The following is a 46,453-nucleotide window of genomic DNA, read 5'->3' as shown; positions in this document are numbered from 1 at the left end:
CACTTGAACTAATTAATCAACGACCATTAAAAATACATCATCAACAGACTGCCATTGAAAGATTCCGGGCTTGTTCGGATTAAACTTGTAATTTGCCAAAATAAAAGATAAAAAATATCATAGTCAAGTGTTAGAGAATGCCGAGAACAGTAAGACTGATAAAAAGGTGACAAAACAAGAAGAGTTTGAATTAATTAAAAGTCTAGATTATACGAGCTGGTATGTTGCAGATACAATTAATAAACGATATTACACGTTGAGTTTATTAGCGGCTAATCCTAATAGAAAACGGAAAGATGATAAACTTCGATTGAAAGTGAAAAAGCGAAGGCGACCATTATCCGTTAAAAGAGTTATGGAAATAAAGTTAAATTGTGAGAATAAAAATACAAAAGCGTTCTATCAGACTAAATATGGTCAATATAAGGATTAAGGTAGGCATTATCTGATCTTTTACTATAGAATAGGTATTATTATTCTAAGGTGATAGGAGTTTACCAATGTCTGATTTAATCGAACACCATGTTTCTGTTCGGAATTTTGAAGCGACACCCTTGAGCGCTGAGGTAAAACAGCAATTAATTGTGGCGGCCCAGAGTGGCTCGTCATCTAACTTCGTCCAAGCTTTTTCAATCATTGAAGTGACGGACTTAGCGTTGCGCGCCGAGATTGCGACGATTTCTAATAGTGCTAGCTACGTCAATCAGACCGGCACGTTTTACGTTTTCGTTGCGGATTTGTATCGTCAAGCTAGCATGTTGAAAGCCCAGGGTCAATCTTTGGCTGGCATCCAAAATATGGAGGCCTTGCTAGTCGCGAGTGTTGATACGACGATTGCTGCTGAAGATATGGTGGTGGCCGCGGAATCATTAGGGCTCGGGATTTGTTATATCGGCGGGATTCGCAATGATATCGCGCGGGTGGCTGAGTTACTTGGGTTGCCAGAATATACAGTGCCCCTCTTTGGGTTAACCGTCGGCATTCCAAAGACGAAAAATCAGGTTAAACCAAGACTGCCACAAATCAATCAAGTAGCGCAGAATCAATATCCACGGGCGCAATTTGCGGATTTAAAACAATACAATCAACAAATCGCAGATTATTACGCCAATCGGGGATCAAATCAACAACAGGCTGACTGGACAAGTAAGAATTTAGACTTTTTCAGTGCACCACGCCGTCCAGAAGTCGGGGACTTTTTGAAGAAACAGGGGTTTACATTAGTATAAAAACCTATTTTTTTAACTTTTCTATATTAAGCATTTAAATTCATTTAGTAGGGATGAGTATGTGATGATATAGAAAAGGAGGATGATTAAGATGAAAGAAATCAATGTATTGGCTCCCAATGTCGAAAAGCTAAAAGATTTATTAGATGAATTTCCTTTTGAAATATTCTGCTTTTATATAACTATTTTTGAAAAAACATATAATGAAGCATATGAGGATAAAAAAATAAATATTTTAGATCAGAGAATGATTGATGTTGTTGAAAAAGCTCTTCAAGAAGATTCTAACTTTAAATTAAATACTTTAAGGGTACTGGGGAAAGTAAATATGATAACGATAAAAAATTAAATCTGATAGTAAAAAGAACCCTGACACTAATTGTGTAGGGTTCTTTTTGACATCCCAGCGACAAACTTCTATACTCAAAAATGAAACCGTTTTAATTTAAACTTGGAGGTTAAGTTTATGCAACCTAATATTCAATGGTTAGATACACCGGCCGTCTTCAGAGTGGGCCAATTGCCTGCCCACAGTGATCACCGTTACTATGCGACACTGGCCGAAATGGCCCAACAACAGAGTTCGTTTGAACAATCTTTGAATGGCACGTGGCAATTTCACTACAGTGTTAATGCGGCGAGTCGTCCTAAATCTTTTTATGAATTAGCATTTGATGCGCAAGATTTTGAACCAATCACAGTACCCCAACATATCGAATTGGCGGGTTATGAGCAATTGCACTACATCAACACAATGTATCCGTGGGAAGGTCATTATTATCGGCGTCCCGCTTTTTCAACGTCCGATGACAAGCAACATCTCGGCATGTTTAGCGAAGCCGATTATAATCCCGTCGGTTCATACCTGCATCATTTTGATTTAACGCCAGCTTTGAGAAATCAACGGGTCATCATTCGCTTTGAAGGGGTCGAACAAGCGATGTATGTTTGGCTCAATGGTCAATTTATCGGCTATGCTGAAGATAGTTTTACACCGTCTGAATTTGACTTAACCCCTTATCTTAAAGAAACTGATAATTGCTTGGCGGTTGAAGTGCATAAGCGCAGTAGTGCGGCTTTCATCGAAGATCAAGATTTCTTCCGCTTCTTCGGGATTTTCCGGGATGTTAAGTTATTAGCTAAACCCCGCACGCATTTGGAAGATTTATGGGTAATTCCCGAATATGACGTGGTACAACAAACGGGACAGGTGAAACTTCGCCTTCAATTTTCAGGAGATGAAAACCGAGTCCATCTACGCATTAGGGACCAACATCAAATCATCTTAACGGCCGATTTAACAAGTGCCGCTCAGGTAAACGGCCTTTATAAGATGCCCGAATTGGTTCAAGCATGGTCCAACCAAACTCCCAACTTATACACATTAGAGCTAGAAGTTGTGGATCAAGCTGGGGAAACGATTGAAATTAGTCAGCAACCATTTGGCTTCCGTAAAATTGAGATTAAAGATAAAGTGATGTTGCTCAACGGAAAACGGTTAGTCATTAACGGCGTTAATCGGCATGAATGGCACCCTGAAACTGGTCGGACAATTACGGCCGAAGATGAAGCGTGGGATATTGCCTGCATGCAGCGCAACCATATCAATGCCGTCCGAACATCGCATTATCCAGATCGGTTATCCTTTTATAATGGTTGCGATCAAGCTGGCATCTATATGATGGCTGAAACCAATTTGGAATCGCATGGTTCTTGGCAAAAAATGGGGGCGGTCGAACCTTCTTGGAACGTCCCAGGTTCATATGATGAATGGGAAGCGGCGACGCTCGATCGAGCACGAACCAATTTTGAAACGTTTAAAAATCACGTCTCAATTCTCTTTTGGTCATTAGGGAATGAATCTTACGCTGGTAGTGTTCTTGAGAAGATGAACGCCTATTACAAGCAACAAGATCCAACGCGCTTAGTGCATTATGAAGGGGTCTTCCGGGCGCCCGAGTATAAGGCGACGATTTCGGATGTTGAAAGTCGGATGTATGCGACACCGGCTGAGATTAAGGCTTATTTAGATAACGCCCCACAAAAACCATTTATTCTCTGCGAATATATGCATGATATGGGGAATTCGCTGGGTGGTATGCAATCGTATATCGACTTATTGTCACAATATGACATGTACCAAGGCGGCTTTATCTGGGATTTCATTGATCAAGCACTCTTGGTGACAGATCCAGTGACTGGTCAACGTGAATTACGCTACGGTGGCGATTTTGATGACCGCCCATCAGACTATGAATTTTCGGGGGATGGGTTAGTCTTTGCTACCCGCGATGAAAAACCAGCAATGCAGGAGGTTAGATACTATTATGGCGAACACAAATAAACGCTTAGCAGTGATCTTCGGAGATGTGACTTTAGGACTTAAAGGCCCTGACTTTCACTACCTCTTTTCGTACCAAACGGGTGGGCCAGAATCATTGCGGATTCAAGGTAAAGAATGGCTATATCGCTCACCAAAACCGACTTTTTGGCGGGCAACTACCGATAATGATCGCGGCAACCAATTCCCATTGAAATCGGGAATGTGGCTAGCTGCTGATCAGTTCATTGCTTGTCAGTCGATTACAGTGGCGATTGACGGGCAAACGATTCCGCTGCCAATTGCGCCCGAGAACAACCGCTATAGTGGTCAGGAAACGGCCCAAGAAGTGACGGTTACGTATACCTATCAAACAATTACGACGCCGCAGACGACGGTAGAAGTCAGTTATACGATTCAAGCCAGTGGTAAAATCCGTGTAGCGGTGACTTATCATGGTCAAGCTGGATTACCATCATTACCAGTCTTTGGTTTACGCTTTGTCATGCCAACCCCAGCGACGCGCTTTATTTATCAAGGGTTGTCAGGGGAAACTTATCCAGATCGAATGGCTGGTGGAATGGCTGGTGAGTACGAAGTCACCGGGCTACCTGTGACGCCTTATCTGGTGCCACAAGATTGTGGTGTGCACATGGCAACTGATTGGGTAACGATTTATCGGCAAGCGGTTCTGGATAATCGTTTGCGCGAACCAGTCGAAACCGGCTTGAAGTTTAAGATGGTCGATCAACCATTTGCCTTTTCATGTTTGCCATATACCGCTGAAGAATTGGAAAATGCGACCCATCATTCAGAACTACCCGCACCACACCGAACAGTCTTAAATCTCTTAGGGGCCGTTCGTGGCGTGGGCGGTATCGATAGTTGGGGTAGCGACGTAGAAGCGGCCTATCAAATAGATGCGACGCAGGATCGCCATTTTGAATTTGAAATTTCGTTTTAAAAAGTAAAAAGAGTTGCGGCAAAAATCATTTTTGCCGCAACTCTTTTTTATTGTAAAGGGCTGTGGCGGGCGTCCTGTTTTCAAATCAGCTATAATAGTAAATAATATGTTTTATTGGTGGGCAATTGCCTGGGAAATAATGGTGAAATCGAGGTAATGATAATGGAAACTGAACAAATGATAATTTATTTAACCCGCCTAGAGACTGTTTTAGATGATTTAGGGAAGCTATTGTTCAAAGCGCATTTGAAGGTGCCACTTACCTTGGATCGCGAGCAATCACAAGAACTGTTGCGGCAAAATAATCGTTTTGAATTTAGGTACCAACAGCTGCGAAATCAAAAAACAAAGTTATTGAAGCAATTGCTGAAGTTGACGAGTGGCGATATTTATTTACGCCAGAAAATCGGTCAGTTGAACGAATTGAATCAGCAAAGCCAAGCAGCATTGGTTGCGGCACCAGAGTACAATCGGCAGCGCAAAATTAATCGCCTGCGTCAGTTAATCCTGAACTTACAAGGTGAAAAAATCGAAACCAGTATCGTCTTATGTGACCAAGTACTGGCTTATTTATACGAAACCGAAAAAACCGCGTTTATTGCGCACTACCGGCCAAATGTTGCGCCGGTGGCGGTGCCTTTTTTAAGCCGGGATTTCAAGATGGCGATGATGATGCTCAACTATATGGATATTATGTTCACGCCGGTTGAGTTACAGCGCCATATTCGCTTACTTGTTTATCGCTACACCCAAGAATCTGTGGATAATGTGTTGATATACGATGCGCGAACTATTTTACCGAATGCCGAGAAAACAGGATTCTCAGCCGTTGCGTATTATTTCACCTTCAAACAACAAAGTATGACCTTTATTTCGTATAAAGGAACAGAGGGGACGATGGATGATCCGCGAATCAAATCGTTTCGTCAGCGTTTGGATAATTATGTCCGCGAGAGTTATCAGGACTGGAAATATAATATCGACGCGATGTTGATTGGTCACACCGATAACGACGAGCAACTACAACTAGCACGGCGTTTCACCCGGTACGTGGTCCGACATGTTAAAAAGATTGAAGCAACGACACGGATTTATGGCCTCGGCCATTCACTGGGCGGTCATTTTGTCCAAACCTTGCAGTTATTAGATCAACCGTTTAATGCGGGTTACACCTTGAATGCGGCACCGGTCCAATTGAAGCAAATTAAGCATTATCGACCGGATTTATGTGATGACGCGACTTGGCAGGTATTGTTTGAATTAACTAAGCAAAATACGCAAGATAAGAAAATTGAGCAACTCCTGCAGGTTAAAACGGGCTTACACTATGCCGAAATTAATAATGAATGGTTTATCAAGGATTTAACGCGGATTTATTTTGGCTTTCCGTATACGTTCTATATTGGAACGGCCAATTATTTGAACGCCCGTAACTGGACCTATCCGTTTGTGGCGGATATTCGAGAGTATCTCAAAGATGATGAGATGCAGGCTTATAGTCAATTCTGGGGCAATCTAATTCATTACCTCAAACGAGTTGAGAACAGGAATGGCACGATTATTTTGGCGAGTTTGGTGACTTACGGACTCCAAGCGCTACGGGAAGTTTACGGTGCCATTAAAACACCAGAAGCCAAGCGCCTTTTTAGCGCTTATGCGCGTTATTTATCCGATGCCAAAATTTTCAAAGATACGCCAGTCGCGGTTCAGGAGAACTTCCAACGAGAATTATCGCGACCACAAACGGCTTTACGTGTGCTGCAAGGTGAGTGGCCATTTTTAAGTAGTGTGAATAACGAAATGGTTGAAACGGTGATTTATTTTCATACCATTGAAGGTGCCCGTTATTTTAAATCTGTATAAGGTTAGTGACCTATTAAGGGGTTAAAATAAATGGTATTATAAGGATGAAACTATATTACTCGGGGGGAACAACATGTTTTGCCAATATTGTGGGACTAAAAATGAAGCAGATTCACGATTCTGTATTAATTGTGGCAAGCCACTAGAAGACGCTACAGAACAACCAGCAACGCAACAACCTAAGGAAGATACGGTGACACCTAACAACTCAGCTAGTACGCCCCATGAACCGGTGGTTAGTCGTCAGGCAGTTAAACAACAATCAAAATCTAAAAAGTGGGTACCAATCCTCATTGGGGGCCTAGTTGTGTTAGCAATTGCTGTGGGGGCAGGCTTTTATTTACAAAAGCCGGCAGCAAATACTAAAATGGCAACAAGTGCTTCTTCAAAACAACAAAGCACACAAGCAAGTGACAGTGAAAGTATCAGTGATTCAGAAGTATCATCAAGTAGTTCGGAATCCGTTGCAAATCCGTTATGGACCGAGTCTAAGAAGGATAGTCTGCAGAGCTTTATGGCTGACTGGGGCACTGAAATGGATCAGGACTACCAAGAATATAGCGACCATCATAATGTCTCGCTGTATGGTGTTGATTTACCTGGCGACTTATTATCTGGTGCCATTCAAACCGAAGTTGGTGGGAGCCCAGTAACTGTTAAATGGTCTGAAGATGGTGTTTCGGCCAAGGCAGATTATAAAGTTGTCGCAGCTTACTCGGATGCCAACAGTGGTGGTGAAGAAGATCATTTTTATCTATTTACCATTCATGATGGCCGACCAGTGGTCTTGATTGCACAAGAAGGTCAAGGGAGCACATCAAGTTCGATTGCGTTTAAGGAAACAGAGAATACAACATTGAGAAATGGATTCAGCGACATAATCGGAAACTGAAAGTGAGGATGACAGATGGAACCGCGTAGAGAAAAGTTTAGTAGGCAAAAGAATCAACGCTTGGGTCGGAACATATTAGTAGTTGTGATCGGCATTATTGTGATTATTGCGGCTGGTATTGGTATCGCGGTCGCTAAAAATCGTCAAGGTCAAGCTGCTCAAAGTCGCGCTAAACAACAATCATTGGTTGCTCGCAAAAAGGCCCAGTCAAAAGCCAAAAAGGCCGCCGCTAACCGGTCACAAAAGGCGGTTAAACAAACAGCCAAAGCGACTGAAAAACCTAAGAAGCAACCAACTGAAAAAGCGTTGACCTTTGATACACAAAATCTAACTGCTAATGCGCAAAAGGTCGGTTATGGGATCTACTATTACAACAGTAAGCGCTCAGTCGGTAGTAATCAGGACCAACCTTTTATTTCAGCTAGTGTGATTAAGTTATTCATCATGGATTATCTCTATGACCAGATTAAACAAGGTAAGATTTCTGGCGGTCACTATATTGATAACCATTCAGTCGATGAATGGATCCAATTGATGATTCAACAGAGTGATAATAACGCGACCAACTTGTTAATTGATTTTGCGGGAATGACCGAAATCAATCAGTATATCCAACAACAAGGTTATACACAGACTAAGTTAGAACGGAAAATGTTAGATGATGCAGCCCGTAATCAAGGGTTGGATAACTATACGTCCGTGAAAGACGTCTTACAATTCTTGAACCAACTCTATCAAAATCGGGATCAGGCACCTTACAGTAAGATGTTGACGATTATGAAGGGCCAACAAACGCGGACTAAAATCCCAAGTCAATTGCCAGCTAATACGGTCGTTGCTAACAAGACCGGCGAGTTAGCCGATGTTGAAAATGATGTGGGGATCGTCTTTAAAGATAATGATCCATTTGCGATTGTTGTCTTAACAAATCAAGTCCAAAATCCGGCAGCTGAACGCCAAGCAATTGGGGCGTTAAGTTTAGCAGCCTTTCAAAAATAAGTATGATTAAGAGAACGTTGTGATAAATATCATTTTATCGCGAACGTTCTTTTTTGTTTGAAAATGGGCATTAGCGGGCATAGTCATGATAGTCGTTTTAGGGTATAATAATATCGGTTATAAACTATTGAAGGTTATTGCACAATAGCTAGGGTGCATCTAGATCAGGGGATTGATAGCCACTAAGCGTTATTTCGGGGGGAGTAATGCCTTAGTGACTGTTCAATTAGATGAACCAGTATGAAGCAAGAGTATCGGAGACGATTAATTATTGTAATTATGAGTGGGCACTCGTAATTAGACAGGTATCAATATCAAAATGAGACTAGGGTCGTTATCCTAGTCTTTTTTTGATGTTGCCAAATGGGAACGATGCTGATACGCTAATGAAAGCAAATCGTGTGAAATGAAGGGGATATATTGTGGATATTTATTTAAAACAGGCTATATTACAAGTGGTTGATCGCGAATTAGGCGCACCAATTTATTCCCAACAACCGCTGGATTTAACCAACGGCAATACGCGGGATTATTTAACCAATAAAATTAAAAAATTATCGTCAGCGCAGAGTAAAACAGGCGTGATTCGTCAGGGTTCTGAGGTTGCTAACCAACTATTGAATATCGCCTCAGATTTTACAGGTGTCAGTCAACAACTTGTGGATAAGTGGTATCAAGCTTACCAAAAGAGTGATGACGCGCCCAGTGCCGATGTTTTTATCGCCCTTTATGAACAGGATACGCAGGCTTATGTCGCTTTTTTGAAGGTTAATTATCATGAAGCTTATACCCACTATGTGAATGCTGAAGAGGGACCGCTAACCAATCAGTTAATTATTCACCAATCAATTTTATCTAATAAGACGCAAAAAGCAGACGAAGGGTTTGCCATCAATCTGCAGACCTTAGGGTTTGAACTAATTGAAAAACAATATACCTTCTCTGGAGATAAACGGCCATACCTGTCAACTGAAGTCATTGAGAGTGAACCGCAACCATCCTTGGAAGAAAATGTGCGGGTTGTGAAGAAAGCCGCCGAAAAAATTGGTGCGAAATTTGAAGTCGCTAAGCATGATATTGTCGCCAATGTGAAAGAGGCAATTTACGAAACGATTGAGGCAAAGGGTGAAATCAATACGCAGGATGTTGCGGCCAAGGTCTTCAAGGATAATGTCTCAGCACAAACGGAATTTAAAGCAGCGATGGTTGAAAAGGCGCCAGCGGATGCGCCCATTTCACCTGCCGTGCGTGAAATTGCCGAGAAGAAATACGGTAAACAAAAATTAAAATTATCAAATGGAATTGAATTAATCGTTCCAATTGACGTCTATCAAAATCCGGACCTATTTGAATTTATCAATCATCCGGATGGAACAATGTCAGTTGAAATCAAGAATGTCGACGAAGTGATTAGTCGATTATAGAACATGTATAAAAAGGGACTGTACAAAAGTAAATTTGCACAGTCCCTTTTTGGCGCTTATCGTTTTAGTTTAAGTCTGATAATCTTATCGCATTCCGTAATAATCAGGATTAAGAAACCAGCGCCAATTGATACCGCCCATTCTAATAGTGTTAGTGGTTCTGTATAGAATAGTTTTTGCATAAACGGTACGTAAGTCAAAATCAATTGGAGAACAATCATGCCAGCGATAATCCCGAAGGCTTTTGGATTTGAGAAGAAAGCTTTTGAAAAGGCTAATTTTGTTGTTCGGATGTTGAAGAGGTAGAAGATTTTGCTGATGACGATGATATTGACCATCATCGTACTTGCAGTCACTTGATCAACACCTCGGCCGAGTAACCAGTCATAGGCCCACAAGGCAATCAACGCCATTAAGACCGACACATAGGCCATCTGGAAGATGTCGTGTTTGTTCATTAAGGTTTGACCTGTTTTGCGTGGGGCCCGCGCCATAATGCCATCTTCAGCAGGTTCGAAGATGAAGGCAAATTGAATCGTAATTGCCGAAACCATGTTAATCCAGAGTAACTGAGCAGCTTGGAGCGGCATTGATTGTTGCATTAAAATCGTGAAGGCGATAATTAAACCTTCAGCAAATGACGTTGGTAATAAGAAGAGAATACTCTTTTTGATATTATCGTAAATACGCCGTCCTTCTTGAATTGCGACGGACATGGTGGCAAAGTTATCGTTGGTTAAAATCATATCCGCAGAATCCTTAGCAACATCGGTCCCTTTAATCCCCATTGCAACCCCAATATCAGCACGTTTTAAAGCAGGCGCGTCATTGACACCGTCACCGGTCATTGCCGTCACTTTGTGTTGTTTTTGGAGCGCTTCGACGATTTCGAGTTTGTTGCTAGGAGTGGTTCGAGCGAAAACCTGATGTTCAACCGCGGCAATTTCTTTATCCTCAGGGGATAATTGATCCCATTCAGGGCCGGTAATGGTTTTGATGACTGGGGCCAAACCTAACTTTTCACCAATTGCTTTGGCGGTCAAGGGATGATCACCCGTAATCATTTTGACATCGACACCGGCCGCATTCATTTCAGCCAGTGCTTGAATCACTTCGTCACGAGGCGGATCGATAATGCCGGCTAAGCCGAGCAAGGTAATCCCTTTGTTAAGACCTTCATGCGTAATCGTCGTTGTTGATGCTGGTACGTCGAGGTAACCGACAGCCACGACCCGTTTACCTTGTTCGGAGAGTCGTTGAACGTGTTGATTCCAAGTATCTAGTGGGAAGGCAGCGTCTTTTTGTTGCGCCATCGGGAATAATTTATCTGGTGAGCCCTTAATGTAGAGGCGGCGTTGACCAGTTGTTGTTTGAACTAATTTGGCGATATAGCGGTAATCAGAATCAAACGGCAACATGTCAATTTCGGTATTTTGCGGTACTTGATCAATCGAGAAACCTTTGTGGTAGACCGTTAAAAAGGCACCATCGGTTGGTTCACCGTTAATTGCCCAACCCTCATCTGATTTGAAAAGGGTGGTGTCATTGGCTTCAAAACCGGCTTCTAAGAATAGGGCGAGAGTGTCATCGATAACAGCTGGTTGATCAGCTTGTTGAATTTGCCCCTCAGGTGCATAACCGTTACCAGAAACATGGTAGATTTGATCGGCGGTAATGATATCTTTAACCGTCATTTCATTTTTCGTTAAAGTCCCAGTTTTATCAGTTGCAATCACATCAACGGAACCTAATGTTTCAACAGCGGGTAAGGTTTTAACGATCGCGTGTTTATTTTTGGCCATGTCACTAACACCCATAGCTAAAATAACAGAGGTTGTTGCAGGGAGTCCTTCCGGAATTGAACCAACAACCATCGTGACGATAGCGATGGCAAGTACCGGTAATGAGTAGAGGCCGCTGATGAAACCTAAGATGAATAACAAGATGGCAGCGGCAATAATCACGTAAGAAACACCGGCCCCTAACTTATTAATCTCGCGGGTCAGCGGTGTGGGGCGACTTTGTGTATGCGTAACTGCTTTTGAAATTTGACCAATTTCAGTTTGTTCAGCGGTCGCGACAACCACGCCCAAGCCACTCCCGTTTGTAACGGAGGTTGAGGCAAACGCCATGTTAATTTGGTCCGCTAATGGGACAGTTGTTGGTGTGAGCGCTGCTGCTTGTTTATCGACCGAATCAGCCTCACCGGTCAGTGCTGATTCTTCGAGGCGCAAGTTATCGGTATCGACAATTCTTAAATCGGCAGGGATGCTATCGCCGGCTTCTAAGAAGACGACATCACCAACCACTAAATCTTCGGTGGGAATATCGATTCGTTGGCCATCGCGATAAACGGTTGCTTCGGTCGCCAATAAATCCTTAATGCGTTCAAGTGCATCTGAGGCGTTGGCTTCTTGGTAGTAACCGATAATCGCATTGATGATGACCACTAAACCAATAATGATGGCATCAGAATAGTGACCCATCAGAGTTGTGAGTAGCGCAGCTGCAATTAAGATGTAGATAATCAGGTTATTAAATTGGCGAATGAAGAGTTGCCATTTAGGTGTTTTTTTACTTTCTAGTTTGTTAGGGCCGTTTGTGGCTAAACGTTTTTGTGCCTCGACTTGGGAAAGGCCTTGTTCAAAATCATTTCCCGGGTAATCTTTCTGTAAATCCTCAATCGATTGATTGTAAGGGTTAATCTGGGTTGTCATTGTTGATCTCCTTTATATTGAAATTCATAATAGTTAAAATTAACGCCATTATTCCTTTCGCCAATAAAGATTGCTTTTTAAGCAATAACACGCCGCAGCGTCGGGGTTATCTTTCAAAAACGTTCACCTCCTGAATAGTCTCTATATTTAAATTATCAAGAAACTGATGCTGTGTCAATCTAATAAAAATTATTAGCAATAGCTAAGCAATACTTTTGTAATTGTGCATTCGATATGGTAGCATAATTGTATAAGTGAAAAAATTCGGTTGAAGCATTGCGCATTCAAGATTTCCTTCTTTAGGGTGGTAGAAGGGAATTTTAGTGCGCTTTTTTATGGAGGAAATTAGAAAATGTCAACATTAGCAATTATCTTAATCAGTACTTTATTAGCCGGTCATCTCAGTAAACGAATCGGTATGCCGGCGGTGATTGGCCAGCTGCTCGTCGGGATTATTCTGGGTCCGGCATTGTTAGGTGTATTACATGAGAATAGCTTTATTCATACCTTTTCAGAGATTGGTGTCGTCTTATTGATGTTTACAGCCGGTCTCGAGAGTAACTTAACGCTTTTGAAGAAGTACTTCAAACCCAGTGTAGTTGTCGCAATTTTGGGTGTGATTGTGCCTGTGGGATCAATTTACGCGATGAGTTTAGCGTTTGGCATCAATCAATTGGAGAGTCTATTTATTGGTGTTATTTTCGCTGCGACTTCAGTATCGATTTCGGTCGAAGTTTTGCGAGAATTAAAAGTCCTTGAGAGTCGCGAAGGTACGATTATTTTAGGGGCTGCAGTCGTTGATGATTTATTGGCGGTAATCATTCTAAGCGTCTTAACAAGTCTCTTCGGTGCGCAATTAGCCACCGCTGCGCCTAATCAGATGGGACTTGGGCTAACCTTTGCCTTACAAATTGCCTTTTTCGTAGTGGTTTACTTCAGTGTTAAGTGGTTAGTGCCGGGTGTGATGCGCTTGAGTCAGCGGTTATTGGTGCCTTATGCAAATGCGATTATGTCGTTAGTGATTTGTTTTGTTTTTGTTTGGCTAGCAGAAGCCGTTGATTTGAGTACAGTTGTAGGCGCCTTTTTTGCAGGAATTGCGATTTCGCAAACACCATATCAATCTGAAATTAGCCGTCATATTGAACCACTGGGCTATACAGTCTTCATTCCTGTCTTTTTCGTTAGCATTGGGTTATCGATGACGTTTGCCGATTTAAATCGGCATTTAGTCTTCATTATTGTACTAACCGTTTTAGCCGTGTTGGCAAAATTATTAGGCAGTGGCTGGGGTGCCAAAATGATGGGTGTCCCACAAGCGGGTGCCTACACAATTGGGGCAGCGATGATTTCGCGGGGAGAGATGGCGTTGATTATTGCGCAAATCGGTTATACAGCGAAGTTATTGAGTGAAATGTATTATTCAGCGATTATCTTCGTCATTATTTTGACAACGATTCTAGCACCGTTTATTTTGAAGTCAGCTATCAAGAAACAATTGGCAGCAACTAAATAATGCTGCTAAGCGCATAAGAAAAGATTGTGAAAAAAATCATAATGCGCTATAATTAGTTATGGAAACGATTTCAAAAACTGGTTAAAGAGGTGCCATTATGGAAGCAGCGGTCGCAAACAAAGAACATACAGTTGATATTATTGATAAGAAGTTACGTCCAATTAAAGCCAATGAAGCGCTCGTTAAGATGGAATACTGCGGTGTTTGTCACACCGACTTGCATGTTAAAAATGGTGATTTTGGCGAAGTACCTGGCCGTGTCTTAGGGCATGAGGGTGTTGGAATTGTTAGTGAAATTGGCTCAGCGGTAACGTCGTTAAAAGTCGGCGATCGGGTCAGTGTTGCTTGGTTCTTCCAAGGCTGTGGGCATTGTGATTATTGTGTGAATGGTCAAGAAACATTCTGTCGCCAAGCGCAAAATGCAGGCTATACGGTTGATGGTGGGATGGCTGAAGAATGTATCGTCACCGCTGATTACGCAGTGAAAGTCCCTGAAGATTTGGATCCAATTGCGGCCAGCAGTATTACTTGTGCTGGTGTCACAACTTACAAAGCAATTAAGGTTTCAGACATCAAACCAGGTCAATGGTTGGTTATTTTTGGGATGGGGGGCTTAGGCAACTTAGCGCTTCAATATGCCAAGAATGTCTTCAATGCTAAAGTGATTGCAGTGGATATTAATGATGACAAGTTAGCAATTGCTAAGGAATTAGGTACTGATGTTATCATTAATGGCAAGCAAGAAGATGTGGTAGCCCGGGTTAAAGAAGTAACTGGCGATGGCGCCCACGCAACTGTGATTACGGCTGTTTCTAAGGTCGCTTTCAACCAAGCTGTAGATGCTGTGCGTGCAACGGGCAAAGTGGTGGCTGTTGGATTGCCTGTTGAAACGATGGATCTTTCAATTCCAAGATTAGTATTAGATGGGATTGAAGTCATCGGCTCACTTGTTGGGACACGGGCTGATTTAGCGGAAGCTTTTGAGTTTGCTGCAGAAGGCGCAGTGACACCAATTGTTCAAACCAGACCCTTGGCAGATATCAATGATATTATGACTGAAATGGCTGAAGGTAAGATTTCAGGCCGAATGGTGATTGATTTTACAAAATAAACTTAAAAATAAAATGAGGCGTTGGGCTAAAGGCAACTTTTAGCCCAATGCTTTTTTTGTTGACAAATTTTAAAAATAGCCGTACACTTACGTAGTAATAAAAACATGTAATTAATTACATGATAACGCGGAGGTAATTTTAATGACAAAACAATTTAAAGAATTAGAAGACTTTTTAGGCACACACTTTATTTACACGTATGATAATGGTTGGAAGTACGAATGGTATACTAAAAACGACCATACCGTTGACTACCGTATCCATGGTGGGATGGTTGCAGGGCGTTGGGTTCGCGATCAAGAAGCCAATATTGTTAAACTAACGGACGGTGTCTTCAAGATTACTTGGACTGAACCAACTGGGACAGATGTTGCTTTGGACTTCATGCCTAACGAAAACAAGTTACACGGTACAATCTTCTTCCCTAAATGGGTTGAAGAACATCCAGAAATTACGGTCACTTATCAAAACGACCATATCGCATTGATGGAAGAATCACGTGAAAAATACGAAACATATCCTAAGTTATTGGTACCTGAATTCGCTACAATTACTTACATGGGTGATGCTGGTCAAAACAATGAAGATGTTATTAGCCAAGCACCATATGAAGGGATGATTGAAGATATTCAAGAAGGTCGTTACTTCGATGAAAATTACAAGAAGATTAATCGTTAAGCTAATTTAGTTTCCTAACAAAACTAATCATTAGCATAAGATGATATTTGATAAAAGGAAGCGGTTACGGTATAATGTAATTGTAGTCAAATAAGCTAACGAGGTGGATGATAGATGACGATTAATGTAGGTGACTTGGTACGATGCCAAGCCAATGAAATGATGACGGAACCTTATTTAGGGAAGGTCTTGGAGAAGTGCGAAGAGACTGTGCACGTCTTAATTTTGAATTATATGCCGAATGATCGTTTCATCGTCCATGAATTAATGCAACAAATTATCGTGAATTCACAGCAAATATGCCGAATTTCGTTAACGAGAGTTGCCGGTTAGCTATCAACCTAAACGATTTTCCTCCTATTAGTAATGCCCAGATGTGTTCTTAGACATCTGGGCATTTTTCGTGTTAAAGTGAGTTTTGGAAAACGCTTCATAAAAAAAGACCGCTAAATTGGCGTTTTTTTTAAACTTGGATAGGGACAAGTCAATTCGGATGTGATAGAATAATGAAGGATTATTTGAGCAGTGGGGACGACCAAAGTTAGGGCATCCTAAAATCAAAGTCATTGGATCCTAATAGTTGAATAACTCAATCGAAGAGAAAGAGGTACTTATATGGATAAGAAACAGCGAGAAGATTCACAAAAGCATGAGAAATTTATTCATTATGCTGATGGTAGTAGTCTAGAAGAAATTAACAACACCGTTGCGATCCCTAAGAACGCTGGTTTCTGGAAAACCTTGATGGCTTTCATGGGACCCGGTGCGTTAGTTGCGGTTGGTTACATGGATCCAGGTAACTGGATTACATCAATTGCCGGTGGGGCACAATTTGCTTACACCTTGATCAGTGTTATTTTAGTATCGAACTTAATTGCCATGCTATTACAAGCAATGGCGGCACGTTTAGGAATTGTTACCGGGATGGATTTAGCGCAGATGACGCGTGCCAAAACCGGTAAAAAGATGGGGATTTTCCTGTGGATTGTCACAGAATTAGCCATTATGGCGACTGATATTGCAGAAATTATTGGTTCCGCCATTGCGTTAGAATTAATCTTTAATATTCCATTATTATGGGGTGTCTTAATCACCGCATTCGATGTCTTGCTCCTATTATTATTGATGAAACTTGGCTTCCGGAAAATTGAAGCGATTGTAGCAACCTTAGTGGCTGTTATCTTATTCGTCTTCTTATACGAAGTAATCTTGGCACAACCTAACATGGGTGATGTTGTGCGTGGATTTGTACCAAGCCCAAGAATTATGACTGACAAGAAGATGTTGTTCTTGGCATTAGGGATTGTTGGTGCAACTGTTATGCCACATAACTTGTACTTACATTCTTCAATTGCGCAAGCACGTCAATACGATCGTGATGATGTTGCTGAAAAACGTAAAGCAATCAAGTTTACAGTAATCGATTCAAACATCCAATTAACAATCGCTTTTGTCGTTAACTGTTTACTATTAATCCTTGGTGCAGCAATGTTCTATGGTACTAACAGTGATTTAGGTCGTTTTGTTGATTTATTTAACGCTTTACAAAACAAAGAAATTGTTGGGAGTATTGCTAGCCCAATGTTGAGTTTACTTTTTGCTGTTGCCTTATTGGCATCAGGTCAAAACTCAACGATTACAGGGACGCTTTCAGGACAAATTGTCATGGAAGGTTTCGTCCGTATGAAGATTCCATTGTGGGCACGTCGGGTCATTACACGTGGGTTATCAATCTTACCAGTTATCATCTTCACGGTTTATTACCATGGGAATGAAGCCCAAGTTGAAAACCTTTTGATTTACTCACAAGTCTTCTTGAGTATCGCATTGCCAGTTTCAATGATTCCATTGACATTGTTTACTAGTGATGAAAAAATCATGGGACCATTCGTTAACCGCCCTTGGGTGAAATATACGGCTTGGTTCGTAACAATTGTCTTAACATTATTGAATATCTATTTAATCTTACAAACAGTGGGCCTAGCAGCCTAATGAAATAAGCGATTAGCTTGGCCGATATCAGAGGCAGCTAATCGCTTTTTTGATTGCTGTTCAGTAGGTGTGCTAGACTAGAAAGAAGTTATTATTCTGGAGGGATGATATTTTGTTTGAAGTAACAACAGTCCATATTATGATTCGGTTGACCCTAGCGACCGTAATCGCTGGGATTATTGGCTCCGATCGGGAGTATAAAAATCGTCCGGCTGGGATTCGGACGCATATTTTGGTCTGCTTGGGGGCCTGTGTCATTGCGATGATTCAACAAGAAATTGCTGCTCAAAATGTGCAATTTGCGCTACACCATTTAGCGATTGCCACCACGATTCGTTCTGATCAGGCGCGTTTGATTGCGCAAGTGGTCAGTGGAATTGGGTTCTTAGGGGCCGGGACGATTGTCGTAACCCGCCATAAGATTCAAGGGCTAACAACGGCAGCCTCGTTATGGGCGACAGCTGGTATTGGCTTAGCAATTGGGATGGGCTATTACCAAATTGCCGTTATTAGTGCCGTTTTCGTCATTTTTGTGATTGTCTTTTTAAAGAAAATTATTCATATCAATACGTTGAAGAAAATTGAAATTAAATACAAACACAAACTAGAGACCAAGGAATTTATCCAAACTTATTTTGAGGAACACCATATTCAGATTCGGGATGTCAATTTCTCGGTGACTCAAAATGAACGGGATACGATTTACACCAACGTTTATCGAATCGAAATTCCACGAGAGATGCAATACTCAGAAATTGTAGAAGACATTTCGATGAATAAGAATATTATGACGATTAGAATGGTCAGCATTTAACTGAAAGTATTGAAAAAGAGATTGGGATAAATTCATTTTTGTCCCAATCTTTTTTTGTTTTTAAATAGTGGTTAAGGGCGTTGCTGTATAAAAATAATGAATATATGAATAAAAACGATTACTTGTCATTCTTTATTCATATAAGATTGACATTATACTGGTAGAATTGTATATTTATTCTAACTTAGACCAACAAAAAGGACTTGTGTATATTATGGAGAAATCAAAGAAGATTAATGTCAATGGCTTAATCTTGATGATCTTTGGATCAATTTTTGGCTTTGCGAATACCACCATTGCCTTTTATTTAATGGGATATGCCAGTATTATCTGGTATATCCTAGCAGCTATCTTTTTCTTTTTACCAACCTCATTGATGTTCGCCGAATACGGTTCATCATTGAAAGAAGCGCGTGGGGGCCTTTATTCATGGCTTGAAGCGTCAATTGGTAAGAAGGCCGCCTTCATCGGAACGTTCATCTGGTTAGCCTCATGGATTGTTTGGATGGTATCGACCGCTGCGAAAGTGTGGATTCCATTTTCAACTTTCTTACAAGGATCAGACCAAACAACAACTTGGCATTTTATCGGGTTAAACGGGACTCAAGTCGTCGGTGTTTTAGGCGTGCTTTGGATTTTAGCGTTAACCTTCCTATCAAGCCGTGGGATTGATAAGATTCAGAAGTTTGCTTCTTTCAGTGGGATGGCTGTGGCCTTTTTATTCGCAGCTTTCTTAGTGATCAGTCTTGCAATTTGGTTCAAGACAGGCTTTAAGCTTGCCGAACCAATCCATGGTGTGACAACTTTCGTTAAGAGTCCAATGGCTTCTTATCAATCACCAATCGGGATGTTGTCATTTGTTGTCTTTTCAATCTTCGCTTATGCGGGGATGGAAACAATGGGTGGCGTGACGGATAGTATGGATCATCCAGAAAAGACTTTTCCTAAGGGGTTAATGATTGCGACAGCCTTCATTACCTTAATCTACGCGATTGCAATCTTCATGTGGGGGATTTCAACGAACTGGCACCAAGTTTTAGGTGGCGATAAAGCCAACATGGGGAACATCACGTACGTCTTGATGCAAAACTTAGGTTATCAATTTGGACATGCATTTGGTATGTCAACGACAGCCGCTGTTGGAATCGGTACGTTATTTGCTCGAATTACCGGGTTAATCATGTTTATCAGTTACCTTGGGGCCTTTGCCGTCCTCATTTATTCACCATTAAAATCATTCGTACTGGGAACACCCAAAGCATTATGGCCAAAAGGCTTTGCTGAAGTCAATAAACACGGGATGCCTGAAAAGGCAATGTGGGCACAAGCCGTTTTGGTTTGTTTATTAATTGCTGTTATCTCATTTGGTGGTAAAGCTGCCAGCGAATTCTACAATGTATTAACCTTGATGTCGAATGTTTCAACATCATTACCTTATCTCTTCTTAGTGACTGCCTTCCCTTACTTTAAGGCACGCAAAGATTTGGAACGGCCATACGAATTCTTCAAGACTAAAGCATCAGTGCAAGCTGTGACAATCGTTGTCGATTTAGTCTTAGTCTTCGGGATTGCCTTCACGATTGTGCAACCAATGCTAGAAGGTAGCTATATGGATGCTTTCTGGATGGTCATCGGGCCAATCGTCTTTGCAATTATGGCGATTGCGCTCTATCACCGTTATCAAAAGAAGGTCGCTTAACAGGTTAGCCAAAACAGGTCCTCCCAAAGGGGCCTGTTTTTTTGATTGCCACTTAAATTCAGAGAGAAAATAATTGCATTTCTCATTACATTTTAATAATAGGAACAAAATAGTTGCAATTTGAAAATAAGTTTTATAAGTGTTATTTAAATTTTCTAGGGTGCAATGGATTGGGAAATAAGATATTTTAATGATTGTCTGCTAAAACGTTAATTAATGCGAATTATGATAAAAAAATGAGAAAGCTAACCAACAATATGCAACCTGTTCAATAAACTAGTATACTTTTTAGGTATAGTTTTCAGAAAAATTTATATCAAAGGGGGATTCTATGACTGTCAAATTACAAGTCAAAGATTTAACGAAGATATTTGGTAAGCGGGTGCCGCGGGCCAAAGAACTATTGAAGCAAGGTAAGAGTAAGGCTGAGATTCTAAAGGAAACAGGTGCGACAATCGGTGTCGACCGGGCTAACTTTGAAGTCGAATCTGGCGAAATATTCGTTATTATGGGACTATCTGGTAGTGGTAAATCAACATTGGTACGGATGATTAACCGATTGATCGAACCAACTGAAGGTAGTGTGTTGATAGATAACGAGGATTTAATGCAGATTGATAAGAAAGAATTACTTGAAGTCCGGCGTAAGAAAATGAGCATGGTCTTTCAGAATTTTGGACTTTTCCCAAACCGCACAATCCTAGACAACACTTCTTATGGATTAGAAATTCAAGGGATTGATAAACAAACGCGCGATCAAAAAGCTAATGAAGCGTTAGATCTCGTTGGTTTAAACGGTTATGGGGAACAATATCCAACACAATTATCTGGTGGGATGCAACAACGGGTTGGTTTAGCACGTGCTTTAGCCAATGACCCAGAAATCCTATTAATGGATGAAGCTTTCTCAGCGTTAGATCCATTAAACCGGTCAGATATGCAAGATCAATTACTTGATTTACAAGAAACAATGCACAAAACAATTATCTTTATTAGTCATGATTTAAACGAAGCCCTCAAAATCGGCGATCACATCATGATTATGAAGGATGGCGAAATTGTTCAAACTGGGACACCAGAAGATATTTTAACGCGTCCAGCTGATGAATATGTTGAGAAATTTATCGAAAATGTCGATCGTAGTAAGGTTTATACGGCCGGCAACGTTATGATTCGCCCAACAACGGTCAATATCGAAAAAGATGGCCCACGTTTGGCCTTGAAACGTATGCGTGAAAATGAAGTTTCAACCGTTTATGTTGTGAATAACAAGCGTGAATTGGTCGGGATTATCGATGCGCGGGATGTTTTAGAATTAGTTCGTAAAGAAAGTCGGGATCTTCAATCCGTTGTTAATGCAAACGTACCGACAACCACTGAAGAAACACCGATTGCGGATATTCTAGACGATATTTCACAAACCGGGATTCCATTTGCCGTCCTAAATGAGAAAAAACAATTACGTGGGATCATCATTCGCGGTGCCGTCTTAGGCGCACTTGCAGGAAACGAGGTGAACCATTTTGCTTAATTTAATGACAATTCCTAAATTACCACTTGCTAGTTGGATGGACAGTTTTGTCGATTGGCTAACACAATTTACAGGCTTCTTTAATGGTTTAACAAACTTTATCGGTGGAATTATCAATGGCTTCCAATGGGTCTTTGATTTAATTCCAATCTGGTTATTTATCGTGATTATCGCGGGGGTCACTTACTTCGCCAATCGCGATACGAAGAAGTGGGGCTTAATCATCTTTGAAGCGGCCGGTCTTCTTTTAATCTGGAACTTAGATTTCTGGCGGGATATGACGCAGACGTTAACCCTTGTGTTGACGTCTAGTTTAATCTCATTAGTGATTGGTGTACCACTTGGGATTTGGATGGCTAAAAGTGATATTGCCCAGGCAATATTTAAACCGATTCTTGATTTTATGCAGACCATGCCAGCCTTTGTTTACTTGATTCCAGCGGTTGCCTTTTTCGGCATTGGGATGGTGCCCGGCGTTTTCGCGTCAGTGATTTTTGCCATGCCACCAACGGTTCGAATGACTAACCTAGGGATTCGCCAAGTGCCAACCGAATTAATTGAAGCCGCAGATTCTTACGGTTCAACAGAATGGCAGAAATTGATTAAAGTGCAATTACCACTCGCCAAATCAACCTTAATGGCCGGGGTTAACCAAAGTATGATGTTAGCTTTATCAATGGTCGTTATTGCTTCAATGATCGGTGCAATGGGTCTTGGAACCCGGGTTTACTTCGCCGTAGGTCGGAACGATGCTGGGGGCGGTTTTGCAGCCGGCTTGGCAATCGTTATTTTAGCGATTATCATTGATCGTTTGACACAAGCACTAAACAGACAACGACAACATTAAGGAGGGATTTAGTGATTAAGAAGAATAAATTAATAGCTTTTTTCACCTTAATTGGATTAGTAACGTTGCTTAGTGCCTGTAGCTCACAAACTAAGCCTTATGATGCTAAGCAAAAGTTAGGCCCACAAATCAACTACACGATTACTGGGATTGATGCCGGAGCTGGTATTATGGCTTCAACGCAAAAGGCTTTATCAACGTATCATTTGGAAGGTCAAAACTGGCAGTTACAAACCAGTTCAACCGCTGCAATGACCAGTACTTTGGACAAAGCGATTGCTGACAAGCGTCCAATCGTGATTACTGGTTGGCAACCACATTGGATGTTTACTAAATATCCAATCAAGTTTTTGAAGGATCCTAAAAATGTCTTTGGCCAGGCTGAACATATCGATACGATTGTTCGAAAAGGCCTTAAAAAAGATATGCCAGAAGCTTATACCATCCTTGACCGGTTCCACTGGACACCAGCGGAAATGTCAAAAGTGATGTTACAAGTTAATGATGGCGTCGATCCAGAAAAGGCTGCTAAAGATTGGATTAAAGCTAATCCCAAACAAGTTGCTAAATGGACCAAGGGTGTTAAAAAAGTTCATGGTACGAAAATTAAGTTAACTTATGTCGCTTGGGATTCTGAAATTGCTTCAACCAACGTTGTTGCGGAAGTACTTCGTCAACAAGGTTATGAACCAACAATTCAGGCAATGGAAATCCAACCAATGTGGGCATCAGTCGCAACTAAAGCGGCCGATGCACAGGTTGCTGCTTGGTTACCAAAGACATCTGGTTTGTACTACAAGGATTACCAAGGTAAGTTTGAAGACTTAGGTCCTAACTTAGAAGGTGCCAAAGTTGGCTTAGCTGTGCCGAAGTACATGACTAACGTGAACTCAATTGAGGATTTAAAAACGAAATAAACAAAAAATAGGTGTTATCAGTCATCGATAGTTGATGATTGAAAAAGGCGTTGTCGCAAAAGTAATCTTTTGTCGCAACGCTTTTTTATTTTGGAAAAGGGCTTGATTGTATATACAATTTTGTTTATACTACAATTATTAAAACGCTTACAATTTGGAGATGAACGATTATGACGTATGCAATGATTGGGACATGGCGAATGGCTTATGAAGGATTATCCAAAGCGATGACGACGCTCGAAGCGGGCGGCAAAAGTACGGATGCAATTGAAATCGCTATCAAAGAAGTCGAAGATTATCCATTTTTTAAATCGGTTGGCTACGGTGGTTTACCGAATGCACAAGGTTTAGTTGAAATGGATGCGGCCTTTATGGATGGCAATACGTTTGCGATTGGGGCGGTTGCGGGGATTAGCGATGTTAAAAATCCCATCTCGGTTGCACGCCAATTGAGTAACGATCATTTTAATAGTTTTCTGGTAGGTGCTGGCGCATCACAATATGCGATGTTCAACGGTTTTGAAGCACGCAACATGTTAACAGAGCGCGCGCATAAGTTGTGGGCCAAACGCGTTCAGGAAATTAACGAAAAAAATCTTAGTCCGTATGACGGTCACGATACGGTTGGCATGGTGAGCTTGGATCAAGATGCTGGTATGGCAGCAGGAACTTCGACTTCTGGTTTGTTCATGAAAAAACCAGGGCGCACAGGCGATTCAGCGTTATCCGGCAGTGGCTTTTATGTGGATAGCGACATCGGTGGCGCCACCGCAACGGGTTTAGGCGAAGATTTGATGAAGGGCTGTCTTTCTTACGAAATTGTCCGCTTGATGGGTTCGGGATTATCGCCGCAAGCGGCTTGTGATCAAGCCGTTTATCCATTTGTTGAAAAACTTAAGAAACGCTACGGCAAGGTGGGGGAATTCTCACTGATTGCATTGAATAATCAAGGTGAATGGGGCGTGGCCACCAATGTTGAATTCACTTTTGCAGCCGGGAATGATGAACAGACACCGCAAATTTATATGGCTAATCCAGGGCCGGATCAGACCACTATTATTGAACCAATTTCCGAAGCTTGGTTAATAGCTTACGAAAAACGAATTAAGGCCCCAATTGATTAGAAGGAGTATTTAGAAAATGGCGAAGTATCTATATGTCGAAATTGCAGAAGCGTTAAACGAAGATGTCCGGGCGGGAATCTATGGTGTCCATCAAAAATTACCGTCAGAAACGGACTTAGCCGCGCAGTTTGCGACGACGCGGTTAACAATCCGCAAGGCAATCGACTTACTCGAAAAACAACAGGTTGTGGTCCGTGATCGGAATCGCGGGACCTATGTTTTAGCGACCGAAGGCAAAATTTCTAGTGGGGCCAGCGGTTTAGTGGGTTTTACCGAAGCCGCCAAGGAATTACACTTGGACGCGAGCACTCGGGTGTTAGATTTGCGCCGCGCAATTGTCTATCCAGACTACGTTGCGTCTAAATTACAACTCAACGAGCAAGAACCGGTTTGGCAGATTGAACGCATCCGGATGGCTGATAACGAACCAATGACGCACGAACAGATTTACCTTAAACAAAGAATACTCCCCAACTTGACGGCCCACGAAGCGCAAGGCTCTCTCTACCGTTTGATTGAACAAGAGATGCCAATTGGTTATGCGCAACAAGAATTAGAAGCCGTTATCTTAGAACCGGGGTTAAGCGAATTACTAGAAACAACACCAGGACAGCCCGCCTTCTTGGCGCACACGGTCGCCTATTCAATGGATGGCTACCCAATCTTTTACGATAATTCCCATTATCGGGCTGACAAGTATACGTTCCACAATATTTTGAGTCGTAAACATTAATGTTAGAAGGAGGTATTGTTCATTAGCAGGCAGGTAAGACAAAACTTTAATCTGGAGGATTAAACATGTTTGATAAATTAGAAAAATTCTTGATGCCGTTAGCGATAAAACTGGGGAGCAATAAAGTTTTAATCGCTATTCGGGATGGCTTTTTAATCACAACACCTTTAATTATTGTCGCTTCAATTTTCCTATTAATTGCTAATTTTCCAATTCCACATTGGTCTGAATTCTGGGGTCAATTCTTAGGGACTGGTTGGGAAAGTTGGTTCACTAACGTTTCGCGTGCTGTCTTTAATACAGTTGGCTTCTTCACCTGTTTTAGTACGGCTTACGCTTACGGCAAACAAAAAAATACGGATGCAATCCAAGCAGCCGCAGTTGCTTTGGTAGCCTTTTTAATCCTAACACCAACTAAAATGGTTGTTGAAAATCTAAAGGAACCCGTTGATGGGGCTTTAGATATGAACTACCTTGGCACAAATGGGATTTTCTTGGGACTAGTTGTTGCACTTGTTGCAGTACCCATTTATTGTTATGTGACTGAAAAAGGGTGGACGATTAAAATGCCTGATGGCGTACCACCTGCAGTATCGCAATCATTTGAAGCGTTAATTCCAAGTGCAGTTGTCATGTTAGTCTTTTTCGCAATTCGCATTATTTTTGGGTTAACACCATACGAAACACTGTATAATTTCATCTTCGAAATCTTACAAGTGCCATTAAAAGGGGCCGGCAATACTTTAACTGCCCAGATTATCTACGGATTTGCCTGCACAATCTTCTGGTTCTTTGGCATTAATGGACCAGCAGTTGCTAATTCTGTTTTTGCACCAATTTCTAAAGTGTTAACAATGGAAAACTTGGATGCTTTCCAAGCACATAAGGCATTGCCTAACATTTTTACTGACCCATTCTCAAACTTCTTTACTAACTTCGGTGGTGGCGGGAGTACCTTATCACTATTAATCGTGATGCTTTTATTCTGTCGCTCACAACGAATTAAACAACTTGGGAAGTTGGCTATTTTACCTGGGATTTTCGGCATTAACGAACCAATCATCTTTGGGTTGCCAATTGTGTTGAATCCGATTCTCATCATTCCATTTAACTTAGTACCACTTATCAACCTCTTGCTATCAACGATGGTAACAAAATGGGGGCTGATTCCATATACCAATGGGGTGGCCTTACCATGGACAACACCAATCGGTTTTTCCGGCTACCTTTCAACCGGGAGCATCGTGGCCTCACTCTACCAATTTGCATTATTAGCATTGGGTTGCTTAATTTACTACCCATTCATTAAGACTTTGGATAAACAATACATCAAAGAAGAACAAGACGCAGAGATGGCTAAAGCGGAAGATATTTCATTTGATGATTTAACGGAAGCAGACTTGAATTTGTAAAGGTGGAGAATAGTCATGGAAATTTTAATTTTATTAGATCAAATTCAAGCAGGTTTAGGCGGTACCGAACGTGGTGATTTACCCTTAGGCGGTAAAAAAATGGCGATGGGTTCTGCCGATATGTTTGAAAAGTATTTAGAAAAGGACGAAAAAATCGCGGTGACCTTATATTGTGGTGATCAAAATTTCATGGATCATAAAGATGAGGTCAGCTTGAAGTTGGCAGCGATGATTAAAAAGTTGCATCCAGATGTTGTTATTTGTGGGCCAGCTTTTCATTATGAACAATACGCTGAAATGTGTGCCCAAACTGGGGCTTTAGTGACCGAAAAAACTGATATTCCAGTTGTGGCTGCGATGTCTAAAGAATGCCAGTCAGTAATTGATCAATATCGCCAACGTGTTGATATTGTTAAGATGCCTAAAAAAGGTGGGACTGGCTTGAGTGATGCTTTAAAAGATATCTTGGCACTCTGCCGGATAAAAGCTAATCACGGTGATATTTCTGAGTTTCCAAGCGATAAAATCTATTAACTGTGGGTGATGAAATGCTAAATCAAGAAACAATCGACCTGATGCAGGCACTAACCGATATTAACGGGGTTGCTAGCAATGAACGGTTAGTTGCGGCGCGTTTAAAACAGGATTATGCGCAACTAGCGGATGAAGTGATTTACGATAACTTAGGATCGATTTATGCGGTTAAAAAGAGTCAAACACCAAATGCGCCGCATGTGATGGTTTCGGGGCATATGGACGAGGTTGGTCTAATCGTGACTAAAGTGTTAGATAATGGCTTATTGCAAGCTTTATTACTCGGCGACATGTCAACTAATAGCTTGTTAGGCGCCAGTGTCCAAGGCGATTTTGCTGGGAAAAATTATCAAGGCACTATTTTAGCACAAACGGAAAATAATCAAGTCGTTGATAAAACGAATAAAGTGCAAGTCGACCTTGGCTTTTTAAGTAAAGCAGCAGTTGAAAAGGCTGGTGTGCAGTTAGGTGATACGCTCAGTTTTGCAACATCATTTGTTCAAACTGAAAGTGGCGCTTTGATGAGTCGCAATTGGAATGGTCGCTATGCACCTATTCTAGGGGTTGAATTATTACAAGCCTTGCAAAATGTTGAACTACCATTTGATTTATATGTGGGATGCACAGTTCAGGAACAAGTGGGTTTACGAGGAATTCAGACGGCGACGAATAAAGTAGCGCCTGATTTAGCAATTATGTTAGATACAGATGCCGCTTTTGATTATCAAACTGATTCTGATGACCGAATAGGGGTGTTAGGGGATGGCGTTTTATTGAATTACTATGACAAAACGGTTTTACCTAATCGGTTATTACTCCAAACTTTCCGTGAAACTTGTGAACAAGATCAAATTCCTTATCAATATTACTATTCATTGGCCGATTCTGAAGCAGGTTGGGTGAATAAGTTACGGACGGGTTGTCCAACCCTTTTCGTGAATATTCCGGTTAGAAATATGAATACGCCACGCTCGGTAATTGCTGCTGCTGATTATCAAGCTGCTAAGGCGGGATTGATTCAATTTATTAAACAAATCGATAATGATAGTCTTCAAGCGTTTAAAGCAGAAAATCGATAAGTTGGTGAAAACATGGTAGAAGAGACAATCGATATAGATTTATTACGCCGGCTCAGTGAAGCCGACGGCATTGGCGGTCGTGAACGTGAAGTGAGTCGGCTAGTGCATGACTACGCCCAACCATATGTAGATGAAATTAGTTATGATAACTTAGGGTCAATTATTCTAAAGCAAAATGGTACGGCAAATGAAGGGCCTAAAGTCATGTTGTCAGCACATATGGACGAAGTGGGTTTTGTGGTTCGTCAAATTACACCAGAGGGTTATCTTAAGTTATTACCAGTTGGTGGTTGGTGGGGACACGTGATGCCTGCTCAAGAAATGACTGTCACAACAGCAACTGGGCAAAAATATATTGGTATTGTGGGCAGTCGGGCGCCACATGGTTTACCTGATGAGGTTAAGAATAAGGTGATGACGCCAATGACGATGTTTTTGGATATGGGTGTCGCTGATCGTCAGGCAATCGAAGCGTTAGGGATTCGTATTGGGGATATGATTACGCCGTATATTCCGTTTAGGCAAATGAATGATCCTAACTTCTTAGCTGGGAAAGCATGGGATGATCGTTTTAGTTTGGGTGCGGAGCTAGAAGTAATGAAACGAACAGCGCAAAAGCCGCATGAAGCAACGCTCTTTTTCACAGGTTCGACACAAGAAGAAGTAGGGATTCGTGGTGCACGGACAGCGGTTCATCAGATTCAACCAGATTTAGCAATTGCACTCGATGTCACAACAGCTAAGGACACGCCACTCGATAATGAAAGCAGTAATCGATTAGGTGGTGGGGTTGTCTTAGCGGTACTAGATTCTTTAACGATGGCTAACAAAGGGTTGTTGTACCGAACGGAACGTCTTGTTGCCGATTTAAAATTAGATGTGCGGTATGACTTTATGACCGTTGGTGGGACTGATGCTTGTAATATTCATAAGGCGATGGATGGTGTCGTGACAATGACGATTTCGATGCCAACCCGCTATATGCATTCACCACGGTTGATGGTTCATCAAGATGATTACAAACAAACGATTCAGTTATTGACCTCGTTTTGTCAGTCACTATCGAAGGCTGACGTTGCACTGTTTAAAGAAGCGACGCGTCAAGCTTTAGAAAAGACGTATTAAACCATAGAAAGAAGCTATTTTTGTGAAAGCGATTCGAGCGGATTTTAAAGCCTTATTTGAACAATATGAATCAGAATTTTTGGCCGATTTGAAGGCTGTTTTGCGGGTACCGAGTGTTCGTGGCGTTAAAACGTATCAAGCACCATTTGGGATTGGGCCTAAGCGGGCATTGGAAACGGTGTTGTCTATTGCGACGCGAATGGGCTTCAGAACTGGGCAAGTCGGTGATTGTGTTGGCTGGGCTGAATATGGGCCGGATGAAAGCCAAGCACCAACCTATTTTGGCATCTTGGGTCATTTGGATGTAGTCGACGTTGAGAATGATTGGCATTATCCACCGTTTGACCTTACCCAAGTGGATAACTTCTTGTATGGACGTGGTGTTTTGGATAATAAAGGGCCACTCTTATCCACATTGTTTGCACTTTATCTGATTAAAACGCAAAAAATAACATTTAAGCACCGGGTTCGGATTATTTTTGGCACGGATGAAGAATCAGGGAGCCAAGATATTCCGGTGTATCTACAACAAGAAGCAGCGCCGTACGCCGGTTTTACGCCAGATTGCAAGTTTCCGGCCGTTTACGGGGAACGTGGTTTGTTAGACGTTCAGTTATCGTTGCCGATTACAGATGGCTCTGAGCGCCAAATTACAGCGATTGACGGGCCGTTTGCCAAAAGTTATTTACCAGATCACGCTCGCCTACTTTTAGCGGATGGGACGGTCAAAACTTATCAAGGCAAAAAGGCGCCAAGTAACGCACCTGAAATGGCGGATAATGTGCTACCGAAATTAGTAGCAGATGCTAGCCAATTGACGGGCCAGACCGGCCAATTCTATCAGTGGCTTAATGCTAAAATTGGTAATCAATCAACTGGGGAAAACTTGGGGATTAATTTTGAAGATGCGGCCTCGGGTGCTTTGCAGTTAGCCTTTTACGGATTATCGATTGAGTCGCAACAGTTGAGTTGTCATCTAACGTGTCGTTATCCGATTTTGGTGACTGAAGAACAATTGTTAGCCGGCATCGAAGCGGCGTTGTTACCGGGGATGACGGTGACGGTTAAGTGGCGGTATCCATTGCAAGTCACTGATCCACAATTACCATTTATTCAACAGTTATCGGCGATTTATGCGGCTGATACAGGTTTAGATGGCACACCGGTGACGACAACCGGGGTGACTTACGCCCGCGCTTTGCCGAATATCATCGCGTTTGGGCCTTCTTTCCCAGGACAAAAGGGTATCGCGCATAAGGGTGATGAATGGCTCCAATTCAGCGATTGGCAAATGATGATGCAAATTTATTATGATAGTTTGTTAGTTGTTGGGACACAGGATTAGAACAAATTAAAAAGGCCAGGACAATTTATCCTGACCTTTTTAGTTTGTTTAGCGACTTGCTAATGCGCCCATTGGATCCCATGGTGCGAGAACGGTTGGGTGATCGTATTCTTCTTTTTCAATCCGTTGCATTTCTGGTGTTAAGAAGCGTTTGTTGATGACGATTTGGTAGACGAATTCGTCAAACCAGCTGTCGCTCATGACGAAGTAGCCCTTAGTACCGACTTTATCGCCCCATGAGTTTTCAACCTTCCATTTCGTTGGTTGACCATCAACGATGTCAACGCCAGTAATGACCATCGCGTGCGTCATTAAACTTTCGCCGTAATCTAGGCGTTCGCCTTTAGAAATTGAAAGGTCCATGTTGAGTAATGCTGCTTTTTGATAGATTTCAGTATCCATGATACCAAGTTTACGGTCGGATGATTGACCAACATCGCTACCAAACCAAACTGATTCGCCAGATTGGAGTTGTTTGATGGCGAGTTGTTTGAAATCATCGATATCAAGATTCAAATGGCGAACTTCACGGCCGCCAACCACGTTGCCGAGCATTTCGACGCTGTATAAGTGATTGTATGGTTTGTCCGCTGTTGGAGAATTGATTAATGAAACGTAATTTTCGAGGTCCCAACCAACATATTTTTGATAGAAAGTTTGTGGTGTGAGGCCTTTTTCAATGTGGTAGTTGTGGTCATCATCGCGATATTCGAAGTCGAATTCAACGGGTGGTTCGCCTAACGCGAAAACAAGCATCCGATAAACTTCGGTCAACATTGTATCTTTCTTTGCTTGGATATCGGCTTCGCTGACACCATCGGCAACCAGTTGACGAAGGGTAACGGCATCTTTTCTAAGTTTAAGATTCAAGACGCTGTTGAGTTCGCTTGATTTTTCACTGTTATAAGTTTCGGGCATGACCGACTTAGGTACAATCCCGTATTTTTCGATCAGGGCGCATAACATATCCCATTGACCGCCGTCTTGTTGTGGCGTAGTCATTAAAAAGTCGACTTTGCGATCGCCGATTGGTTGATCGGATGTCTTTAAGACATTTTCGTAGAAGTAGTTTGATTTTTCAAATTTATCCCAGAAGTTAGTGTAATTTTGAGAAAGTTCGAAATCCTTAATCTTGAATTGTGCTTGTAAGCTGTGGCGCATCGTATTTAATGCGGCAAACATCCAGCAACGACCGGATTGCTTTTGATTTGAAACGGCACCAGTGTCTAAATCGATTGAAAAGACTGGGTCCATTAAAGCCTTTGAAGTTGTATTTTGACTGCTGGCTAAAAAGCCGTTGTTCATCACCGTATTTTTAATGACGTTTGATTGTGGAACTGCCTTGAAGTCGGCTTTGAATTGTTGGATATCTTTTGCTGTAATGGGTTGAACCATATGAAAAACCTCCTCTGGAATTTGGTGATAATAGATTGATGATTGAATATATAACTTGGATTAACGTGCTTGAACGCACTCGTTTCTTTAAATGTGCTTTCATCAACAACTTCTTCCGCCTTACCTCACTTGCCAAATCAGCGATTGCATCGCCAATTCGTCAAGTGCTGTAAGTGCTCAGAAGTTACCCGTTGATGACGCACTCTATTGTAGTGCGTCCCATGGGTCTAGTTTGATTGGGGTTTGGTCTAGTAGGGCTTGTTCTTCTTTTGTGAGGTATTCCTTCTTAATAACCACTTCGTATACATAGTCATCAAACCAAGCGTCGCTCATGCTGAAGTAGCCCTTATTGCCGACCTTGTCACTCCAAGTGTTTTCAACTTTCCATTTTGTGGGTTGGTCGTCAACTAGGTTGACACCGGTTAAAGTCATCGCGTGGGAAACAACGCCTTGGCGATAATCGAGTCGTTGGTCTTTAGGCATTGTTAAATCAATACTGAAGAGACTTGAGTAGTCATAAAGATTACTGTCCAACCAACCTTTTTGGCGGTCTAAGTCGGCGAGCACGTCGTTACCAAACCAAATTGGTTCGCCAGCTTTAAGTGACTGAATGGCGAGTGCTTTTAGACGATCGGGTGGGAGGTTCAATAGGCGCATTGGATGGCCTTCAACTACGGTATCTTGTGAGTCTAAGCTGTAAAGTTGGTTGTATTGTTTGCTTGCTTGTGGGCTGCTGACAACTGTGACGTAATCATCAAAATTGCGATTCAAATATTTTTGATAGAAGCTCAGTGGTGTGAGGCCTTGGTCAAGGTGATATTGTTGATCATTATCGCGATAGGCGAAGTCGAATGTTTCGACGGGTTCGCCAAAAGCGTAAACGCTGAGACGGTAAATTTCGCTTAACATCGCCGTTCTAGTTTCGCTAATCTTGTCAGAAGGTGCTTGATTGGCAACTAATTGGCGGAGCTTAATCGCATCTGTCCGTAATTTAAGATTTAAGGTACTGTTGAATTCAGTGGTTAAATCACTGTTGTAAGTTTCAGGCATGACGGACTTGGGAACGGCACCGTATTTTTGAATTAATGCGACTGCATTGTCCCATTGGCCGCCGTCAAAATCAGGTCCGGCAAGTGCGAAGGCGACTTCGCGATCCGTAATGGATTTAGTAGCTGTTGCTAGGATTTTTTCGTAGAAAAGATTGGCTTTTTCAATGCGATCCCAGAATGAGAGGTAGTTTTGAGAAAGTTCAAAGTTTTTCACGTTATATTGTTGTTCGAAATCATGACGAAGTGTATTGAGTGTGGCAAATAGCCAACAACGACCACTCTTTTTTTGGAAGCTGACATCACCGGTTGGCAAGTCTATCGAGTAGGTTGGGTCAAGGGTTACGGCAGCATCAGGGCGCTGAGCGACCGCGTTAATCCCGTTATTCATGACGGCATTACGTAGTGTTTGGGCTTGCGGCATGTCGGCGAGTGCTTGGCGCAGCTTGATTAAATTAGCATGTGTAATTTCTTGGGTCATCTAATCACTCCTTAATTTCAATATACCCTAATTCTAGTTGATTTAATGGGAGAAGTAAACATGAGATAGATGGGATAATGATATTATTGAAAAGTTAAAAATGAGGAAGAAAACGGTTAATATGAGAATTGATTTGTGACGTTAAAGATAAAAAAATAACCATCATAACGAGTATGATGGTTATTGGGGGATTGGCATAATCTAGTCACTTGAAGAGTAGGCTATCCAAAACGTGCCATATCAACCTGATTCTTGCGTTTAGCTACGTCCCGCAAATAATCGACTGCGTCGCTTATTCACTGGCCTAGGCAAATGCTCAGAATCTAAACACTTGCAAGGGCACTCTGGGTTGAAACGTGCTATTCAAAGTATGTTCCTGCGTTTAGCGCCGTATCGCAAACAATCGACTGTGTCGCTTATTCACGATACTATGCTAATCCTCAGAACATGACCACTTTGAAGGGCACTCTGTTTTTATCTTGCTTTTAAGATTTTGACGCCTTCTGGTGAGCCTACTACGACTTCGTTGACGAGGTCTAAGAATAGGCCGTGTTCAACGACGCCGACTTGTTCGCTTAACCAAGTTGCTAGTAAGTGGGGATGTGTGATTTTTTCAAGGTGCAGATCAATCACTTCATTTTTTGAATCCGTTAAGACGCGTTGGCCGTCTTCGGTTGTTCTGAATTCTGGGTTGAGGCCTTCTTTAACGAACTTGTTGAAAACTTGTTGACTGCCAAAAGGGATCACTTCAACGGGGAGTGGGAAGCGGCCGATCGTATCGACTACTTTTTCTTCATCAACAATCCAGATGTTGCGGGTTGAGGTTGTTGCCACTAGTTTTTCAAATAAGTGGGCAGCGCCACCGCCTTTAATCCCTTGGAAGTTATCATCAACTTCATCGGCACCATCAATTGTTAAATCGATATGATCGACTTCGTTGAGCGCTTTAACCGGGATGCCGAGCGATGTTGCTTGTTCTGCGGTTCTGATTGATGTGCAGACGCAAGTTAGGTGGAGGTTTTCGGCTTTCACACGTTTAGCGAGTGCTTCGACCATGTACACGACAGTTGAGCCAGTCCCGAGTCCTAAAATCATATTATCTTCGACGTAGTCCACTGAACGTTCAGCGGCCATTTTTTTCATTGCATTCTTATCCATTAAGACACCTCTTCTATTGTTAATAGTTCTATTATACGCAATAACTGGTAAAAAAGCGCTTTAAAATGGGCGTTTTTTGCTAAAATTTCTATTAAATCGGTCGGAAGGATTATTCAAGTCCGTTGGTTTTCATGGTATGATACAGTAGTAAAAAATAGCGCCAAATTAGGTGTTAATATATAGGAGCTTTTTTAGATGAAAAAACGAGGATTCGAAATAGTAACCAAATACCAATCAGCAAACTTAAGTTTACCAGTGCGGTCGACTGCTCATTCAGCAGGATACGATTTTGCTTGTGCAGAGGACTTCGTTTTACCATCCATCTGGCATTATAATTTTGTCCGTCTATTTCGGATGATTCGAAACGGCAAACCACTAGTTGATGATGATTTTGAACGGGCTTCTAAGACGTTGAAACCTTTCCTAGTACCAACTGGGATTAAGGCGTATATGCAAGACGACGAATATTTAATGATTGCCAATCGTTCAAGCAATCCCTTGAAAAAAGGGTTAGTGATTCCAAATGGTGTCGGGATTATTGATTCAGATTATTATGGCAATGATGCCAACGAAGGTGAAATCTTCATTCAAATGTTAAACTTCAGCCCACGCGATGTTATTTTACGTAAGGGTGAACGAATTGGCCAAGGCATTTTCATGCCATACCTTGTAGCTGATGATGAAGTGGCTGTGACAACTAAACGGACCGGTGGCTTTGGTTCATCTGGTCGCTAGTCCGTGCTAACGGCAATCGATCGCCGATATGTGCTAAAATAGTAGACAATAAGGGTAGTAAAGGAGAATCTTGTGGCTAAAGTTAAAACGCAGTTTGTCTGCCAGAATTGTGGCTATAGTTCCCCCAGATTCTTGGGGCGCTGTCCGAATTGTGGTGCTTGGAACCAAATGGTTGAAGAACGTGAACAACCAGCCGCAGCGGCAAAATCAAATTTCACAATTTCAGGGCGCGCCACTGAACCTGAAAAAATTAGTACTGTTAATATCCAAAAAGAACCCCGTGTTAAAACGGAATTAAATGAATTGAATCGTGTTTTAGGTGGCGGCGTTGTTCCGGGTTCACTGATTTTAATCGGTGGGGATCCTGGGATTGGAAAATCAACCTTGCTACTACAAGTTTCAGGGCAACTTGAAAAAGTGGGTAAGATCCTATACGTTTCAGGTGAAGAAAGTGCCTCACAAATTAAGATGCGGGCGAATCGATTAGGGGTTAATGGCGATCAATTGTATCTGTATCCCGAAACGGATATGGGTAATATTCGCCACCAAATTGAAACGCTCAAACCAGAATACGTCGTGATTGATTCGATTCAAACGATGAGTGAACCAGAAGTGACTTCCGCAGTCGGGAGTGTTTCGCAAGTTCGCCAAGTAACCGCAGAATTGATGCGGATTGCTAAAACGAATCAAATTACCATCTTCGTGGTGGGACATGTGACGAAGGAAGGGGCGATTGCCGGCCCTAAGATTTTGGAACATATGGTAGATACCGTGTTGTACTTTGAAGGTGACACCCATCACACTTACCGGATTTTACGATCTGTTAAAAACCGGTTTGGTTCAACCAATGAAATCGGGATTTTCGAAATGCGGGAAGCGGGCTTGCAAGAAGTCGCTAATCCATCCGAAATTTTCCTTGAAGAACGACTAGCCGGTGCGACTGGCTCAGCAGTTGTGGTTTCAATGGAAGGGACAAGACCAATCTTGGTTGAGTTACAAACTTTGATTACCCCAACCTTGTTCGGGAATGCGAAACGGACCTCTTCAGGGTTAGATCATAATCGGGTGTCATTGATTATGGCGGTTTTAGAAAAGCGGGCGAGTTTGATGCTTTCAAACCAAGATGCTTATCTTAAAGCAACCGGTGGCGTTAAGTTAGATGAACCAGCGATTGATTTGGCGATGGCCGTTTCAATTGCTTCCAGTTATCGCGATAAAGAAATTCCACCAACCGATTGTTTTGTCGGCGAAATTGGCTTGACGGGTGAAATCCGGCGGGTCAACCGGATCGAACAACGCGTTGGCGAAGCGGCGAAGTTAGGTTTTAAACGGATTTATGTTCCTAAAAATAATTTGCAAGGTTGGGATCCACCAACTGATATTCAAGTCGTTGGGGTCACCACTATTGCAGAAACTTTAAAAAAAGTATTCAACTAGGCATAAGTTGGTGCGAGAGGAGGTTTTATGATGCAACAAAAACCATTAACTAAAAGAAGAGTGTTAGGAATTGTCTTTGTAATTCTAGGGGGTGCTTTAGGGATTACGGCCTTTCCGGAATTCTGGCGAGTTGTTCATTTAGAATTAGTCACATATCTCAATAATGGCATTACCAATGCCGTGTTAGGTGCAATTATTTTTTATCTTTTATTCCTGGTGTTGGCTAATCCGATGTTACGGGCGATGCGTCAATTGGAAAAGGCGTTGTTTAAACAATCACCTAGTTTCCTATTATTTGGGAGTGTTTTCTCATTAATTGGCTTGTTATTAGCAAATGTTGTTTCGATTCCGTTATACCGGATGCCGATTTTTGTTCTGAACACTGTTGTGCCAATCCTATTGATGATTGCGCTCGGTTACTTAGGCTTCAAGGTGGGGACGACCCGCTTAGATGAATGGCGTAAGTTCTTACAACCTAAGAAGCGTAATACCGATGTCTTGGAACGCAAAGTAGACGATAATTTCCGCAAGTACAAGATTTTGGATACGAGTGTCATCATTGATGGTCGGATTAAGGAAATTGCTAAGACCGGCTTTATCGAAGGCACGTTGATGGTGCCGAACTTCGTATTACATGAATTACAATTAATTTCCGATTCTGCAGACAACTTAAAACGGGCGCGTGGTCGTCGTGGTTTAGATATCTTGAATGAATTACAAAAGGACGAAAGTTTATCTGTCGAAATGTACGATGGTGATTTCGAAGATTTAACGGAAGTCGATGGCAAATTAGTCAAGTTAGCGAAGTTGCTAGACGGAATTGTGGTCACAAATGATTACAATTTAAATAAAGTCTGTGAATTCCAAAACGTTCCTGTTTTTAATATCAATCAATTGGCCAATACGTTGAAACCAGCTGTCTTACCTGGCGAAGCGATGACCGTCACGGTGGTCAAAGCCGGAACCGAACGTCAACAAGGGGTCGCTTACCTTGAAGACGGGACGATGATTGTTGTTGAAGATGGCCAACATTACCTTAATAAACCATTAGATGTGATTGTGACAAGTGCCTTACAAACTGCTGCTGGGCGGATGATTTTCGCCAAACCAGCGCATCAACAAAAAGGCTTGAATGAAAAATAAGCATTCAGATGACTTTACACGGTCACCAATAATCGGTATTATTGAGACTAACTAAATTGTATAAATTGATGAAGAGAAGAAGTAGATTAGCCGGATTTTCAGAAAGCTTCTGGGCGCTGTGAAGAAGTAATTGGGCTAGTCGAAATGCACCTTGGAGATGCTAGTGGACTTTGGCTGCTAGCCGGGACACCGTTATCTGCTTGAGGCATTTTTGCGAAGAAAAGTGGAACCACGCTCAACCGGCGTCTTTTGTTAATTAACAAAGGGCGCTTTTTATTTGGAAGAGTGCTCTTTTTAGGCGATTATCTCCTGAGGATTAACACAGAATGGCGAATGATTGCTGTAAGCAATCGTTTGACATTCAGGGTTAACCGAAGGGGGATGCCTGAAAAAGCTGTTAATGAAAGCACGTTTAAGAAAGGAAGATTCGATGCTTACTGTTTATAATACCCTCACACGTCAAAAAGAAACCTTTAAACCCCTTGAAGAAGGCCGCGTTAAGATGTATGTCTGTGGGCCAACTGTGTATAACTATATTCATATCGGTAATGCGCGTAGTGCGATTGCGTTTGATACGATTCGCCGCTATCTCGAATACCGCGGTTATCAAGTTGATTACGTTTCAAACTTTACGGATGTTGACGATAAGATGATTAAAGCGGCTAACGCGGAAAACATCACCGTGCCTGAATTAGCGGACCGCTACATTGCGGCCTTTAAAGAAAACACTAAAGCCCTCAATATTGAACCAGCAACGCTTAATCCACGAGCAACTGATAATATTGAAGAAATCGTAGCGTTTATTCAAGATTTGATTGCTAAAGATTATGCTTATGCTGTTGACGGCGATGTTTATTACCGTGCCCGCAAGTTTAAGGCTTACGGTCATCTTGCTGGTCAAGATCTTGATCAACTCGAACAAGGTGCCAGCGAACATACGGCTACTGAAGAAACCTTACGTAAGGAAGATCCAATCGATTTTGCCTTATGGAAAGCTGAAAAAGGCAACGAAATTGCTTGGGAATCACCTTGGGGCAAGGGCCGACCTGGCTGGCACATCGAATGTTCCGTGATGTCGACTAAATACTTAGGCGATACGATCGATATTCATGGTGGCGGCCAAGATTTGGAATTCCCCCATCACGAAAATGAAATTGCCCAAAGTGAAGCCAAGACTGGCAAAACCTTTGTAAATTACTGGTTACACAATGGGTTTGTAACAGTTGGGGATGACGATCAAAAGATGAGTAAGTCACTTGGTAACTTCGTGACGGTTCACGATTTGATTCAAGAAGTTAATCCACAAGCATTGCGTTTCTTGATGAGTAGTACGCAATACCGGCGGCCAATTCGCTACAGCCAATCATTGTTGGCAGAAGCCCAAACTAATTTGGATCGCTTGAAGACAACACTTGATAACCTGGCTTTCCGTCAAGCAACGGCTGAACCAGGCGAAGATCAAATTGTGATGGATAAGGTAGCTGAATTGGAAACAGCTTTTGTCACAGCGATGGACGATGATTTTAACGTTCAAAATGGCTTAACCCAATTGTACGAACTTGCTAAATTAAGTAACCAATATTTGGAACAAACAACGGTTCAAGCCGATACATTAACGTCATTGGCAACTCGCTTAACGCGGCTATTAGCCATTTTTGGTGTTGTGTTTAAAGTGGACCAATTATTGGATACAGAAGTTGAAAGTTTAATTGAAGAACGCCAAGCCGCTCGAGCAGCTAAAGATTTTGCGAAGAGTGATGCGATTCGGGACCAATTAAAGGATCAAGGGATTATTTTGGAAGATACACCACAAGGAATGAGATGGAGACGCGCATGAAAAATGCTTTACAACTAAACGGGATTGCCTTAGCTTACATGGGGGATTCAGCCTATGAAGTTTACGTGCGGGCCCATTTATTAGAACTCGGCTTAACCAAACCAACTCGCTTGCAACAAGTTGCAACACACTATGTGTCTGCTAAAGCGCAAGCTGCTTTGATTGGTTTGATGATCGATGACAACTATTTAACAGAAGAAGAAATGAATATTTTTAAACGCGGTAGAAATGCCAAAAGTTATACGAAAGCCAAGAATACGAGTGTTTCGACTTATCGGACCTCAACTGGCTTTGAAGCAGTTTTTGGCTATCTATACTTAACTGAACAACAAGAGCGCGTCGCTGAATTAGCCCACTGGTGTATTCAACAAGTCGACGCTGGGAGGACCCATGAGAAAAAATAATAACCAATCTTATAACCAGAAGAATAATGAATTTAACAGTCGTCGGACGGCTAAAAATACTGCTAAGCCAACACGGCGCCCAGCTAACAAGAAACCAGCAGCACCTGTCGAAGAAGCAGCGGTTGAAGAACAAACTGATTTCGTCATCGGGAAACATGCTTCTTTAGAAACATTGAAGACGAGCGATGCTAAGAAGATTAACAAAATCTTCCTTCAAGATGGGTTGAAAGCCGACTTCGTACACGATGTCGTTAAATTGGCGAAAGAAAAACGATTGATCATCCAAAATGTCCCTAAGAACAAGTTGGACTTATTGAGTGATCGCCAAAATCACCAAGGGATTATCTTAGCAATCGCACCGTTTGAATATGCGAGTGTTGATGATATTTTCGCTAAGGCCAAAGCGCAAGAAGAAGAACCTTTTATCTTAATCTTGGATAACTTGGAAGATCCCCATAACTTGGGTTCAATCATGCGGACAGCTGATGCAGTTGGTGTACACGGAATTATCATTCCAAAACACCGTGCTGTTGGATTAACATCCACAGTTGCTAAAACGTCAACGGGTGCGATCGAACATATTCCAGTTGCGCGCGTCACGAACTTAACGCAAGAAATCAAAAAACTTAAAGGCCGCGGTCTCTGGATTTTTGGCACCGACATGGCCGGCACCGACTATCGTAAGTGGGATGCTAAGGGCCCAATCGGTTTAATCATTGGTAACGAAGGCAAGGGCCTTTCACCAATCGTTAAAAAAGAAGTTGATCAAACTTTGACAATCCCAATGGTGGGTCACGTGCAAAGTTTAAATGCCAGTGTTGCTGCGGGGGTTCTCATGTATCAGGCTTATAATAGCCGTCAACCTTTGGTATAGCTTATGAAAAAGCAGATTTTAATTGCAGATGGCTATAATATTATTGGTAACTGGCCTGAATTAAATAAGTTAAAACAAAATGATCACTTGGCAGATGCGCGTGATAGTTTATTGCAAACATTATCGGAGTACCGGAAGTTTCGCGAAATCGAAATTATCCTCGTCTTTGATGCGATGTATGTGCCAGGGATTAAACAAAGCTATGAACAATATAATCTTGAGGTCGTTTTTACTGAAGAAGATGAAACAGCTGATAGTTATATTGAAGCCTTAGCCGGTAAATTGATGTCACCGATTAATCAGGTCACTGTCGTTTCAAGCGATCAGGCTGAACAATGGACAATCTTTTCGCGGGGGGCTTTGCGAGTATCATCGCATGATTTCTATCGTGAGATTAAACGAACGCACCGAGAGATTGACCATGATGCCAAACGTTATCACAGTAAGGTGATGCAACGTAATCGGCCGTGGAATGACGATCAATTAGAACGTTTAGCGCAGATGCGCGACCAATTGAGTGACGAAAAGACTGATTAAACAGGCGTTCGCTTACAGATTGGGCAAACTCTTGCTAAAATAACAGTATGGTTGTTGCGTGAAGGGAGTTTCGGTCAATGGAACAAACAAAGCGTGACAAAATGCTGATTGCAGCAGTGGCTCAGAATGATTCACAAGCACTAGATGTATTATTCAAGGCGTATTTGCCGATGGTGTATCACACCGTGGCGCCATATTATATCCGGTTATTCGATGAAGACGATTGGTTACAAGAAGCCCGGATTGTTTGTTACGAAACTTGCCAGTGTTACGATTGTCAAAAAGGCAAAAGTTTTGGGAGTTTCTATAAATTACGGTTTAAAAACCACATTTTAAATTTACTACGACGAGAACTTGCACAAAAACGGCGAGGTGATCGTCAGGCAGTATTGATTGCGGAGCGACCGGAACACGACGCGATTTCAGAAGATACGATGACTTACTATCAATCGCAGTTTGAATTGCGATGTTATCTTGAAACGCTGTCGCCTTTTGAATTAGTGTCGTTTCGGGTGCTGACCGGGCAGCTTTCAATTGATGAAGCTTGTTGCCAACTCGATTGTACGATTGATCAGTTGAAACGGGGCCAATCAAGGTGTCAGACTAAGTTAAAACGGTATTATCAAGAGAATCGTTAACCAAAAGCGGTGGGACTGGACTAAACGGGTTCACCGTTTTTGTTGATGGATTCTAAGATTGACAGGTTCGCCTGCACATGATAAAGTGAATGGGATAAACATCACTTAGAGAGGGGCTTTTAGTCATGGGTGTTAAGAAAGTCGCCTTAGCCTGTACTGTCTGTGGTTCACGTAACTATTACGTTGCTGAAAACAAGAATCGGACAGAACGTCTAGAGTTAAACAAATATTGTAAACATTGCGGACAATACGCACAACATAAAGAAACACGTTAACATAGGAGGATGAAGATGATTAAGTTTTTAAAAAGCGTTGTTGAAGAAATGAAAATTGTTACTTGGCCTAATGCCAAACAAACGCGTAAGGATACATCAACTGTTGTGATGACATCAGTTTTATACGCAATTTTCTTTGGCGTCGTTGACTTAGCAATTCTCAAACTTCTTGAACTATTTATTTTTTAAAACTAGCTTAATGAAGCTGGTTTTGCTATACTTGTGGCAAGCAGAAAACTTCGCATGGTCGGAGTTTTTTTATTTTGGTATTTAAAGGAGAACAAACATGGTTGAATCACTCGAAAAAAGCTGGTACGTATTACACACTTATTCAGGCTACGAAAACAAAGTTAAGGCGAACTTAGAATCTCGTGCCCAATCAATGGGAATGGAAAACAACGTCTTCCGCGTTGTTGTACCTGAAGAAGAAGAACATGAAATCAAAAACGGTAAGGATAAAGTTGATATGAAGAAAACTTTCCCTGGCTATGTTTTGGTTGAAATGGTGATGTCAGACGAAGCTTGGTTCGTTGTTCGGAATACACCTGGTGTAACTGGCTTTGTTGGTTCTCACGGTGCCGGTAGTAAACCAGCCCCATTATTGGACGATGAAATTAGCCAAATTTTACGTCAATTAGGCATGAGCACACGTCATTTGGATGTTGAATTCAAAGTGGGCGAATCTGTTAAAATCGTTGATGGTGCTTTCTCTGGTTTAGTTGGTCAAATTACAGAAGTTGACGACGAAAAGATGAAGTTAAAAGTTAATATCGATATGTTCGGCCGTGAAACGGCAACAGAATTAGACTACGATCAAGTAGACGAATTAGTTTAATTAAGAGTGCGCCATAAGCCGGGTATGTCCTGAGGACTAACAGAGAGTGGCGAATGATCGCTGCAAGCAATCGTTTGGCATTCGGCGTTAGCCGCAAGGATATGGCTTATAGAACACGTTTAATTAAGAGTGCGTTACCAGTGGTTAGCTTTTGAGCATTTGCCAACTTGGCGAATTGGCGATGCAATCGCCGGTTTGATAAGTGTAGCAAAGCACAGAAAGCTACTGGTAAAAGCACGTTTAAGTAATAATCGAGGGACCGTGACAAAAGTAATTTTTGTTGCGGTCCCTTATTTGATAGTCGAATATTAATAGTGGAAACGTGCTTTTTGAAACTGACTTCTGTGCTTAGCGTCACTCGTCAAACAACTGCTTACAGCAGTTATTCGTCGAGCTGTGCTAATGCTCAAAGTCAAAGCGTTTCAAACGCACTTCTTATTTTAGACAGAATGATGTGATGAATATGTGGCAGATTATTAATCAGTTATTAGCAGTCATTGTTATTTTAGTTGTAGCAGCAGCGTGCTTAATTGGGCTCGATTATTATAAATTAGCTCACGTACAGCATCACTGGTGTCCACGACTAACGCATTATGAAACAGCACCGACGTTGTTTATCCACGGTTATCGGGGTAATCGGTATTCTATGGGGCATTTATTAATGCGTCTGCAAAAAACGGGTGTCGCCAAAAAAGCATTGGTCATCAAGGTTGCTGCCGATGGGACCTTAACGTTTAAAGGCCCACAAGAATTGACGGCCAGTAATCCGACGATCCAAGTCCTATTTCAAAATAATCACGCTGATGTGCAGGATCAAGTTCGCTGGCTCAGCCAAATTATGGCTATCTTAAAAAAAGATTACGACGTAACCACGATTAATCTGGTGGGACACTCGATGGGGGCCATCACAGTATTACGTTACTTATTAAAGCCGACTGCCGTGCCAGTTAAAGCAGTCGTATTACTAGCAGCACCGGTTAATGATCCGTCGATTGGGTCGGATACTGCAACGGTCTTTTGGAGCGAATTAACGCAACGGGGACCGCGTAAAAAAACGGCTAATTATAATTATTTAGCCAAACGAGTGGCGCATTTCCCAACGTCAATTAGTATTTTGAATGTCGCTGGCGAATTGTTGGGCACTAGCCGTCACGACGGCTCAGTGGCCGTTGATAGCAGTTTTGCGCTGCGTAGTTTATTACGGGGGCGAATCGACCGGTATCAAGAAATGCTTGTTAGAGGCGCCGGTGGGGCTCACAGCATGTTGCACGAAAATCGGTTAGTCGATCAGGCAATTAGTGATTTTTTGTGGCAAGACTAATTTTAAAAGAGCTTGCATTTTTCAGAATTGATTGGTATATTATGAGAGTATGTTTTCATACACTAGTGGGAGACCAAATATAATGGCCATCTTAACCACATCACGGACTTAAGGAGGTATGTTTCGTGGCTAAAAAAGTAGCAAACATCGTAAAACTTCAAATTCCTGCAGGTAAAGCAACTCCAGCACCACCAGTAGGTCCAGCTTTAGGTCAAGCTGGTATCAACATCATGGGCTTTACAAAGGATTTCAATGCACGTACAGCTGACCAAGCTGGTTTATTGATTCCTGTTGTCATTACTGTATACGAGGATCGTTCATTCGATTTCGTTACAAAGACACCACCAGCAGCAGTTCTTTTAAAGAAAGCTGCCGGTGTTCAAAAAGGTTCTGGCGAACCAAACACTAAGAAGGTTGCAACTGTAACTAAAGCTCAAGTGCAAGAAATCGCTGAAACTAAAATGCAAGACCTAAACGCTGCAGACGTTGAAGCTGCTATGCGCATGGTTGAAGGTACTGCAAGAAGCATGGGATTCACTGTCGAAGGTTAATTCATGCTTGACACTTTCAGTCGGATTTTCAATGAAAGTTGAAAAATCAAGTGGGAGGTCAAAAACCGTTCACCACAATTGCAAGGAGGAAAACCCTAATGGCTAAAAAAGGTAAAAATTATTTAGAAGCTGCAAAGCAAGTGGATGCTACTAAAGCATACACTGTTGAAGAAGCAATCGACTTAGTAAAGAAAGTTGATTTTGCAAAATTCGATGCATCTCTTGAAGTTGCATATCGTTTAAACGTTGATCCTAAACAAGCTGATCAACAAATTCGTGGTGCTGTCGTACTACCAAATGGTACAGGTAAGACACAACGCGTTATTGTTTTCGCTCAAGGCGAACAAGCAAAACAAGCTGAAGCTGCTGGTGCTGACGTAGTCGGTGCAGAAGATTTAGTTGAAAAGATCCAAGGCGGCTGGTTAGACTTTGACGTTGCCGTTGCTACACCACCAATGATGGCTCAAGTAGGTCGTTTAGGCCGTGTCTTGGGACCTAAAGGCTTAATGCCTAACCCTAAGACTGGTACAGTTACAATGGACGTTACTAAAGCAGTTAACGACATTAAAGCTGGTCAAGTGGCATACCGTGTTGATAAAGCTGGTATCGTTCACGCACCAATCGGTAAGGTATCATTCGATGCTGCTAAATTAGTAGAAAACTTTAAAGCTATGCAAGACGTAATCATCAAAGCTCGTCCTGCTTCAGCTAAAGGTCAATACATTACAAGTTTATCAGTTAGCTCAACATTTGGCCCTGGTGTCAAAGTTGACGTTGCTAGCTTCTAAGTTGGTAATGCAAAAAGCGCTCATCCTTTCGGATGATGAAGTGAACCCTAAATATTGGACGAAACTTTAAGCAGCTTTCTGGGTTGTAAAAATTCGGTATTCAACCGGACTTTTACAACCCAGTTTTGTTTTAAT

At 41.9% G+C, this 46,453-nt stretch carries 43 protein-coding genes; 39 read left to right on the top strand and 4 right to left on the bottom strand.

Annotated features, from left to right (window positions below; all coding sequences use genetic code 11):
* The first annotated feature begins 500 nt into the window (after positions 1-500).
* The 8 genes from nfsA to NDN60_RS08595 all read left to right on the top strand — a co-directional run bounded on the left by nfsA (position 501) and on the right by NDN60_RS08595 (position 9,691).
* Positions 501-1,229 (top strand): oxygen-insensitive NADPH nitroreductase, encoded by a 729-nt coding sequence (gene nfsA, locus NDN60_RS08630; RefSeq protein ID WP_099947758.1) that lies wholly within the window; start codon positions 501-503, stop codon positions 1,227-1,229.
* Positions 1,230-1,320: 91 nt separating this feature from the next.
* On the top strand, positions 1,321-1,578 hold the full coding sequence (locus NDN60_RS08625) for a hypothetical protein (protein WP_041820938.1): 258 nt from the start codon (positions 1,321-1,323) through the stop codon (positions 1,576-1,578).
* A 117-nt stretch (positions 1,579-1,695) separates the two neighbouring features.
* Positions 1,696-3,573 carry a glycoside hydrolase family 2 TIM barrel-domain containing protein gene (locus NDN60_RS08620; RefSeq protein ID WP_099947757.1) on the top strand — a complete coding sequence of 626 codons (1,878 nt, stop codon included), beginning with the start codon at positions 1,696-1,698 and terminating at the stop codon, positions 3,571-3,573.
* Positions 3,557-4,513: a beta-galactosidase small subunit gene (locus tag NDN60_RS08615; protein ID WP_016265692.1), complete on the top strand. Its 957-nt coding sequence runs from the start codon at positions 3,557-3,559 to the stop codon at positions 4,511-4,513. The genes NDN60_RS08620 and NDN60_RS08615 overlap by 17 nt, the downstream gene beginning before the upstream one ends.
* Positions 4,514-4,675: 162 nt before the next feature.
* The gene (locus NDN60_RS08610; protein ID WP_076639107.1) at positions 4,676-6,376 is read left to right on the top strand and encodes a DUF6792 domain-containing protein; all 1,701 of its coding nucleotides are present in this window, start codon (positions 4,676-4,678) and stop codon (positions 6,374-6,376) included.
* A gap of 73 nt (positions 6,377-6,449) precedes the next feature.
* Positions 6,450-7,268 carry a DUF4767 domain-containing protein gene (locus NDN60_RS08605; RefSeq protein WP_011375397.1) on the top strand — a complete coding sequence of 273 codons (819 nt, stop codon included), beginning with the start codon at positions 6,450-6,452 and terminating at the stop codon, positions 7,266-7,268.
* 15 nt (positions 7,269-7,283) lie between these two features.
* Positions 7,284-8,267, top strand: coding sequence for a serine hydrolase (locus NDN60_RS08600; RefSeq protein ID WP_099947756.1), 984 nt, complete (start codon positions 7,284-7,286; stop codon positions 8,265-8,267).
* 422 nt (positions 8,268-8,689) lie between these two features.
* The gene (locus NDN60_RS08595) at positions 8,690-9,691 is read left to right on the top strand and encodes a nucleoid-associated protein (RefSeq protein WP_011375395.1); all 1,002 of its coding nucleotides are present in this window, start codon (positions 8,690-8,692) and stop codon (positions 9,689-9,691) included.
* A 56-nt stretch (positions 9,692-9,747) separates the two neighbouring features.
* On the opposite strand, the gene NDN60_RS08590 is transcribed toward NDN60_RS08595, so the two are convergent.
* A complete protein-coding gene (locus tag NDN60_RS08590; protein ID WP_011375394.1) occupies positions 9,748-12,408 on the bottom strand; it encodes an HAD-IC family P-type ATPase in 2,661 nt (886 codons plus the stop codon).
* Positions 12,409-12,760: 352 nt separating this feature from the next.
* Between NDN60_RS08590 and NDN60_RS08585 the strand changes: the two genes are divergently transcribed.
* From NDN60_RS08585 to NDN60_RS08505, 17 genes are all read left to right on the top strand, one after another.
* Positions 12,761-13,921 (top strand): cation:proton antiporter, encoded by a 1,161-nt coding sequence (locus NDN60_RS08585; RefSeq protein WP_011375393.1) that lies wholly within the window; start codon positions 12,761-12,763, stop codon positions 13,919-13,921.
* A 97-nt stretch (positions 13,922-14,018) separates the two neighbouring features.
* On the top strand, positions 14,019-15,032 hold the full coding sequence (gene adhP, locus NDN60_RS08580; protein ID WP_099947755.1) for an alcohol dehydrogenase AdhP: 1,014 nt from the start codon (positions 14,019-14,021) through the stop codon (positions 15,030-15,032).
* Positions 15,033-15,174: 142 nt separating this feature from the next.
* On the top strand, positions 15,175-15,711 hold the full coding sequence (locus tag NDN60_RS08575) for a phenolic acid decarboxylase (protein WP_056936451.1): 537 nt from the start codon (positions 15,175-15,177) through the stop codon (positions 15,709-15,711).
* Between the two features lie 114 nt (positions 15,712-15,825).
* Positions 15,826-16,044: a hypothetical protein gene (locus NDN60_RS08570; RefSeq protein WP_011375390.1), complete on the top strand. Its 219-nt coding sequence runs from the start codon at positions 15,826-15,828 to the stop codon at positions 16,042-16,044.
* A 282-nt stretch (positions 16,045-16,326) separates the two neighbouring features.
* The gene (locus NDN60_RS08565; protein WP_011375389.1) at positions 16,327-17,703 is read left to right on the top strand and encodes an Nramp family divalent metal transporter; all 1,377 of its coding nucleotides are present in this window, start codon (positions 16,327-16,329) and stop codon (positions 17,701-17,703) included.
* A gap of 139 nt (positions 17,704-17,842) precedes the next feature.
* Positions 17,843-18,517, top strand: a complete 675-nt coding sequence (locus NDN60_RS08560) for an MgtC/SapB family protein (protein ID WP_035145195.1) — start codon at positions 17,843-17,845, stop codon at positions 18,515-18,517.
* 214 nt (positions 18,518-18,731) lie between these two features.
* Positions 18,732-20,216, top strand: a complete 1,485-nt coding sequence (yjeM, locus tag NDN60_RS08555; RefSeq protein ID WP_011375387.1) for a glutamate/gamma-aminobutyrate family transporter YjeM — start codon at positions 18,732-18,734, stop codon at positions 20,214-20,216.
* 331 nt (positions 20,217-20,547) lie between these two features.
* Positions 20,548-21,747 carry a quaternary amine ABC transporter ATP-binding protein gene (locus tag NDN60_RS08550; protein ID WP_011375386.1) on the top strand — a complete coding sequence of 400 codons (1,200 nt, stop codon included), beginning with the start codon at positions 20,548-20,550 and terminating at the stop codon, positions 21,745-21,747.
* A 4-nt stretch (positions 21,748-21,751) separates the two neighbouring features.
* Positions 21,752-22,594 carry an ABC transporter permease gene (locus NDN60_RS08545; protein WP_011375385.1) on the top strand — a complete coding sequence of 281 codons (843 nt, stop codon included), beginning with the start codon at positions 21,752-21,754 and terminating at the stop codon, positions 22,592-22,594.
* A gap of 11 nt (positions 22,595-22,605) precedes the next feature.
* Positions 22,606-23,511, top strand: coding sequence for a glycine betaine ABC transporter substrate-binding protein (locus NDN60_RS08540; protein ID WP_025015975.1), 906 nt, complete (start codon positions 22,606-22,608; stop codon positions 23,509-23,511).
* Positions 23,512-23,681: 170 nt separating this feature from the next.
* A complete protein-coding gene (locus NDN60_RS08535; RefSeq protein WP_011375383.1) occupies positions 23,682-24,635 on the top strand; it encodes a N(4)-(beta-N-acetylglucosaminyl)-L-asparaginase in 954 nt (317 codons plus the stop codon).
* 16 nt (positions 24,636-24,651) lie between these two features.
* A complete protein-coding gene (locus NDN60_RS08530) occupies positions 24,652-25,368 on the top strand; it encodes a GntR family transcriptional regulator, LSA1692 subfamily (protein WP_025015974.1) in 717 nt (238 codons plus the stop codon).
* Between the two features lie 65 nt (positions 25,369-25,433).
* Positions 25,434-26,780 carry a PTS sugar transporter subunit IIC gene (locus tag NDN60_RS08525; protein ID WP_025015973.1) on the top strand — a complete coding sequence of 449 codons (1,347 nt, stop codon included), beginning with the start codon at positions 25,434-25,436 and terminating at the stop codon, positions 26,778-26,780.
* A gap of 15 nt (positions 26,781-26,795) precedes the next feature.
* Positions 26,796-27,314 carry a GrdB-related putative oxidoreductase gene (locus NDN60_RS08520; RefSeq protein ID WP_076632139.1) on the top strand — a complete coding sequence of 173 codons (519 nt, stop codon included), beginning with the start codon at positions 26,796-26,798 and terminating at the stop codon, positions 27,312-27,314.
* Between the two features lie 14 nt (positions 27,315-27,328).
* Positions 27,329-28,393: a M42 family metallopeptidase gene (locus NDN60_RS08515; protein WP_076632140.1), complete on the top strand. Its 1,065-nt coding sequence runs from the start codon at positions 27,329-27,331 to the stop codon at positions 28,391-28,393.
* Positions 28,394-28,405: 12 nt separating this feature from the next.
* Complete coding sequence (locus NDN60_RS08510) at positions 28,406-29,518, top strand: M42 family metallopeptidase (RefSeq protein WP_099947754.1); 1,113 nt, start codon at positions 28,406-28,408, stop codon at positions 29,516-29,518.
* 22 nt (positions 29,519-29,540) lie between these two features.
* The gene (locus NDN60_RS08505) at positions 29,541-30,863 is read left to right on the top strand and encodes a Sapep family Mn(2+)-dependent dipeptidase (protein ID WP_082267808.1); all 1,323 of its coding nucleotides are present in this window, start codon (positions 29,541-29,543) and stop codon (positions 30,861-30,863) included.
* Positions 30,864-30,911: 48 nt separating this feature from the next.
* Here the strand turns inward: NDN60_RS08505 and NDN60_RS08500 are convergent, their stop codons facing one another.
* The 3 genes from NDN60_RS08500 to rpiA all read right to left on the bottom strand — a co-directional run bounded on the left by NDN60_RS08500 (position 30,912) and on the right by rpiA (position 34,943).
* The gene (locus NDN60_RS08500) at positions 30,912-32,258 is read right to left on the bottom strand and encodes a C1 family peptidase (RefSeq protein WP_076632142.1); all 1,347 of its coding nucleotides are present in this window, start codon (positions 32,256-32,258) and stop codon (positions 30,912-30,914) included.
* 204 nt (positions 32,259-32,462) lie between these two features.
* Positions 32,463-33,785: an aminopeptidase C gene (locus NDN60_RS08495; RefSeq protein WP_099947753.1), complete on the bottom strand. Its 1,323-nt coding sequence runs from the start codon at positions 33,783-33,785 to the stop codon at positions 32,463-32,465.
* A 474-nt stretch (positions 33,786-34,259) separates the two neighbouring features.
* Positions 34,260-34,943 carry a ribose-5-phosphate isomerase RpiA gene (rpiA, locus tag NDN60_RS08490; RefSeq protein ID WP_011375375.1) on the bottom strand — a complete coding sequence of 228 codons (684 nt, stop codon included), beginning with the start codon at positions 34,941-34,943 and terminating at the stop codon, positions 34,260-34,262.
* A 195-nt stretch (positions 34,944-35,138) separates the two neighbouring features.
* Here rpiA and NDN60_RS08485 point away from each other — a divergent pair, with 195 nt between their 5' ends.
* From NDN60_RS08485 to rplA, 14 genes are all read left to right on the top strand, one after another.
* The gene (locus NDN60_RS08485) at positions 35,139-35,678 is read left to right on the top strand and encodes a dUTP diphosphatase (protein ID WP_011375374.1); all 540 of its coding nucleotides are present in this window, start codon (positions 35,139-35,141) and stop codon (positions 35,676-35,678) included.
* 72 nt (positions 35,679-35,750) lie between these two features.
* Positions 35,751-37,115 (top strand): DNA repair protein RadA, encoded by a 1,365-nt coding sequence (gene radA / locus NDN60_RS08480; RefSeq protein ID WP_011375373.1) that lies wholly within the window; start codon positions 35,751-35,753, stop codon positions 37,113-37,115.
* Positions 37,116-37,145: 30 nt separating this feature from the next.
* A complete protein-coding gene (locus NDN60_RS08475) occupies positions 37,146-38,258 on the top strand; it encodes a PIN/TRAM domain-containing protein (protein ID WP_035146631.1) in 1,113 nt (370 codons plus the stop codon).
* A gap of 430 nt (positions 38,259-38,688) precedes the next feature.
* Positions 38,689-40,095: a cysteine--tRNA ligase gene (gene cysS / locus NDN60_RS08470; RefSeq protein WP_056947506.1), complete on the top strand. Its 1,407-nt coding sequence runs from the start codon at positions 38,689-38,691 to the stop codon at positions 40,093-40,095.
* Positions 40,092-40,499, top strand: a complete 408-nt coding sequence (locus tag NDN60_RS08465; protein WP_004265086.1) for a Mini-ribonuclease 3 — start codon at positions 40,092-40,094, stop codon at positions 40,497-40,499. Before cysS ends, NDN60_RS08465 begins: the two co-directional genes overlap by 4 nt.
* Positions 40,486-41,373, top strand: a complete 888-nt coding sequence (gene rlmB / locus NDN60_RS08460) for a 23S rRNA (guanosine(2251)-2'-O)-methyltransferase RlmB (RefSeq protein ID WP_082267809.1) — start codon at positions 40,486-40,488, stop codon at positions 41,371-41,373. The genes NDN60_RS08465 and rlmB overlap by 14 nt, the downstream gene beginning before the upstream one ends.
* Before the next feature lie 3 nt (positions 41,374-41,376).
* Positions 41,377-41,910 (top strand): NYN domain-containing protein, encoded by a 534-nt coding sequence (locus NDN60_RS08455; RefSeq protein WP_016265667.1) that lies wholly within the window; start codon positions 41,377-41,379, stop codon positions 41,908-41,910.
* Positions 41,911-41,987: 77 nt separating this feature from the next.
* Positions 41,988-42,548, top strand: coding sequence for a sigma-70 family RNA polymerase sigma factor (locus tag NDN60_RS08450; protein ID WP_056947508.1), 561 nt, complete (start codon positions 41,988-41,990; stop codon positions 42,546-42,548).
* 125 nt (positions 42,549-42,673) lie between these two features.
* Entirely contained in the window at positions 42,674-42,823 is a 150-nt protein-coding gene (gene rpmG / locus NDN60_RS08445; RefSeq protein ID WP_011375366.1) for a 50S ribosomal protein L33, read from the top strand.
* Between the two features lie 9 nt (positions 42,824-42,832).
* Entirely contained in the window at positions 42,833-43,012 is a 180-nt protein-coding gene (secE, locus tag NDN60_RS08440; RefSeq protein WP_011375365.1) for a preprotein translocase subunit SecE, read from the top strand.
* Positions 43,013-43,109: 97 nt separating this feature from the next.
* Positions 43,110-43,658, top strand: a complete 549-nt coding sequence (nusG, locus tag NDN60_RS08435) for a transcription termination/antitermination protein NusG (RefSeq protein WP_011375364.1) — start codon at positions 43,110-43,112, stop codon at positions 43,656-43,658.
* 457 nt (positions 43,659-44,115) lie between these two features.
* Positions 44,116-44,979, top strand: coding sequence for an alpha/beta fold hydrolase (locus tag NDN60_RS08430; RefSeq protein ID WP_231952381.1), 864 nt, complete (start codon positions 44,116-44,118; stop codon positions 44,977-44,979).
* 125 nt (positions 44,980-45,104) lie between these two features.
* Positions 45,105-45,530, top strand: coding sequence for a 50S ribosomal protein L11 (rplK, locus tag NDN60_RS08425; RefSeq protein WP_004270859.1), 426 nt, complete (start codon positions 45,105-45,107; stop codon positions 45,528-45,530).
* Between the two features lie 98 nt (positions 45,531-45,628).
* The gene (gene rplA / locus NDN60_RS08420) at positions 45,629-46,318 is read left to right on the top strand and encodes a 50S ribosomal protein L1 (protein WP_004270847.1); all 690 of its coding nucleotides are present in this window, start codon (positions 45,629-45,631) and stop codon (positions 46,316-46,318) included.
* Positions 46,319-46,453 lie beyond the last annotated feature (135 nt).

Source organism: Latilactobacillus sp. (assembly GCF_033176295.1).
Lineage (GTDB): Bacteria > Bacillota > Bacilli > Lactobacillales > Lactobacillaceae > Latilactobacillus > Latilactobacillus sakei.
The sequence above is the reverse complement of the archived record's forward strand: the minus strand, read 5'-3'. Positions and strand labels throughout refer to the sequence as shown.

Bases quoted from the DNA above. Each gene is read 5' to 3' on its own strand.
- NDN60_RS08620 (WP_099947757.1), top strand. From the start codon at position 1,696: ATGCAACCTAATATTCAATGGTTAGATACACCGGCCGTCTTCAGAGTG.
- NDN60_RS08455 (WP_016265667.1), top strand. From the start codon at position 41,377: ATGAAAAAGCAGATTTTAATTGCAGATGGCTATAATATTATTGGTAAC.
- NDN60_RS08465 (WP_004265086.1), top strand. From the start codon at position 40,092: ATGAAAAATGCTTTACAACTAAACGGGATTGCCTTAGCTTACATGGGG.
- NDN60_RS08545 (WP_011375385.1), top strand. From the start codon at position 21,752: ATGACAATTCCTAAATTACCACTTGCTAGTTGGATGGACAGTTTTGTC.
- NDN60_RS08600 (WP_099947756.1), top strand. From the start codon at position 7,284: ATGGAACCGCGTAGAGAAAAGTTTAGTAGGCAAAAGAATCAACGCTTG.
- NDN60_RS08515 (WP_076632140.1), top strand. From the start codon at position 27,329: ATGCTAAATCAAGAAACAATCGACCTGATGCAGGCACTAACCGATATT.
- NDN60_RS08500 (WP_076632142.1), bottom strand. From the start codon at position 32,258: ATGGTTCAACCCATTACAGCAAAAGATATCCAACAATTCAAAGCCGAC.
- NDN60_RS08510 (WP_099947754.1), top strand. From the start codon at position 28,406: ATGGTAGAAGAGACAATCGATATAGATTTATTACGCCGGCTCAGTGAA.
- NDN60_RS08530 (WP_025015974.1), top strand. From the start codon at position 24,652: ATGGCGAAGTATCTATATGTCGAAATTGCAGAAGCGTTAAACGAAGAT.
- NDN60_RS08605 (WP_011375397.1), top strand. From the start codon at position 6,450: ATGTTTTGCCAATATTGTGGGACTAAAAATGAAGCAGATTCACGATTC.
- NDN60_RS08585 (WP_011375393.1), top strand. From the start codon at position 12,761: ATGTCAACATTAGCAATTATCTTAATCAGTACTTTATTAGCCGGTCAT.
- NDN60_RS08535 (WP_011375383.1), top strand. From the start codon at position 23,682: ATGACGTATGCAATGATTGGGACATGGCGAATGGCTTATGAAGGATTA.
- NDN60_RS08575 (WP_056936451.1), top strand. From the start codon at position 15,175: ATGACAAAACAATTTAAAGAATTAGAAGACTTTTTAGGCACACACTTT.
- secE (WP_011375365.1), top strand. From the start codon at position 42,833: ATGAAGATGATTAAGTTTTTAAAAAGCGTTGTTGAAGAAATGAAAATT.
- NDN60_RS08525 (WP_025015973.1), top strand. From the start codon at position 25,434: ATGTTTGATAAATTAGAAAAATTCTTGATGCCGTTAGCGATAAAACTG.
- rlmB (WP_082267809.1), top strand. From the start codon at position 40,486: ATGAGAAAAAATAATAACCAATCTTATAACCAGAAGAATAATGAATTT.
- NDN60_RS08430 (WP_231952381.1), top strand. From the start codon at position 44,116: ATGAATATGTGGCAGATTATTAATCAGTTATTAGCAGTCATTGTTATT.
- rpmG (WP_011375366.1), top strand. From the start codon at position 42,674: ATGGGTGTTAAGAAAGTCGCCTTAGCCTGTACTGTCTGTGGTTCACGT.
- NDN60_RS08495 (WP_099947753.1), bottom strand. From the start codon at position 33,785: ATGACCCAAGAAATTACACATGCTAATTTAATCAAGCTGCGCCAAGCA.
- cysS (WP_056947506.1), top strand. From the start codon at position 38,689: ATGCTTACTGTTTATAATACCCTCACACGTCAAAAAGAAACCTTTAAA.
- NDN60_RS08570 (WP_011375390.1), top strand. From the start codon at position 15,826: ATGACGATTAATGTAGGTGACTTGGTACGATGCCAAGCCAATGAAATG.
- rplA (WP_004270847.1), top strand. From the start codon at position 45,629: ATGGCTAAAAAAGGTAAAAATTATTTAGAAGCTGCAAAGCAAGTGGAT.
- NDN60_RS08625 (WP_041820938.1), top strand. From the start codon at position 1,321: ATGAAAGAAATCAATGTATTGGCTCCCAATGTCGAAAAGCTAAAAGAT.
- NDN60_RS08615 (WP_016265692.1), top strand. From the start codon at position 3,557: ATGGCGAACACAAATAAACGCTTAGCAGTGATCTTCGGAGATGTGACT.
- NDN60_RS08520 (WP_076632139.1), top strand. From the start codon at position 26,796: ATGGAAATTTTAATTTTATTAGATCAAATTCAAGCAGGTTTAGGCGGT.
- NDN60_RS08485 (WP_011375374.1), top strand. From the start codon at position 35,139: ATGAAAAAACGAGGATTCGAAATAGTAACCAAATACCAATCAGCAAAC.
- NDN60_RS08590 (WP_011375394.1), bottom strand. From the start codon at position 12,408: ATGACAACCCAGATTAACCCTTACAATCAATCGATTGAGGATTTACAG.
- NDN60_RS08450 (WP_056947508.1), top strand. From the start codon at position 41,988: ATGGAACAAACAAAGCGTGACAAAATGCTGATTGCAGCAGTGGCTCAG.
- yjeM (WP_011375387.1), top strand. From the start codon at position 18,732: ATGGAGAAATCAAAGAAGATTAATGTCAATGGCTTAATCTTGATGATC.
- nusG (WP_011375364.1), top strand. From the start codon at position 43,110: ATGGTTGAATCACTCGAAAAAAGCTGGTACGTATTACACACTTATTCA.
- adhP (WP_099947755.1), top strand. From the start codon at position 14,019: ATGGAAGCAGCGGTCGCAAACAAAGAACATACAGTTGATATTATTGAT.
- NDN60_RS08560 (WP_035145195.1), top strand. From the start codon at position 17,843: ATGATTCGGTTGACCCTAGCGACCGTAATCGCTGGGATTATTGGCTCC.
- NDN60_RS08550 (WP_011375386.1), top strand. From the start codon at position 20,548: ATGACTGTCAAATTACAAGTCAAAGATTTAACGAAGATATTTGGTAAG.
- NDN60_RS08610 (WP_076639107.1), top strand. From the start codon at position 4,676: ATGGAAACTGAACAAATGATAATTTATTTAACCCGCCTAGAGACTGTT.
- NDN60_RS08475 (WP_035146631.1), top strand. From the start codon at position 37,146: ATGCAACAAAAACCATTAACTAAAAGAAGAGTGTTAGGAATTGTCTTT.
- NDN60_RS08565 (WP_011375389.1), top strand. From the start codon at position 16,327: ATGGATAAGAAACAGCGAGAAGATTCACAAAAGCATGAGAAATTTATT.
- nfsA (WP_099947758.1), top strand. From the start codon at position 501: ATGTCTGATTTAATCGAACACCATGTTTCTGTTCGGAATTTTGAAGCG.
- rpiA (WP_011375375.1), bottom strand. From the start codon at position 34,943: ATGGATAAGAATGCAATGAAAAAAATGGCCGCTGAACGTTCAGTGGAC.